The following is a 54,508-nucleotide window of genomic DNA, read 5'->3' as shown; positions in this document are numbered from 1 at the left end:
CCGCCGCGTCGAGGACCACCTTTCCCGCCTCGGCGCTCACCTCACGGGACACCGGGTCGACCAGGAGGTACTCCTCCTCCACTCCCACCGTCAACGGGGTTCCGCCCGCTGCGGCGCTGCTGCTTGCCGCCTGGTCCACGCCCGTCGATGCCGACGGGCCGCCCGGCCCACGTCCTCGCCCTCGCGCTCCCATGGTGACGATGCTGTCACAGGCGGTAAGTGGCGGGCAGAACGCAAAAACGACATCGGCCGAGCGGTGGCCGGAATGGCGCGGACGGGTACACGGGGACGCCGCGGCAGGGCGGCCGACGAGGCGGCCGCCCCCCACCAGGCGCCGGCCATGTCATCCGTTCGGGGCACCCGCGGGCGCACCTGCGTGCCTGCGCGTGCGGGGGCGGCGCGGCGCGTGGACGCTGGATCCCGCGAGGTCCGGCACGGATGGCGAGGGACGATGATCGTAACGGTGGTGTCGATGCCGGAGGTGGCCGTCACCCGTACGGATGTGGCGGAGGCACGCGACCGGCTGGCCACCGACGATTTCGTGCTGGTCGACGTCGAGCTGCCGATGGAGGGGCAGGAGGAAGCGGAGTCGATCGCCGAACGGCTGGGCCTGAACACCGAGGGCCTGGACTGGTTCGGCAGGGACGACGAGCCCCCGCGGGCCGAGTTCCGGGGCGACAGGGCCGGTTTCGTCGTGCCGGTGGTCCACGAGGAGCGGATCGCCCACATCCATGTGGTGGTGACCGAGCGCTTCCTGGCCGCCGTGCACCGCGGCCAGGCCAACCTGGCGAAGGCCCTCACCGACGCACTGCGGCACGAGCGGCCGTCCGACGCCGTGGCCGTACTCTTCCTCCTGCTCGGCGAGTCCCTGGGCAGCTTTCGGCGGGCCGCCGTGCAGGCCCTGCTGGAGGCCGAGGAACTCGAGGACGCCATGTTCGAGGAGCGCCACCCCGAGCAGGTCTACCGCCTGGCGCAGCTACGCCGCCGTTCCGCCTTCCTGCACCACTTCCTGCGGCCCTTCCTCGAGGTGACCGACGAGGTCCTCACCCGGCGGATGATGAACCGCAACTTTCCGGAGGAGCGGCAGCGGCTCGCCCAGCAGTTCCAGACCAGCGGACGACTGGTGCTCGCGGACATCGAATCCCTCCAGGAGGCCACCCGCCGGGCGTTCGCCAGCTACTCCTCGCTGATCGCCGGCGAACAGAACGGCGTCATCAACCGGCTGGCCATCGTGTCGGTGGTCTTTCTGCCGTTGTCCTTCCTCACCGGGTTCTTCGGTATGAACTTCACCTTCCTGACGGACAAGCTGGAGAGCAGGGACGAGTTCTGGCTGCTCGCCGTGGGCTTGCAGGCACTTGTCCTGTTCGTGTCCCTCTATGTGCTGCACCGCACCCGGATCTGGCGGAGGCTGAGGGAGGACGACTAGATCCGTGGGGGTTTGGATGCGCAGGGTGACCTGTTCGATGGGTGTCTCGCTCGACGGCTACATCAGCGGACCGGACGGCCGCTTCGACTGGACGGAGCCCGACGACGAGCTGTTCCGCTTCTTCACCGGTCAGCTCCGGGAGGTCGGCGTCCACCTTCTGGGACGACGGCTGTACGAGACGATGCTGTCCTGGGAGACCGCCGACCAGGATCCGTCGCTCGACGACTCACGGCTCGAGTGGGCCGCACTGTGGAAGCCGCTGCCGAAGGTGGTGTTCTCCACCACGCTGTCGGCGGTGCAGGGCAACGCCCGCCTGGCGTCCGGGGGTCTGGCCGAGGAGATCGAGCGGTTGCGAGCCGAGCCGGGGGAGGGCGACATCGCGATCGGCGGCGCGACTCTCGCCGCGGAGGCGGCCGGGTCGGGTCTGATCGACGAGTACCGGCTCAGGATCCACCCGGTGCTGGTCGGCGGCGGCACTCCGTTCTTTCCCCGGCGTGAGCGCCGGGCGGACCTCGAACTCATGGAGACCCGCACCTTCGGCTCGGGAGTCGTCTACGCCCGCTATCGCGTGATCCGGTCTCCGGGGAACACCTGATAACACCTGATCCCCTGTTCGATCAGGGCGGCGGCACCGCGCGCAGCGCCCGCAGCACCGCCCACACCACCGAGACCAGCGGCACCGCCACCACCGCGCCGATCACCCCGCCCACGATGCTGCCCGCGATCACAGAGACGGCGACGACCAGCGGATGCAGTCGCACCGCCCAGCTCATCACCAGCGGGTGCAGCACATGTCCCTCCAGCTGGCCGATCACCACGATCAGCACCAGGACGCCGAGGGCGGTGAGCGGGCCGCGTCCGGCGAGCGCCACGATCGTGGCCACCCCGAGCGCCACCGGCGAGCCCACCAGCGGCACGAACGTGGCGAAGAACTCCAGCAGCGTCAGCGGCAGGGCGAGCGGCACGCGGAGCACCAGCAGGACGACACCGACCAGGATCGCGTTGGTAGCGGCGATGATGATGATTCCGCGCGTGTATCCGGCGAAGGTCTGCCAGGCCGCCCGGCCGCCCCGGTCCCAGGCCGGACGCGCACCCGGGGGCAGCAACTGGTCGCGCGCCCAGCTCCACAGGTGTTCTCCCGAGTGGATGAAGAACACCGAGGCGAACAGTGCCAGTGCGCCGCCCGTGATCAGTTCCACGAGCTGGCCGAGGCCGCTGACCGCGCTGCTCAGCAGACGCGACCGGTGCGCGGTGACGTAGTTCGTCACCTGGTGTTCCAGATCGGTGAGCCGGCGGGGGCTGAGCCGGAACGGCGGCCGTTGCAGCCACTCCTCGATCCGCTGCACGCCGCCGCGGAACTCGCCCACCAGCCGGGGCGACTCCACGGCCACCGCGTTGCCCACCAGCGCGAGCAGGCCCAGCAGGATCAGCAGGCTTCCCACCAGTGCCACGGCGACGGACAGTGGCCGGGGCAGCACCCGGGCGAGCAGATCGGTCAGCGGGCGCAGCACCGAGGTCACGACCAGCGCCAGGAACAGGGCGACGGCGATGAGCTGGAAGCTGCCGAGGACGCTGAAGACGCCGTAGACGACCGCGCCGACGAGGATGAGCCGCCAGGAGTAGGCCGCCGCGATCCGCAGCCACGGCACCGTCCGCTCGGCCACCGGCGCGCTCGGCTCGGGACGCGGGGAGACCGCGAGCCGTACGGAGTACGCGGGCCGGCTGCCCAGCACCGCGCGCGGAACGCCACCCGGATCGGCCGTCCGCCGACGCCGCCCATCGCCCACCGCGCCTCCCGCCTCCGTGTCGTCACCGACGGTCACGTCTAGAGAACCGTAAGCGCACGCCTGCGGCGGCGCCCGCCGCAACGCGCCCGCGTCGGACCCCTCGGAGGCCGAGGGCACAGGGGTGGGCACAGGACCTTCACACCGGGCGGGGGTGGTGGAGGGCGGATGGGGCACTCGCGTTGTGTCGCCCCCGGAGGGAGCACCTCCCGTGATCATTGTCGCGTTTCTGCTGCTGCCCGTCCTCAGCCTGCTGCTGTTCGGGCTGGACCTGGTCGAGGACCGATGGGTCGCCCGGCCCCCGGCCTCCCGCCCGACCCGCTCGCAGGCTTCCCACCATGCCAGGCCCCGGCGCCGACGCCGCTTCGGCATCGGCCGTCACTGACCGTCGCGGTCACTGGATGCCGTCGGCACACCGCCGGTAGCGCGCGACGGCCTTGGCGAGTTCGATGCGCTCGGGTTCGGGCAGCGGGCCGCCCTGGACGTAGTCGAGGATGTGTTCGGCGACCGTACGCAGCTTGGTGTTGGTGCGCTGGGAGACGTCCCGCAGCGCCCGCCAGGCCTCCTCCGGCGCGATCCGGCCGAGCACCACCACGGCCCCGATCGCCTGGTCGATGACCGCGTGCGAGGTCACCGCCTGCTGCAACTGCTCGTTCTCCGCCAGCAGCCGGTCGTACTCGGCTGCCAGATCGGTCGCCGACAGCAGGTCCAGCGGCCGGTGCCGGGAGAGGGTGAAGAAGGCCATGGAGCACCTTTTCGGGATGGGGGGCGTCACGGCTACGCCTGCCCCCGATGTGCGCGTGCACACGCATGGAAGCAGCAGCTCAGCCCCGCTCCCGGTGCGGCGGTCCGTGCCGCCGCCGCCCACGGCTCAGGCGGTCTCCTCGCTGTCCTCGGTCGCCCGGCCCACCGGCAGCAGCGCGCGGATGTCCGAGGGCAGCGTGCCCGCCATCCGCTCGGTCAGTTCCGGCGCCAGGGCGGCGTCCAGCACCTCCATGACGGCGGCGGCGTCCCGCAGCGCGGTGTCCTCGTCGGTGCCCGCCCGCACCGCTATCCGGCCGGCGAAGGCGGTCAGCCCGAACCGCTCGGCCGCGGTGCCCGAGTCGGCCCCGGCGGCAGCGTCCACCGCCTCGCGCATCGCCGCCGCCATGTCGGGCGGCAGCTGGGCCGCCACATGCCGGGCGAGACCGGACGGCAGCCGCTCCGACAGGGTGGCCACGACCGCGTGCGCGGCCCGCTCGGCCGAGCCCCGGTCGGGCAGCTGGGCGAGCGCCTGGACCTTTCCGATCATCTCGTCGTGCCGCATGGACCCGGCCCCCTTCGTCGTGAGGTCCCCGATGAGGTCGCGCCGGCATGCGGCCCCCCGAGCCGGCCGGCCGGCCCACACCGAGTACCCCTGCCGTGCTCGTGTTCTCAGTGCTCCGCGCTCTGCTGCGTCCACGTCCACGCGTACTGGAGCCAGTCCGCCACGGTGACCGCGCCGAGACCGCTGCTGACCAGCCGGGTGAACCGGGGTGCCGCGGTGTAGCAGCAGACCAGCGCGCCGGCCGCCCACGCGGAGGTGCAGAACGGGCAGGTCAGCAGGGAGCCGACGGCCCGCCGCAGCCCGCTGCCGCGCGGCTCGTCCATGACCTCGTTCGCCTCGCCGTCACCGGCCCGGCGCGTGAACGGCGCCCGCAGAAAACTCGTGACCCGGTCGCGGGACAGCAGCCGGGACGCCTTGTACGTCGCCACGCCGAGCAGGACCACGTCCCACGGCGGGACCTGCTGCGGCAGCCGCACGCCCCGGCGCCGGGCGAGCAGCGCGAAGGTGCCGGTGCCCGCGGTGAACACGGTGGCGAGGACGGCGTAGCCGGCGAGCGGGACCTCGCCCCGCTCGTCGTAGTGTGCGGCGTCCGGCGTCATGGAACCTCCTGCGGTGTCCGGCCACCCGGGCCCCTGGGCAGGGGCCGGGGGTGCGGTGGCCCGCTCCGGGTTCCCCGGCGCCCGGGGGTGACACGCGTGTGCCGGTCCGCCGCGCCCGCCGGGTACGACGTGGGCGAAGCCACATATGACCTGGTTCGCACCCCCTCCCGGTGACGGCCCGCGCCGGGCTACCGTGGCGTCGAGCCCCTCTTCCCCTCGCCCCTCGGACGGCCCGGCTGTGCTCACTGACCTGTCCCCCCTCATCTCCGCGACGACGCGCTGGCTGACCCTCGCCTACCCGCCGAGCGGCGGCGCGCTGGCCTCGGCCCTGTGCGAGGCGCAGGCCCGGCAGGCCGTCACGGTCGCCGCATGGCTCCGCTATCCCACCGAGATCGACGCGGGCCTGGTCACCCTGGCCGGACCCGGGGGCGCCGTCCGCCTGGACTGGATCACCGGCGCGGAAGCCGCCGTCGACGAGGCGGCCGAGGAGTGGGCCTGGCGCACCTGGGTGGACGAGGTCGTGGTCAGCTGGGCGGCGGGGCTGCTCACCGATCCGGAACTGGCCGCGCTGGCCGTCGCCGCCCTCGCCGAGGGCGAGCACACCGCCGCGGCACCGGTCGAGTTCCGCCGCCTGCTCGACCCCGACGACGGCGACCGGCGCGCCGCCGCCCTGCTCCGCCACCCTGACCTGCTCGCCCCCGTGGCCGAACTCCACCACGCCCAGCTCCTCGCCCGCCTCAGGCCCGACCGCACCCTGGCGGCCTAGCACGTCACCCGCCACCCGGCCTCCGGTCGGGGCCTCTGCCCGCCCGCCCGGCGGCCCGCCTAGCCCGCCACCCGTCACCCGGCCTCCGGTCGATGGCCTCTGCCCGCCCGCCCGGCGGCCCGCCTAGCCCGCCACCCGTCACCCGGCCTCCGGTCGATGACCTCTGCCCGCCCGCCCGGCGGCCCGCCTAGCCCGCCACCCGTCACCCGGCCTCCGGTCGAGGACCCCTGCCCGCCCGCCCAGCGGCGCCCGGGCCTGCGGTGTCGTACCACCCCAGCTGGGTACTGCGGAGCTGAGCGCGAAGGCCGCCCCCGCCGGACGGCGGCAGGAGGCGGCGACGAGTGCGCAACCGGATGACGCGACGGCCGGCGGCGGCGCGTATGCCGCCGGTGCCGGGGCACGGGGGTGGGCGGCCCGGGACCGGATCCGGGCCGCGGCGCAGGCCGCCGTATACGCCCGGGCGGAGACGGCCGGCGACACGCCGCCTGCGCCCGCCGAACGGTAGGGCCCGGCCATGACCTTCAAGAATCCCGTGCACCGCGGCGGCGACCGCCGCGGCCGGTTCGAACAGTTCGCCGAATACGCCTCCAACTTCACCAGCTCCCCGGTCTTCTTCCTCTTCTGCCTGCTGCTCGTCGGCTTCTTCGCCGCGGCCCACGTCGCCCATCTGCGCCTGGAACTGCTGCTGCTCGCCGGGGAGTCCATGACGGCGGTCACCCTGCTCCTGCTGGCGCTGCTGAAGAACGCCGAGATGCGGGCCGAACACGCCATCCAGCGCAAGCTCGACGCGATCGCCGGCGCCCTGCTGGAGATGCGCGAGGACGAACACAGCCAGGCCTTCGAGGACCTGCGCAACGCGATCCGGATGGAGGAAGAGACCTGACGGGCGGGGACGAAACGCCGCGGCGGTCCTTCCCGGAGCCCGCCGCGGGGACGACGATGCCGTGTCATGAACATTCTGCTCGTGGCCAGCGCGTTCAACAGCCTCTCCCAGCGCCTGTACGCCGAACTGTCCGACGAGGGACACCATGTCGACGTCGTCCTCGCCACCCACGGCCCCGACCCGGTGCGGGCCGCCGTACGCGAACTGCGGCCGGAGCTGGTCGTCGCGCCCATGCTCAAGACGGCGCTGCCCGAGGACGTGTGGCGGGAGCACACCTGCCTGATCGTGCATCCCGGCCCGCCCGGCGACCGCGGCCCGTCCTCGCTGGACTGGGCCATCGCGGGGCGGGCAGCGGAGTGGGGCGTGACCGTCCTCCAGGCCGAGGCGGCGATGGACGCGGGCCCCGTCTGGGCGGCGGAGCCCTTCCCCGTGCCGTCCGTCGGCAAGAGCGACCTGTACCGCAACGAGGCCTCCGACGCCGCCGTGACCGCCGTCCACACGGCCGTACGGCGCTTCGCGGAAGGCTCCTACAAGCCCCGCCCGCAGACGGACGAGTCGATCGACGTCGTCTGGCGGGACCTCTTCCGGCAGGAGCGGCGGCGCATCGACTGGGAGCACGACGACACCGGGACCGTCCTGGCCAAGCTCCGCGGCGCCGACTCGCAGCCCGGCGTCCTGGACGAATTCCTCGGCCGGGAGGTGTTCCTGCACGGCGGCCACCCCGAGGACCGGCTGCGCGGCCGCCCCGGCGAGCTGCTGGCCCAGCGGGCGGGCGCGGTCTGCCGCGCCACCCGGGACGGCGCCGTGTGGATCCCGGAACTGCGGCCCCGCAGGAACTCCGGCGACCCCGCGCCCTTCCGCCGGCCCGCCGCCAGCGTCCTGGCCGCCCTCGAACCCGGCCTCAGCCTCCCGGAGGACACCGTCCCGCTGGAACTGCCCGCGGACCGGCGCACCTTCAGCGACATCCGCTACCGGCAGCGCGGTGACGTGGGCGTGCTGACCTTCTCCTTTCCCGGCGGCGCCATGAGCACCGACCAGTGCCGCCGGCTGCTCGCCGCCTACCGGCACGCGCTCACCCGCCCCACCCGGGTGCTGGTGCTGGGCGCGGCCCGCGACTTCTTCTCCAACGGCATCCATCTCAACGTCATCGAGGCGGCCCCCGACCCCGCCCGGGAGTCCTGGACCAACCTGTGCGCCATGGACGACCTGGTCGAAGCGGTGCTGCGCACCACCGACCGGCTCGTGGTGGCCGCGCTCGGCGGCAACGCCGCCGCCGGCGGCGCCATGCTCGCCCTCGCCGCCGACGAGGTGTGGTGCCGTACGGGCGTCGTCCTCAACCCGCACTACCGGCGCATGGGCCTGTACGGCTCCGAGTTCTGGACCTACACCCTGCCGCGCCGCGCCGGCGCCGCGTGCGCCGAGCGGCTGACCGGCGACGCCCTGCCGGTCAGCGCCGCGTCCGCCGCGCGGCTCGGGCTCGTGGACCGGATCGTCCCGGCCGCCCCCCAGGACTTCGCCGCCGCTGCCGAACAGCTCGCGGCGGACCTCGCCGCCGACCCCGGCCTCGACCGCAGGATCGCCGCCAAGGCGGCCGCGCGCGCCGCGGACGAGCGGGAACGGCCCCTCGCCGAGTACCGGCAGCCCGAACTGGACCGCATGCACGCCATCTTCTTCGACCCCGCGGCGTCCTACCACGCCCTGCGCTCGGCCTTCGTCCGCAAGACCCCGGCCGGCTCGCCGCGCCCGCTCGACCCGCCGGCCGGGACCCTCCGGTGACGGCGGAACTGCTGGTGGCGGGCGTCGGCAACATCTTCCTCGCGGACGACGCCTTCGGCCCCGAGGTGATCCGCGCCCTCGACCACCGCCCGCTGCCGCCCGGCGTCCAGGTGCGCGACTTCGGCATCCGCGGCCTGGACCTCGCCTACGCCCTGTTGGCCGGCTGCGCCACCGCCGTCCTGGTCGACACCGCCCGGCGCGGCCACCGCCCCGGCACCCTCACCCTCCTGGAGGCCGAGCCGCCCGACGGCACCGTCGTGCCCGAGGCCCACGGCATGGACCCGGCCAAGGTGCTGGCCCTGGCCGCGCACCTGGGCGAGGAACCGCTGCCCCGGGTCCTCGTCCTGGCCTGCGAACCCGCGGTGCTGCCGGCCGGGGACGAGGACATCCTGCCGGGCCTGAGCGAACCGGTCCGCGAGGCCGTCGACCGGGCCGTGGACGCGCTGCACACCCTCGTCCCGGCCCTGCTCGCCGACCCGGCCGCAGCACCGCCCCCGTTGGGCCGCCCGATGGAATCCCGCCCCCCGCACCCGGCTGCGCTGCCCGTCCCCGCGGCCGACGGCACCGAAGATCGGTGAGCACCCGGGCCGCGTCCGGCGGCCCGGACCCCGCCGCCGTGTCCGAGGAGCTGCGCCCATGTGCCGGTCCGACGTGGAACAGGCCGTCAAAGAAGCCGTCCTGGCGAAGAACGACGACCTGGCCGCCACCCTGCGCGGCGACCTCGCCCGGCAGGGCGTGGCCGTCGTCAACCTGCTGTCCAGCCCCGGCAGCGGCAAGACCGAGCTCCTCGGCCGGGTCCTGGCCCGCGCCGTGGAGCGCGGCCTGCCGGTCGCCGCGCTGACCGCCGACCTCGCGACCGAGAACGACGCCGTCCGGCTCGCCCGCTCCGGGGCACCCGTGCAGCAGCTGCTCACCGACGGGCTGTGCCATCTGGAGGCCCGCCAGGTCCGGGCCCGGCTGGACGGCTGGCTGCCGCCCGGCACCCGGGTGCTCTTCGTGGAGAACGTCGGCAACCTCGTCTGCCCGGCCGCCTACGACCTGGGCGAGACCCTGCGGATCGTGCTGATGGCGGTCACCGAGGGCGAGGACAAGCCGCTGAAGTACCCCACCGCCTTCGGCTCCGCCCATCTCGTCGTCGTCACCAAGACCGACCTCGCCGAGCCGGCCGGCTTCGACGAGGCCGCCTTCCGGACGAACGTGCACCGGGTCAACCCGGGCGTCGAGATCGTCCGCACCTGCGCCCGCAGCGGCTCCGGGGTCGGCACCCTGCTGGACCGGGCCCTCGCCGCCCGGGACGGCGCCCCGGCCCACCGTCCGCCGCTCGCCCCGCACCCGCACGGCCACCACCACAGCACACCCGCCACCGCCGTATGACGGCCCCCGCGACCGGCCTGGTCCGCCGCCGGCTCACCGTGCGCGGCACCGTGCAGGGCGTCGGCTTCCGGCCGTATGTGCACCGCCTGGCGGCAGAGCTCGGGCTGGCCGGATTCGTCGGCAACACCGGCGACGGCGTCATCCTCGAGGTAGAGGGACCGGCCGGCGAGGTCGACCGGTTCTGCACCGTCCTGGCCGAACAGCCGCCGCCGCTCGCCACCGTGACCGGCGTCGCCGGCGAGGAGCTGCCCGCCACCGGCGACACCGCCCCCTTCGCGATCCGCACCACCGAACGGGCCGGCGGCCGCACCCAGCTGCCGCCCGACACCGCGACCTGCGCCGACTGCCTGCGCGAACTCGCCGACCCGGGCGACCGCCGGCACCGGCACCCCTTCATCACCTGCACCCACTGCGGCCCCCGCTTCACCATCGCCACCGCGATGCCGTACGACCGCGCCGTCACCACCATGGCGGGCTTCCCCCTGTGCCCCGCCTGCGCCCGCGAGTACGGCGATCCCGCCGACCGGCGCTTCCACGCCCAGCCCGTCGCCTGCCCCGACTGCGGACCACGCCTCACCCTGGTTCCCGCCGACGGGCTCGGCATCCGCCCGGCCCGCGACGCGGAGGCCCTGACCTCGGCGCGGGCACTGCTCGCCGCCGGGCGGATCGTGGCCGTCAAGGGCGTCGGCGGCTACCACCTGGCCTGCGACGCCACCGACGCCCGCGCCGTCGCCACCCTGCGCGCCCGCAAGGAACGCGGCGGCAAGGCCTTCGCCGTGATGTGCGCCGACCTCGCCACCGTCGAGCGGATCGCGCTCCTCACCGACGCCGAACGCGCCGAACTGACCGGCCCCCGGCGCCCCATCGTGCTGCTGCGCGGACACACCCCGGCGGACGGCCTCCGGCTCGCCGGCCAGGTGTGCCCCGGCAGCCCGCACATCGGTGTGATGCTGCCCTACACCCCCGTGCACACCCTGCTGTTCGGGCTGCCCGGCGATCCGCCCGGCCCCCGGGTGCTGGTGATGACGAGCGGCAACCGCTCCGGCGAACCCATCGTCACCGACGACACCGAGGCCCTGACCCGGCTCGCCGGCCTGGCCGACGCCTGGCTCAGCCACGACCGGCCGATCGCCTCGCCCTGCGACGACTCCCTGCTACGGGTCCGCCCCGACGGCACCGCACAGGTCCTGCGGCGCTCCCGCGGTTATGTCCCCCGCCCGGTGCGGCTGCCGGTCCCGGTCCCGCCGGTGCTCGCCGTCGGCGGCGACCTGAAGAACGCGCTGTGCCTGGGCGAGGGCGAACACGCCTGGTTCGGGCCGCACATCGGCGACATGGGCGACCTGGCGACGCTGGCGGCGGCCGAGCGCGCCGAGCGGCACCTGACCGGCCTCACCGGAGTCGCCCCCCGGCTGCTCGCCGCCGACCGCCACCCCGGATACCACTCCACCGCGTGGGCCCGGCGGCGCGCCGGGCGGCTGCCGCTGCGGCTGGTCCAGCACCACCACGCCCATGTCGCCTCCGCCATGGCCGAGCACGGCCTGGACGGCACCAGCCCGGTGATCGGCGTCGCCTTCGACGGCACCGGCTACGGCGACGACGGCACGGTGTGGGGCGGCGAGGTCCTGCTCGCCGACTACACCGGCTACCGGCGCTTCGCCCGGCTCGCCCCCGCCCCGCTGCCCGGCGGTGACGCCGGTGTGGCCAACCCCTGCCGGCTGGCCCTGGCCCGGCTGTGGGCGGCCGGACTGCCCTGGGAGCCGTGGCTGCCCAGCGTCCGGGCCTGCACGGACACCGAGACGGCCGTCCTGAGACGGCAGCTGGAGCGGCAGCTGGCCTGTGTGCCGACCTCCAGCATGGGCCGCCTCTTCGACGCGGTGGCCTCCCTGGTGGGTGTCTGCCACCGCGCGGGCTACGAGGCGCAGGCCGCGCTGGAACTGGAGGCGGCCGCGACCGAGGCGCGGGACGCGGAGGCGGTGGCCTACCCCTTCGGCTTCACCGGCGGCGGGGAGCTGGTGTACAGCCCCGCGCCGATGCTGGAGGCCCTCCTCGCCGACCAGCGGCGCGGCACCCCCGCCCCCGTCCTCGCGGCCCGCTTCCACCGGGGCGTGGCCGGGGCCGTCGCCGAGATCTGCCGCCGCGCCCGCGCCGCCACCGGGCTCACCACGGTGGCCCTCACCGGCGGGGTCTTCGCCAACGCCCTGCTGGAGGAGGAGTGCGCCGCCCTGCTGGCCGCCGACGGCCTGACGGTCCTGCTCCACCGCGACGTCCCCCCGAACGACGGCGGGCTGGCGCTCGGCCAGCTCATCGTCGCGGGGACGGCAACCCACCACGAGACGGAGTGACCCATGTGTCTGGCAGTGCCCGGCAAGGTCGTGTCCATCGACCACCGCGCCGACCCCCTCACCGGCCTGATCGACTTCGGCGGCGTACGAAAACAGGCCTGCCTGGAGTACCTGCCCGACATCCGGGTGGGGGAGTACGTCATCGTCCACGTCGGCTTCGCGTTGCAGCGCCTGGACGAGGAATCGGCCCGAGCGTCCCTGGAGCTGTTCGAGCAACTGGGCCTGCTGGAAGAGGAGTTCGGTGACGCCTGGGAGCAGGCGGCGCGGCAGGAGAGCGGGAGTGAGGCCCCGTGAAGTACATCGACGAGTTCCAGGACCCCGCCCTCGCCCGGCGACTGCTGGACGAGATCCACGCCACGGCCACCCGGCCCTGGGCCCTGATGGAGGTCTGCGGCGGCCAGACGCACTCCATCATCCGGCACGGCATCGACCAACTCCTGCCGGAGAACGTCGAGTTGATCCACGGGCCTGGCTGCCCGGTGTGCGTCACCCCGCTGGAGGTCATCGACAAGGCCCTGGAGATCGCCGCCCGCCCCGAGGTGATCTTCTGCTCCTTCGGGGACATGCTGCGGGTGCCCGGCACCGACCGGGACCTGTACCGGGTCAAGGGCGAGGGCGGTGACGTCCGGGTGGTGTACTCGCCGCTGGACGCCCTCGATCTGGCCCGCAGGAACCCCGACCGGCAGGTGGTGTTCTTCGCCATCGGCTTCGAGACCACCGCGCCCGCCAACGCCATGGCCGTCCACCAGGCCCGCCGCCTCGGCCTCGGCAACTTCAGCCTGCTGGTCTCCCATGTCCGGGTCCCCCCGGCGATCGACGCGATCATGACGGCGCCCGAGTGCCGGGTGCAGGGATTCCTCGCCGCCGGACACGTGTGCAGCGTGATGGGCACCGCCGAGTACCCGGACCTGGCCGAGCGGCACCGCGTCCCCGTCGTGGTGACCGGCTTCGAGCCGCTGGACATCCTCGAGGGCATCCGCCGCGCGGTCCACCAGCTGGAGCGCGGCGAGCACCGGGTGGAGAACGCCTACCCCCGGGCCGTACGCGACCAGGGCAACCCGGCGGCCCTGCGCATGCTCCAGGAGGTCTTCGAGGTCACCGACCGCAACTGGCGCGGCATCGGCCCCATCCCGGCCAGCGGCTGGCGGCTGTCCGAGGCCTACCGGGCCTACGACGCCGAGCACCGCTTCGACGTCAGCGGCATCCGCACCGAGGAACCCGCCGTGTGCCGGGCCGGCGAGGTCCTCCAGGGGCTGATCAAGCCGACCGCGTGCGAGGCCTTCGGCACGGCCTGCACCCCGCGCACCCCGCTCGGCGCCACCATGGTCTCCAGCGAGGGCGCCTGCGCCGCCTACTACCTGTACCGCCGGATGAACGCCCCGGCCCCTCAGGGATCCCGCATCCCGCAGGAGGAGATGAACACCGTTGGCTGACCTCGCCACCGAAGCGGCCGTCGACCCCGCGAACTGGACCTGCCCCGCCCCGCTGCGCGACCAGCCGGTCGTCGTCATGGGCCACGGCGGAGGCGGCGCCCTCTCCGCCGAACTGGTCGAGCACGTCTTCGCCCCCGCCTACGGCAACCCCACCCTGGCCGCCCTCACCGACTCCGCCGTGCTCGACCTCGGCGGCGCCCGGCTGGCCTTCTCCACCGACTCCTATGTCGTACGGCCGCTGTTCTTCCCCGGCGGCAGCCTCGGCGACCTCGCCGTCAACGGCACCGTCAACGACCTGGCCATGAGCGGAGCCAGGCCCGCCTATCTCTCCACGGCCTTCGTCCTGGAGGAGGGGGTGGAACTCGCCGTCGTCGAGCGGATCGCGCGGGCGATCGGCACGGCGGCCGAGGCCGCGGGCGTCACCGTGGCCACCGGCGACACCAAGGTCGTCGAGTCCGGGCACGGCGACGGCGTCTATGTCACCACCGCCGGCGTCGGCCTCGTACCGGACGGCGTCGACATCCGCCCGCAGCGGGCCCGCCCCGGGGACGTCGTCATCGTCAGCGGCCCGATCGGACTGCACGGTGTGGCGATCATGAGCGTGCGGGAAGGGCTGGAGTTCGGCGTCGAGATCGCCTCCGACACCGCGCCGCTGGCCGGGCTGGTGGCCGCCATGCTCGCGGTCACCCCCGACATCCATGTGCTGCGCGACCCGACCCGGGGCGGGCTCGGCGCCTCCCTCAACGAGATCGCCCGCGCCTCCGGCACCGGCGTCCGGCTCCACGAGCGGGCCGTCCCGGTGCCGGACGAGGTCGTGAACGCCTGCGGCTTCCTCGGCCTGGACCCGCTGTACGTCGCCAACGAGGGCCGGCTGGTCGCCTTCGTGCCCCCGGAGCACGCCGAGGCCGTCCTCGCCGCGATGCACGCCCATCCCCACGGCACCGGAGCGGCCGTCATCGGGGAGTGCGTCGCGGACCACCCGGGCATGGTCGTCGTCGCCACCGGCCTCGGCGGCACCCGGGTGGTGGACCTGCCGCTGGGGGAGCAGCTGCCGCGCATCTGCTGACCGGAGCCCGGCCCCGCCGTCAGCGCGGGGCCGGGGCCGGCGCCACCTCGGTGATCTCCAGCTCCCGCCCGCGGCGCAGCTCCTGCGAGGGCCGGTCGCAGCGCGGGCACCAGAAGAACGGCGGCATGCCCACCGGGAACTCCTCGGTGCACCCGCCGCACCAGGCCAGCGCGGTCACCTGTTCCACGACGAGGCGGGCACCGGCGAGCGCCGTCCCGTCCCGGGCCACCTCGAACGCGAAGTGCAGCGCGTCCGGCACGACCCCGGCCAGCTCGCCGACCCGCACGGTCACCGAGGACACCCGGTCCGACCCGTCCGCACGGGCGATCTCCTCGGCCCGCTCCACGATCGCGGTCGCGATCGACAGTTCGTGCACGGCCGGCTCAGGGATAGCGGCGGGCGGCCCGCAGCCCACCGGTCATCCGGTAGATACGCAACTCACGCACGATCCCCGGGAGTTCCTTGACGAACACGGCCGCGAACAGGGCGCCGACGACCGCCGCCTGCGCGCCCAGCAGCTGACGCCCGGACATCCCGGCCCGCCTGGTCCTTCTTCTCATGCCAACCTCCTGGAGGGTCACGTCCTGCCGGTCCCGCCGGGTCATCCCGGCGAGATGTTCGGCATGTCCTTCACCAGCGCGTCATGCCGCTTCCAGTGCACACCGGTGGAGCGGCGCGCGTCGGACGTGCCGTCCGCGTGGTGTCCGGTCTGGTGCTGGTAGGGGCCCTTGTTCCCCTGGTGCAGTCCGCGCACATGGGTGGGGGTGTCGGGCTTCGCCTGGGGTCGGCCCACTCGGATGCTGCCCATACCGGTTCTCCTTCCGGTCCGGTCCTCAGGACCGCTCGGTCAGTTCCCTGAAGAACTGTTCTACGGCCGGCCACACCCGGCCGCCACCGGACAGGCCCCGCCACTCCCGGCGGACCAGGGCGATCATCCGGTAGCAGTCGTCGACCGGCACGATCCAGTGTGCGTCGGCGCCGCGCACGGTGTTCACCAGCAGCGCCTCCACATCGGGTGCCATCCCGGCCAGCTGCGGGACCTCGGCGGCGAGCCGCCGCCAGGCCGCCGCGTCCACCTCCCAGCGCATGGCCCCGGCCGGGCTCGGCCCCTGCGCGGTCACCGTGCCGTCCGAGCCCGGCACGAAGAACACCAGGCCCACCGGGACGCCGAGCACCGCCGTGTCGACGGGCGGCAGCCGCAGCCGCCGCCGGGGCACCAGCCGGTACCGGCCCTCGCCCGCCGCGCCGTCGGCGAACAGCACCGAGCAGGGGCGGCACACACATCGCAGCTCGGCGGCACCGGTGTCGTACAGATGCGGGTGTTCCCCGGCCATCCGCGCGGCGCACAGCTCACACACCTCCGCGGCGGCCTCCGCCGCCCGGTCGGCGGCGGAGCGGATGACCCGGGCGAGCGCCCCGTCCACGCTCACCGCGCCTCCCGGACCAGCAGGGAGTCCAGCGGCACGAACGCGGGACCGGCCGGGCGGGCGGCGCCGGACACCGTCTCCACCTCGGTCAGCTCCGGGGCGACGGCCAGCACCGCGTCCCGGACCGCCGCGGCCACGTCCGAGGAGCCGCCGCCGCTGCCGCAGCCGGAACCGCAACCGCCGCCGCTGCTCAGCCGTACCCGCGCCACCTGTCCTTCGACGCCCGCCCACTCCAGATCGCCGCCGCGCTCGCGCACCGCGGGCCGCAGCTTCTCGACCGCGCGGGCGGCCCGGCGCTCCGGCGGCTCGGGGTGGATGTCGTGCAGGACCAGCAGATGCCCGAGCAACTCGTCATCGGCGAGCCGCTCCGTCAGCGGCCCGTCCGCGTGGTCCAGCACCCGGGCGAGCGCCTCGCCGTAGACCTCGGTCAGCAGCCGTACCGCCTCCAGGGCGGGCCCGGGCGCCGCCTCCAGCCCGGCGAGCACCTCGTCCAGCCGGGCGAGCCGTGCCTCCACGGCCGGGTCCGGCAACCGCACGGCCGGGTCAGCCATGGTTCGCTCCATATGTCGGCGAGTGGACCGTGGTCAGCGTCTTGCCCTTGCCCATGTACATGTGGACCCCGCACGGCAGACAGGGGTCGAAGCTGCGCACGGTGCGCATGATGTCGACGCCCTTGAAGTCGTCGGGACCGTTCTCCTCGAAGATCGGCTGCCCCTGGACGGCGTCCTCGTACGGGCCGGGGGTGCCGTGGATGTCACGGGGGCTGGCGTTCCACGGGGTGGGCGGGTACGGGTGGTAGTTGGCGATCTTCTTGTCCCTGATCACCAGATGGTGGGAGAGGACACCGCGGACCGCCTCGTGGAAGCCGCAGCCGATCGACTCGTCCGGCACCTCGAAGTTCTCGTACACCTTCGTGTCGCCGCTCTTCAGCATGCCCATCGCCTCCTCCAGGAACTGCAAGGCCATGGCGGCGGCGTAGGCGATGAAGTACGGCCGGGCGCGGTCCCGTTCGAGGGTGTTGCTCCACTTCGGGATGCGCCACTCCAGGGTGGTCTCCGGCAGCCGCTCGCCCTTGGGCAGGGTGATCCGGACGGCGCCGCCGGTCGCCTTGACGTACGGCGTGTCGACCAGGCCGCTCAGCGCCGTCGACCAGAGCCGGGCGAGCGGGCCGCCGCCGGTGTCCAGGGCGAGGTGCTCGCCGGTCTGCGGGTGGTACCAGCGCGGGCTCATCACCCAGCTGTAGTTGCCCTCGAACTCCCGCTTCTGCGGCACCGGGACCGTGGTCTGGTTCCAGGGGTGGCGCATGTCGACGGGGTTGCCGAGCGGGTCGTGGGTGACGAACGGCTCCTCGTTCACCCAGTCTTCGTAGAAGGAGCTGCCCAGCATGATGCGCAGGCCGAGGTTGATGTCGATCAGGTTGTTGGTGACCAGCTTGCCGTCGACGATGATGCCCGGGGTGACATACATCGCCCGGCCCCACTCGTTCATCGTCGCGTAGCGGTAGTCCACCACGTCCGGGTTCTGGAAGGCGCCCCAGCAGCCGAGCAGAATGCGGCGTCTGCCGACCTCCTCGTAGCCCGGCAGGGCCTCGTAGAAGAAGTCGAAGACGTCGTCGTTCATCGCCACCGCCTTCTTGATGAAGTCGATGACGCGCATGAGCCGGCTGAGGTAGTCGGTGAAGGTGCTCGGCTGCGGCATCGTGCCGACGCCGCCCGGGTACAGCGTCGAGGGGTGCACATGCCGCCCCTCCATCAGGCAGAACATCTCCCGGGTGATCCGGCTGACCTTCAGCGCCTCCTTGTAGACCTCGCCCTCGAAGGGGTTGAAGGCCTTCATGATGTCGGCGATGGTGCGGTAGCCGTGGATGTCCCCGCGCGGTGCGTCGGTGCGTTCGGCGCGGGCCAGCACACCGGGGTTGGTGGCCTTGACCATCGCTTCGCAGAAGTCCACGAACACCAGGTTGTCCTGGAAGATCGTGTGGTCGAAGATGTACTCCGCCGCCTCGCCGAGGTTGGTGATGTGCTCGGCCAGCTTGGGCGGCTTGACCCCGTAGGCCATCTGCTGCGCGTAGTTGGAGCAGGTGGTGTGGTTGTCACCGCAGATGCCGCAGATCCGCGAGGTGATGAACCCGGCGTCCCGCGGGTCCTTGCCCCTCATGAACACCGAGTAGCCGCGGAACAGCGACGAGGTGCTGTGGCACTCCACGACCTCCCGGTTGGCGAAGTCGATCTTCGTGTAGATGCCCAGGTTGCCGATGATCCGGGTGATCGGATCCCAGGACATGTCGACGATCTGGGCGGGCTTGCGTCCCGTGGCCCGGGACTCGGTGGTGGTCATCTGCGGTGCTGCCCCTCGCTGTTCGGGTCGGGCGGGTGGAGGTGGGGTCCGGGGGGACGGTCAGGCGCGCCAGTGGGGGTCGTAACCACTGGTCAGCTTGCGCTTGTTGTGGCGCCACCTGGGCTCGTGGTTCACCAGGTCGTTGGTCAGGCCGCGCAGCCGCCGGATGACCGCCCCGTACGGCCGGATCACCGCCGACGACAGGGTGCCGCCCGGCGGTTCGTCCATGAACGGCATGAAGGCGTCCGGGAAGCTGGGCATCGTGCAGCCGATGCAGATGCCGCCGACATTGGGGCAGCCGCCGATCCCGGCCATCCAGCCCCGCTTGGGGACGTTGCAGTTGACGACCGGGCCCCAGCAGCCCACCCGCACCTGGCACTTGGGGGAGTTGTAGTCCTTCCCGAAGTCGCCCTGCTCGTAGTAGGCGGCCCGGTCGCAGCCCTCGTGCACGGTCTTCCCGAACAGCCACTGGGGGCGCAGCATGTGGTCCAGCGGTGGCGGGGGAGCGGTGCCGGCCGCGTGCTGGAGCACCCAGACCAGGGTCTCCATGAAGTTCTCCGGCTGGATCGGGCAGCCCGGCACGTTGACGATCGGCAGCCCGGACCGCGCCGTGAAGTCCCAGCCCAGGTAGTCCGCGAGGCCCATGCAGCCGGTCGGGTTGCCGGCCATGGCGTGGATGCCGCCGAACGTGGCACAGGTCCCGGCGGCCACCACCGCCCAGGCCTTGGGCGCGAGGTCGTCGATCCACTGGTTCAGGGTCTGCGGCTGACCGGTGTCGGGGTCGTTGCCGAACGACGTCCAGTAGCCGTCCCCCTCGATGATCCGCTGGTTCGGGATCGAACCCTCGATTACCAGGATGAACGGCGCAAGCTCGCCGCGCGCCGCCGCCCGGTACGGGGCGAGGAAGTCCTCGCCGCCCAGGCTCGGCGACAGCACCTTGTTGACCAGGTTCACCTTCGGCAGACCCGGGATGAGACCCAGCACCACGTCCTCGATGGACGGCTGGCCCGCCGCGGTCAGCGACACGGTGTCGCCGTCGCAGCTCATGCCCTCCGAGATCCAGAGGATGGTGATCTCCTCGAAGCCGTCGTGCGCTTCGGCCCGGCCGGACTCGCCGGGGGCTTCGGTGGTACCGCTCCGTGTGCTCATGTCTGCGGCCTCCGTCGCAGTCGGTCGTGGGCCGGGCCGGGGGACACCGGCGGGCCCGTGGGGACGAGGGGTTCGACCTCGTCGGGCCGGAAGTAGTGGAACCGGCCGTACCAGTCGTGCAGTTCGGCGGCCGGATCGTCGTCGACCGTGACGGCGAACCTGACCCCGCCGTCGACGTCGTGGAAGACGGCGGCGACCCGGGCGGTGCGCCCGTCCAGGAACATGTCCTGCGCGTCGGCGCCGCGCAGCCGGGGACGCAGCCGCACCGGGCTGCCCGCGCCCACGGCGACCCCGGCCACGAGGACGGTGTCGGTCGTCGGGGACAGCCCGTCGTCACCGCCCTCCTGCCACCAGGCGGGCCGCTGCGGGCGGGCCGGCGCCCCGGCCGGGGCCAGGGAGCGGATGGCGCCGTGCAGGCGGGCGAACACCTCGTCCGGCATGGTGTCGACCCGGTCGAGAATCTGCGCGGCCCGTGGATCGGTGGCCCGGGCCTCCGCCTTCTCCTCGTCGGTCAGCAGCATCGTGCGCAGCGTGAGAATCTCGTCGATCTCCGCCGCGTCGTGCAGGTCGCCGGGGCTCTCCGGTGCCACCTGGGGGTGGTCCGGCAGGATGATGGGCGCGGACAGCATGACGGGTGCGGTCGCCCCGTCTGCGCCGGCGTGGGCGCCGGGTGCGCCGCCCAGCACCGGGAAAGTGAACGCGTTACGGCAGCCCCGTGCCGCCTCGCGCAGCGCGGCCGGCGGATCGATCAGGGAGACGAACTCCACGCCGTCGCCGCCGAGCAGGGTGTGCGTGGCGATCAGCGCCCGCTCCAGCACCGCGCCCCGCGGCGCGTGCGGATCCGGGGCGGCGCCGGTGTTCTCGATCCGCACCCGCAGCCGGTACAGCTCCGGCCGGTCGAGTGGTTCGGCGGCGGGCGGTTGGGAGGAGAGCGGTTCGGCGGAGAGCGGTTCGGCGGCGACCGTCAGGGCCGCCCGTACCTCCTGCCGCCGCCGGACCGTGCGGCCCGCCCCGGCCGGCAGCGGCTCGCAGTCCGCCCCGGCGGGCGCGTTCACACAGACGGTGTGCGCCCCGCGCAGCAGGTCCGCCGGAGCCAGCGTGACCTCGGCCTCCCGCTCCACGGCCTCCTCGAAGGACAGATGACGGGTGCCGTCCTCCGCCCGCAACGACTCGACCGGCCGGTGTCCGCCCGCGCCGTCGGCCGCCTCCACCTGCTTGTGCTGGAGCTGGAGATAGCGCACCCGCACCCGCACGACCGCGTCCGGGCGCCGTACCCGCAGCAGGCACTCGGTCTGCTGGTACCAGGAGTCCGCGGAGCCGGAGATGCCGGGCGCGACCGGCCCGTCCCGCTCCACCCAGTCCCGGGGCAGCAGCACCCCGAACTGCCAGCGGACCCGGTTCTTCGCGGAGGAACGGCGATAGGGATACAGCAGGTACCCCTCGTACAGCACGGCGTCGGCGACCGCGCTCATCGACTCCATCCCGCCTCCTCGACTCCGGTGCACCGGCGGATGCCTCCCACCACGGTCACACCCCGCAGGCGACCGCGCCCCTCGGACGCGCGGTCGTTGGGCCGGTCAGGGGACACCGGTCAACACGTCGAAACTTTCGACGTCAGGAGCCGGTGAAAGTCGATCAGCGAGCCGCGCGCTCCGAACGCTTTCGACGCATCACCGCTGCTGTTCACAGGTACGAACGTTTCGAAATATCAACCGAAACTGTTGACAGTGGTTCGGCCCGCTCAGACACTCATCGGCGTCAGCGGGCGATGAGGAAGGAAGCGTCGTGGAACGGTTCGTGCTCTTCATCCGAGGCGCGTGCGCCATGGTGCTGGTCGCCGTCGGAGCGTTGCTGCTGCCCGGCACCGCGCAGGCCGACACGGTCATCACCACCAACCAGACCGGCACCAACAACGGCTACTACTACTCGTTCTGGACCGACGGAGGCGGATCCGTCTCGATGGGTCTCGGCTCCGGAGGCAGCTACAGCACCTCGTGGAGCAACAGCGGCAACTTCGTCGCGGGCAAGGGCTGGAGCACCGGCGGCCGCCGCACCGTCAACTACAACGGCAGCTTCAACCCGTCCGGCAACGGCTACCTCTCCCTGTACGGCTGGACGACCAACCCGCTGGTGGAGTACTACGTCGTCGACAACTGGGGCACCTACCGGCCCACCGGCACCTACAAGGGCACCGTCACCAGCGACGGCGGCACGTACGACATCTACGAGACGACCCGGGTCAACGCCCCGTCGATCGAGGGCATCCGGACGTTCAACCAGTACTGGAGCGTGCGGCAGACCAAGCGGACCGGCGGAACCATCACCACCGGCAACCACTTCGACGCCTGGGCCCGGCACGGCATGAACCTCGGCACCTTCAACTACATGATCCTGGCGACCGAGGGCTACCACAGCAGCGGCAACTCCAGCATCACGGTGAACTGAGGGGAGGTGGCACCCATGCGCAGCTCACCCGGCCGGGCCGTCCGGCCCCTCGTGGCGACGCTCGCCGTGGCCGCACTGGGCATCACCGGCAGCCTCACGCTCGGCGCCACACCGTCCCGTGCCGCAGGCTGCTCCGGGTATGTCGGGCTCACCTTCGACGACGGGCCGTCCGACGCCCATACCCCGGCCCTGCTCGCCGCGCTCCGGCAGAACGGACTGCGGGCCACCGTGTTCAACGAGGGCCAGTACGCGGCCGCCTATCCGGCACAGGTCCGGGCCGAGGCCGCGGCGGGCATGTGGATCGGCAACCACAGCTACACCCACCCGCATCTGACCCAGCTAAGCCAGGCGCAGACCGACTCCGAGATCGCCCGCACCCAGCAGGCGATCGCGGCGGCCGGCGGCGGCACACCGGTGCTGTTCCGGCCGCCCTACGGCGAGACGAACGCCACCGTGCACGGGGTCGCGGCCAAGTACGGCCTCACCCAGGTCATCTGGGACGTCGACTCGCAGGACTGGAACGGCGCGAGCACCGACGCCATCGTGCAGGCGGCCGGCCGGCTGACCAACGGTCAGGTCATCCTCATGCACGAGTGGCCCGCGAACACGCTCGCCGCGGTGCCGCGCATCGCCCAGGTGCTGGCGGCCCGCGGGCTGTGCGCCGGCCGGATCTCCCCGCAGACCGGCCGGGCCGTGGCGCCCTGACAGCGGGCGGCCGCCGGGCCATGCGCCCGCCGGCCGCCCCCCTTCGCGTCCCACGCAGCCCACGGCCGCCTTCCGAGTTGCGTGTCATCCAGCCAGGTCGGCCGCTCGCGCTTGCCGCGGCTCAGTGGAGCAGCAGATAGCGGGTGACCAGGGAGCGGGCCCGGTCGGGGGCGATGCCGAGGGCCCTGCCCAGCGACTCCCACTGCCCCGCGCTGTCCTCCTCGATCATGCAGGCCGCCTCCCGGCCGACCCGGGCGGTCAGCCGGTCCAGCGCCGCCACGGCCCGCAGCGCGGCGGCCGGTGCGTCGTCGGCGAGCGCCAGCAGCCTTTCCTCCAGGACACCCAGCAGCTCGGTCAGTTCCTCCGGCAACGGTACCGTGCGCCGCTCCACCGCCCCGATGTGTTCCCGCCAGTCCCGGTGCGGACCGGAGAGGTCCAGGTCGTCCAGGCCGTCCTCGTCCAGCTCCGCCCACGGCACCGGCACGCTCGGGCCGCGCCAGCCGCAACTGCACGCGGCCCGGATCGCGGCCGCCCGTGGCTTGCCCAGCCGGCCGCTGTATGCCCACCACTCGCTGGTCCGGTACATCTCGGCGCCGCTGCCGACGTCGAAGTACGCGGGCTTCGGCTCGCTGCCGTCGGCCAGCACGGCTCCGACGATGCCCTCGTGGGACTCCCCGAACTCCTCCGTCGTCCACGCCACGGGCGTCTCCCTCCCTCGCCGGGCGTTCCATGGTTCCAGGCGGAGCGGCGCCGCGGGCCCGCCTTGGCCGAGGTCGGCCGGTTCACGCGTGTCCGGCCCGCGGTTCGCCGGCGCCGGAGGGCAGCCGTTCCACCGCCACCAGGGCCGCGTCGTCCCCGAGATCGCCGTGCACATGGCGCAGCAGGTCGCGGCGGAGGGCCGCCACCATCGCCGCCGGCGGCCGGCCCGCGTGCGCCCGCACCCGCCCGGACAGGTCGTAGAACCGGCCGAGGCGGTCGCGGGCCTCGATGAAACCGTCGGTGTAGAGCACCAGTCGGTCGCCGGCCGTGAACGGCACCGTCTGCGCGACCGGCCGCGCGTCCAGGAGGTCACCGAGCCCGAGCGGCGCGCCCGGCTGCTCCGGCCGTACCGGGCGCGGCCGCCCGGCGTGTACGACGTACGGCTCGGGGTGGCCGCAGTGCACGATGCGGGCCACCGTCTCGCCGGGCGGGAACTCCACCAGCAGCGCGGTGGCGAACCGCTCCGTGAACAGGGCGCCGCCCGCACCGTCCGTGCCCCGTCCGTCCGGGGTCCCGTCCAGCGCCGCGATCTGCTGTCGGGCCCGCTCGTCCAGGTGCGCCGCGACGCGCGTCAACTCCGGCTCCTGGTAGGCGAGTTCACGAAAGGCGCTGAGCAGGGTCGCCGAGGCGCCGACGGCCGTCAGGCCCTTGCCGCGTACGTCGCCGAGGAGGATCCGGGTGCCGTACGGCGTGCGCAGCGCCTCGTAGAAGTCGCCGCCGATCCGGGCCTCCGACTCGGCCGGCAGATAGCAGCCGGACAGGGCCAGCGAGCCGATCCGGCCGGGGAGCGGGTGCATGAGGGCGCGCTGTGTGGTCTCGGCGACCGAGCGGACCTGGCGGAGCTGCCGTTCCCGGCGCCGCCGCAGCGCGCACGCGCCGAGCGAGGTGAGTCCGACGACGAACAGTGTGCCCAGGGTGACGTCCGAGTCCGGGCGGCCGCACGTCCCGGCGTCCAGCTGGAGCAGCAGCGTGACCACGAGCACGGCAGCGGCGAGCGCCGCCGTCGCCGGGCACGGCAGCAGCACGGCGGCCAGGACGGGTACGGCGGCCAGCACCGGCGCGACATGCAGCCAGTCCGGGGTGAGTACGTCGACGAGGACGACCACCGCCATCAGCAGCGCGGGTGCGGAGGCCAGCAGGACCCGGGAGCGGGCGGACCGGCGCCCGGTGTCCTTGCCGGTGGGGGTGGGGTGCTGGTGTTGGAGATCGGTGGAGGGGGAAGAGGTCATCGTCGCGATGCGGGCCGTAGGGGAGCGAGGACGCGGTGCGGCCGGGCGGCCCGGGCCGCGGGCGCGGGCGCGGCCAGGCAGGCGAGGGCCGCGTCGAGCTGCCGGAGGAGGCGCCGCTCGGGGACGCCGGAGGGTGGTGGGGTGGTGCGGGGATCGGTGCCGGGGGCCAGGGACCCGGTGCGCGGGTCGACGCCGACGCTGGTGTCGGGGGCCGCCGGGTTGGTGTGCGGGGCAGGCGAGTCGGTGTGGGGATCGGTCACCGAGGCCGGGGGGCCTGCGCCGGGGCCGATCTCCCGGGCCGGTGGTTCGGTGCGGGGGTGAGCGTCCCGGGCTGATGGATCGGTACCCAGCGCGGCGCCCAGGGCTGATGGATCGGTACCGGAGCCGGTGGCCGGGGGCGGCTGAGTGGTGCCGGGCTCGTCGGCGGAAGCCGGTGTGGCGGTGGCGGGGGTGTGCGGGGCCGGGTGGGGGCCGGGGGCCGGTCCGTCGAGGCGGGCCAGCGCGTGCCGTGCGGCGGGCAGCGCGGGATGCGGGCGGCCGCCGCCCCGGCAGGAGTAGACGCACAGGGCGGTCGTCCGCAGCAGGCGCGCGTACCGCTGGACGAAGGGGGCGGCCGGGCCGCCGGGGTGCGGGCGGTGTCCGTCCAGCAGCCGGCCCGTCGCCGTCGCCTGTTCCGCCACTTCGCCCAGCGTGCGCAGCACCCGGTGGTCCAGGTGCCAGCGGCGGCGCCGGGCGGCCGGCCGGACGTTCCAGCGCACGCTCTCGTGCGCCTCGTCCACCGCGCCGCGGGCTCGGTCCAGGGCGGTCTCCAGGTCGCGTTCCCAGGCGGCGCCGAGCACCTGCCGCGGCGGTTCACGCCGTACGACCGCGTCGGCCAGCGCGTCCAGGTCCCGGGCGATCAGATGCCGCAGCTCCGCCAGGGCCCGCTCGGCGGAGCGCACGCGCACCGCCGGGAACAGCAGCGCGCTGCACGCCAGGCCGAAGGCGATGCCCAGCACGATCTCCGTGAGATGGGAGGCCAGCTCGCCGGGGTGGCGGCCGCGGACCAGGGCGAAGGTGATCAGGGCGGTGGTCGGCACATGGAGGCCGTGGTGACCGAGGAAGCCGTGCCGGACCGGCAGCACCGAGGCGAACACCACCAGGGCCAGCCCCACCATCCCCGGGTGCACATACAGCGCGGCCGGTACCGCGAGCAGGACACCGAGCAGACAGCCGGCGGCGTACCGGGCCGCGGCGGCGACCGTGCGCACCACCGTCGCCTCGACCGTGAGCAGCGCGGCGACGGCACCCGGGTACGGGTCGGGGGAGTGCAGCAGGGTCGCACACATCTGCCAGGTGAGTCCGGCGGCCACGGTCGCGCGCGCGGCCCCGACGCAGTCGGTCCGTCCGATCCTCTCGGCGAGGGCGGACCACCGTGCGCTGAGCATGTCGAGTGACCTCCTTTGTCCGGGTTCCGGCAAGGCCGCCCAGAATAATCGGACAAACCGGGCATGTGGCAAATAAGGAACGTGTAGGCGTCAGGTGTTCGAACCTCTGTCGGGTCCTGTGTCAACGCACGTAAACTGCTCATTCCGCAGTGGTGCGGGGGGAGTTGAGTGGGGGGAGCCACTATGTCCGAGGATGCGTACGGCCCTTATCCGGGTGGGGCACATCAGAACAATCCAGACCAGGGCAGTTCATACCCCGGGTTCGGTGCGCCGTCGATGCCGCCGGTGCCGCCGATGCCGGCGAGTCCCCCGCCCGCGCCCGCGGACCCGTGGCGCGCCGCAGCGGTCGCCCTGCTCAACCTCAGCGGGCTCGGCCTCGGCTACGCGCTGCTGCGGCGCCGGCTCCTCACGGCCGTCTGCTGGGCGGCGACCGCCGTGCTGCTGTTCGTCGCGCTGCCCGCGGACGCCGACGGGATCCCCGGGGTGGCGCTCGTCGGTTACGGCCTGGTGCTGCTGCTCGCCGCCGTCCACGGCGCCGTCACCGCACTGCGTACCCGGCTGGTGTGGCCGGGCAGAGCGCCGCTGGCGCTGCTGCTGGGCGTGGTGCTGCTCGCCGTACCGGCCGGTGGCGCCCTCTGGTACCAGGGCGCCCACCACGACGCCGTGGAACAGGCCCTCCTTGACCGGCTGGACCAGGCCGACCGCCAGGTCGCGGCCGCGGGCCGGCAGTCGTTCTCCACCGCGGAGCCGGACTACCGCAAGGCGCTGACCGTCTACCGGGACATCGCCGTCCACCACCCCGGCTCCCGTGCCGCCCGGCAGGTGCCCGACCGGCTGCACACCTTCTACACGACTGTCGGCGCGGCCTACAGCCACCGGGACTACTGCGGCGCGGTGGAACCCCTGAAGTACCTGCGCACGCTTCCCGACACCCTGCCCAAGTCCCAGCTGGGATCGCTGGCGGCCTGGCCCGACGACCGGCTGGCCACCTCGCTGTACGAGTGCGGGTCCGAGGGCCTCGCCGGCGGATCGGCGGACTGGGTCACCCGCTACACCGACCTGCTGAACACCTTCCCGAAATCCCGCCAGGCCACCCAGGTGGCGCCCGCCGTGGACGCGGCGGTGACGAAGGCGGCCAAGGACGTCGGCGGCTCCGGAGCGTGCGCGGCCGTGGACCGGCTGCGCACCCTCAACACCAGCATCGCCGACCTGGCGAAGTCGGCCGACGACACGGGCGGCAGCCTGGCGAAGGCCGCCGACCGCGCGGACCGCAGCGGTAACTCGGGCGAGTACGCGTGCGGTGTCGAGCAGTACAAGGACAAGGACTTCGCGGCGGCGCAGAAGACCATGGAGCAGTTCGTCGACGACAACAAGAACGACCGCAACCGGGACCGCGCCAAGAAGGTCGCGATAGCCGCCGAGGTCGCCCAGACGCTCCCTGCGGCCGGCGGCAAGCTCCCCACCACCGCCTCCGGCGGCGGCATCTCCGTCACCGTCAAGAACGACAGCCCGGACGACATCACCGTCCTCTACACCGGCCCCGTCACCGGCAGCTTCACCCTCAAGGCCTGCGGCGACTGCAAGGCGTACCTGCTCGCCGAGACACTCCTGACCGGCTTCAAGCCGTGCAGCGGCGGCAAGGACTACCCGCAGCGCACGATCAGCCTGCCCCCGGGCACCACCTACTTCGTGCACAAGTCCCACAGCAGCAGCTCCACGACCCCGGCCTCGGACACCGCCAAACTCCGGTACGGCTACATCTACACCGAGTGCGCCTACTCGACCCGCTCCTTCGGCTCCACCTACTGATCCACCTCGCAGAGAAGAGCTGTCGCCGCAGGTGCTGACCAGCGTCTGAGCCCCTCGGTGCCCTCAGCCGGCCGTGTTGTCGACGCGCAGCCGCACCTGCTCCTCCAGCCGCCGCAGGCTGTCCTCGAGGGCGCCGGCGACCGCGTCCTCGCCCGGGTCGTGGCGGTCGTCGAAGAAGGACAGATGGACCGTCACCTCGCTGGCGCCGCTGCCGATGCCGGCGACCTGGAGCCAGCCGGCGTAGGCGCCCTGTTCGCGGGTGCCCCACTCCAGCCGCATCTGCTCCGGCCGGGCGCGCAGCAGCGCGGGCTGGTCCGTGCCCGAGCGGTCCTCGTGCACGGTGGCGGCGGGTGGCTCCTCGACGTCGACGTGCAGGGCGTCGGGGAGCCAGGCGTCGAGCTGGTCGGTGTTGGCCGCCTGGTCGAAGACGTGCTCGGGCTGGGCGGGCATCGTGCGGGAACGTTCGTACTCGGTCATCGCGACAGCGCCCCCTTGGGCTAGGAAGCCGTACCCGGACCGCGTGCCCCGTCTGCGGCAACCGAAAAGCGGTGACGGCCCCCTCTCGCCTCGGCCGTTCACTTGTCTGGCCAAGTTTGGTCATGGTTCTTCCGCTGGACAGTGAAGACCAGTACTCATGTCCCGTTCGTTGCGCACAACCAGGCCGTGAGGTCCGGATCTCACGGCACCCTCACCAACGGGACGAGGTACACGTATGCGACTGCGCTGGAGATCCCTCGGCGGGCTTCTCGCCCTGCTCGGCGCACTGATCGTCTCCGCTCCGGCCCCCGCCCAGGCGGCCGTGAGCAGCGGCAACCTGATCGTCGACGGCGATGCCGAGAGCGGCGGCTACTGCACCGGCGACTGGGCGGCGGCCGGCACGGTGCCCGGCTGGACCACCGAGGCGGGCGGCCCGAACGCCATGTGCTACACGGTCGGCTCCTTCGGGCTGCCCAGTGACGGCAACACGCCCGGCAAGGCCTTCTTCGGCCCGGGCAACTTCGGCGACGGCGCCATGACACAGACCGTCGACGTCTCCTCGGCGGCCACGGCCATCGACGGCGGCACCGTGCACTACGACCTCTCGGGCTGGCTCGGCGGCTGGACCGTCTACGGCGGATATGTCGCCGTCTCCCTGCACTTCCACGACGCCGCCGGCAGGCCGGTCGGCGCCACCGCCAAGCTGCCGACCGTCTCCGCGAGCGACCGGGGCCTGGCCACCAAGTTCCTCGCGCGCAGCACCACCGGCGCGGTCCCGGCCGGCACCCGCTCCATCCAGGTGGAGGTGCAGTTCCTGTCCACCTCCCACGAGACCGGCTACCTCGACAACCTCTCCCTCACCCTGGACACCCCGGTCGCCGCACCGGCCCCGCTCGCCCCGCCCGTCTCGAAGGTGCCGGGCTACGACCACGTGTTCATGGTCATGATGGAGAACACCGACTACGCCGAGGTCATGAACGACCCCGCGGACACGCCGTACATGCACAGCCTGATGTCCCAGGGCGCCACCCTGACCGACTACCACGGCGTCTACCACCCGAGCGACGAGAACTACCTCGCGATCGCGGGCGGCGACACCTACGCCAAGGGCGCGACGTACTACCCGAACATCAACTCCCCGCAGCGCAACCTCGGCGACACCCTCGAGGCGGCCGGCAAGACCTGGAAGGCCTACGAGCAGGGCATGGGCACGCCCTGCAACACCAAGAACACCTACGACAGTTACTACGAGCCCGACGACGCGCCCTTCATCAACTACACCGACATCAGCGGTGACGCCACCCGTTGCGCGGCCCACCTGTTCGACACCACGCAGCTCACCACCGACCTGAAGTCGGCCTCGACGACCCCGAGTTTCTCCTGGATAGCCGCCGACGACTACTACGACGGCGAGGCCTCCGGGAACGGCAGCAGCACCAGCCTGAAGACCCAGGACGGCTGGCTGAAGCAGACCCTCGACCCGGTGCTGGCCTCCCCGGCCTGGACGCAGTCGCGCTCGCTGCTCATCCTCACCTGGGACGAGAGCCAGAGCGAGGCCTACAACCACGTGGCCACCATGGTCCTCGGCTCCCAGGGCACCGTCCCGGCCGGCACCAGCAGCCCCGTGCACTACGACCACTACGGCATCGCCCGCACCATCGAGTCGGCCCTCGGCCTGCCCGGCCTCACCGCCAACGACACCTACGCGACCCCGCTCAACGCCGCCTTCGCGCCGTCCACCGCGACGGCACCGACGCTCACCGGCACTCTGAACGCGGTCGCGGACGGCGGCAACGCCACCGTCCGCTACACCCTGCCGTCCGCCGCGCAGGCCAACGCCAAGAACTGGGTCGGCATCTACCCCGCGGGCGCCGTGCCGGGCAAGCAGTCCTCGCTGACCTGGGCGTACGCCCCGAACGCCAGCGGTGCCCTGACCTTCTCCACGGGCAAGCTGAGCGGCCCGGGCACCTACGACGTGTACTACCTCGCGAACGACGGCTACACCGCCTTGGCCGGACCGTTCTCCCTCACCGTCGGCTGAACCACCCCGCAGCGGGTCACCTGCGCCGCAGCAGGCGGCGCAGGTGCAGGGTCGTCAGCGGCCGCCGGACCGGTCGTGCGGGCCCGGGCCCGGGGTCACAGTCCCAGTGCGATGGCGACCCGGGTCAGCTCGGCGGTGCTGCCGATGTTGAGCTTGGCCCGGATGCGGCGCAGGTAGGCGTCCACCGTGTGCGTGGACAGTCCCATGTGGCGGGCGGTCTGGAGATAGGTGCGGCCGGCGGCGATGTGCCGGAGCGTCTCCCGCTCGCGCGGAGCCAGCGCGGTGGCGGGGGCTGCGGGGTGCGAGGGGGCGAGGGTGGCGCTCATGGGATGTCCTCCGGCGGTCTCTGACCGTTCGGGCGATTTGCCCTGTTTCATCAGAGTGGGTGCCGGATTTCATGGGACTGTCCGTCGATTGTCACAGGCGCGTCACAGGGCCCCGGAGGTGGTTTGCGGCCCGTGGCGAAGGGTGTGGCCGCTCAGGCCGTGGCCTGCCGTGCCGTGCGCTCGACCAGGGTGACGCCGTCGCTCATGGAGGCGCTGCCGTTCGACAGGACGGCGACGAGATACCGGTGCCCGCGCACGGTGACCTGGCCGATGCTGTTGACGTCCCACAGGCCGGTGGTGGTGCGCCGGAGCCAGCCGTTCTTCAGCAGGCGCGGCGAGCTCGGGCCGCCGGCCGCCGGGACTCCCCAGGTCTGCTCGGGGATGACGCGGCCCATGAGGCTGCGCAGATACGCCCGGGAGTCCGCGTTCAGCACGGGGGAGCCGCCGCCCTGTGTCCGTCCGTCGGCGAACACGGCCCGCAGCAGTCGGATCTGGTCCGTCGCGGTCGTCCGGGTCAGCCCCCACCTGGCGTCCGGGCCGCCGGTGGTCGAGGTCAGCCCGAGGCGCTTGTTGGCCGCCGCGAGACCGGGTGCCCGGCCGATCTCCTGCCACAGGGCGTTCGCGGCCGTGTTGTCGCTGCGCTCGATCATCGGCTCGGCGTGCCCCCGCTCCGCGGCGGTGAGCTGCCGTCCCGCGTCCTGCGCCTGGAGCAGCAGGGTGGCGAGGATGTCGACCTTGACGATGCTGGCGGTGTCGTACGCCTCGTCCGTGCCGTGGACGACGGGTGCGCTGCCGGTGCCGTCCAGGTCGAGCACCGCGGCCGTGGCGTGCGGCGCCGGGGCCGGTGCGGGCGCCGCGGCGGCGGCAGCGGGGGCGGGGCGCAGGGCCATCGCGGAGACGAGGACCGCCAGCGAGGCGAGGAGCGTGCGTGCGGTGGCGGGGGAGCGGTGCGGCGTGCTGGGCATGGGTCACGAACGTAGCCATCGGACGGTCCCGGTGGCATGGCGCGGGTCACTCCGGCCCGGTGTTCGGCCGTTTTGTGAGAAGAGCCACCGTTGGGGCGCTTTGCCGTCCATGGGTTGTTCCGGTGGCGGCGTGTACGCGCGGCCGGGCCCGGCTCCTCGCTTATCGTCGGCCAGACACCGACATCCGGAGTGAAAATGCAAAAAACGGATGAAATGGTTGATGTGGTCGAGGGTGTGGCGGTCGTCCCCGTCGCCCGGCCCGGGCGCCGCATCCGGCCCCGGCCGCTCGGCGCCGCGCTCGCGTGCACGGCGGCCGCCGCGGCCGTCCCGCTCCTCGCCGGCACCCAGTGGCTGCACCAGCCGGCCGTCCAGGCCTGGCGCACCGTCTGCCTCGCCATCACCGTCCAGGCGCTGCCCTTCCTGCTGCTCGGTACCGCCCTGTCCGGGGCCATCAACGCCTTCGTGCCGGCCGGCCTGTTCACTCGGGTGCTGCCGAAGCGGGCCGCCCTCGCCGTGCCCGTCGCCGGGGTCGCGGGCGCGGTCCTGCCGGGCTGCGAGTGCGCCTCCGTACCCGTCGCCCACAGCCTGATCCGCCGGGGCGTCACGCCCGCCGCCGCCTTCGCCTTCCTGCTCTCCGCGCCCGCCGTCAACCCGGTCGTGCTCACCGCCACCGCCGTCGCCTTCCCCGGCAACCCCGGCATGGTCGCCGCCCGGCTGCTCGCCTCGCTCGCCACCGCCGCCGTCATGGGCTGGCTGTGGCTCTGGCTCGGCAACGAGAAGTGGCTACGGCCCCTGCTGCGGCACCACCACACCGGGCACCGGCCCGGCCACAGCCGCCGGACCGAGTTCCGGCTCGGCTTCCAGCACGACTTCCTGCACGCCGGCGGCTTCCTCGTGCTCGGCGCCATGGCCGCCGCCACCTTCAACGTCGCCGTGCCGCGCTCCGTCCTCGACGCCTTCTCCGGCTCGCCCTGGCTGTCCGTGCTCTTCCTGGCCGCCCTCGCCGTGCTGCTGGCCGTCTGCTCCGAGGCGGACGCGTTCGTCGCCGCCTCCCTCACCGGCTTCTCGCCCCTCGCCCGGCTCGCGTTCCTGGTGGTCGGCCCGATGGTCGACCTCAAGCTGATCGCCCTCCAGGCGGGCACCTTCGGCCGCGCCTTCGCCTGGCGCTTCTCCACGGCCACCACGGTCGTGGCCGTCGCCGCGAGCGTGCTGATCGGAGGGGCGCTGCTGTGAGACGCCCCGCCCAGACCCTGCTCCTGACCCTCACCGGCGCCGGCCTGCTGCACGCCACCCTGCTGACCGACACCTACCTGCGCTACGTCAAGGCCGGACTGCGCATCCCGCTGATCGCCGGCGGTGCCGTCCTGCTGCTGCTCGGCCTGGCCGCCGCGGTGAGCCGGGCCGGCGAGCACCACCCCGCACACGACGGCCACGACCACTCCGGCACCCCGCGCGTCGCCTGGCTGCTGTTCCTGCCGGCCCTGAGCCTGCTCTGCTACGCCCCGCCCGCCCTCGGCGCGTACACCGCGGCACGCTCGAACAACAAGCCCGTCACCGTGCAGAAGGCGGCCTTCGCACCGCTGCCCGCGACCTCACCCGTGCCGCTCACGCTCACGGACTTCACCCGGCGCGTCCAGCAGGACCGCACCCATGCCATCGCCCACCGCTCCGTACGGCTGACGGGCTTCGTCACCCCGGACCCGGACGGCGACGGCTGGTACCTCACCCGGATCATCTTCACCTGCTGCGCGGCGGACTCGCAGACCGTCAAGATCCGCATGTACGGCGGCGAGGCACCCCCCGCGGACACCTGGCTGGCGGTCACCGGCACCTGGCACCCCCGCGGCACCCTCGGCACCCGCACCGCGCAGCCCGCCCTCGACGTCCGGCAGGCCCAGCCCATCGCCCAGCCCGTGAACGCCTTCACCGACGACCTGCCGCTGACCCCCTCTGCCTAGCCCCCTGCCCGTGCCTTCCTAACGGTCCTTCCGCGGCAGGCCGCTGACCGGCTTCCCCTGGACCTTGCGGACCAGCACCACCAGCAGTGCGTACAGGCAGATCAGCGCGATGCCCGCGAAGGCCGCGAGCAGATGCGCCACCTCGGGATTGAGCTGCAACAGCCAGTTCATCGCGGCGCCACCTCCCGACGAGGTTCCTCACCCCAGCGTCGTACCGCGGCGCTCGGCACGCCAGCCCGAGAGAGCGTCGAAGTCGCCGAAGAGGCAGATGAAGCGCAGTATCGGAGCAAGATCGTCCCACGGCCCGAGGCGGTGAGAAGCGAGGTGCGGCGTCGCTTGTTCGGGAAGGCGGTGCGCCGCCGGGCATGGCCCGCACTCGCGGTCTACGGCGCCTCCACGCTGCTGCATCTCGTCGTGCTCGCCGTGATGATCCCGCCGGGCGGCCCCAGCCTCGGTGACCGGCTGCTCGCCTGGGACGGCCGGCTGTACACACAGATCGCCGCACACGGCTACCCCGGCGGTCTCAGCCACACGCCCACGGGCGAACCGACCGGCAACAACCTCGCGTTCTTCCCGCTGTTCCCGCTCCTGATCCGGGCCGTCCACACCGTCACCCGCCTGGACTTCGGCACCGCCGCGATCGTCGCCGCCAACCTGGCCTTCGTCGCCGCGCTGATCACCGTCGACCTGCTGCTGACCGAACTGTACGGACGGCGTACGGCCGCCATCGCCGTCGTGCTGCTGGCCGCGGCGCAGCCCATGTCCCTCGTCTTCGTCATGGCCTACAGCGAGTCGCTGTTCCTCGCCCTGTCCGCCGGCACCCTGCTGGCCGCCCGGCGCGAGGCATGGCTCACCGCCGGTGCCGCGGGCCTGCTGGCGGGTCTGACGCGGCCGGCCGGGGTGGCGGCCGTGGCCGCGCTCGCCGTCGCCGTCGCCCTGTCCCTGGCCCGGACCCGCCGGCCCGCCTGGCGCCCCCTCACGGCCGTCGCGCTCGCCTGCCTCGGCACCCCCGCCTACCTGTGGTGGGTGGGCCGGCGGGCGGGCCGGCCGGACGCCTGGTTCGTCATCGAGAAGGCCGGCTGGAACACCCGCTGGGACAACGGCAGTTCCTTTCTCCACTTCCTCGGCGAGACACTGGCGCACGGCGACGGATGGGTCCCGGTCAGCACCGCGGTCCTGCTGCTCGCCCTCGTCGACGCCACCGGCGTCACCTGGCGCCGGACCACTTGGCCGCCCCTGCTCTGCTACGGCACCGGCATCCTGGTGCTGACCCTCGGGGAGAGCAGCTTCTACCACTCCAAGCTGCGCCTGGTGCTCCCCGCCGTGCTCTTCCTCGTCCCCCTCGCCCGCGCCCTCGCCCGAGCCCGCACCGGCACCGTCGCCCTCGCCGTGGGCGGCGGATCCCTGTTCGGCTGCTGGTACGGCGCCTACATGCTCACCGTCTGGCCGTACGCCATCTGACGACCGGCCGGTCAGCCGAACAGGCTGCGGACCCGGATCGTCTCCACCCGCCGCCACACACCCCCGGGCAGCAGGACCCAGTCGTCCTTGGAGCCGCGGGCGCGTCGCCGCCCGGTGGGCGCATGACGGGCGCCGCTCCGGCGGGTCGGCAACGGGGCACCGCACCGCGACGGGTTGGTACGGGGCTGCACGGTCTCCTGCGTCATGACACCTCCCTGGGGCGGGCGGGGCGCTTCCCCCGCCGCGCCGCCTATCGAGCGGGATGGTCCGGCGATCCCTGCGGCTCCACATGGGAGGCGAGCACCGCCGCCTGGACCCGGCGCTGCACCCCCAGCTTGGCCAGCAGCCGCGAGATGTGGTTCTTCACGGTCTTCTCCGACAGATACAGCCGCTTGCCGATCTCCCGGTTGGTCAGACCGTCGCCGATGAGGACCAGGATGTCCCGCTCCCGCGGCGACAGGCTCGCCAGCTCGGGCGGCAGGGCCGGGTCGTCACCGGGCTCGGACCGCAGCGAGCGCATCAGCCGGGCCGTCGTCGCCGGGTCGAGCATCGACTGCCCGGACGCGACGGTCCGTACCGCCGCCACCAGGTCCGAACCCTTGATCTGCTTCAGGACGTACCCGGACGCCCCCGCCATGATGGAGTCCAGCAGGGCGTCCTCGTCGTCGAACGAGGTCAGCATCAGACACGCCAGCTCCGGCAGCCGGTCGCGCAGCTCCCGGCAGACCGTGATGCCGTCGCCGTCCGGCAGCCGTACGTCGAGCACCGCGACGTGCGGGCGCAGGGCGGGGCCCCGGGCCAGCGCATGCTCCGCGGTGTCGGCCTCCCCGACCACCGTGATGTCCGCCTCCGCGTCGAGCAGGTCCGCCAGACCGCGCCGGACGACCTCGTGGTCGTCCAGCAGCAACACCCGGATCGGGTGCTCCTCGGTGAAGGTGCGCATCTCGTTCATGGCGACCTCTCGTTCCCCGGGGAGGGGAAGGGAGCGGCTGCGGGCGGTCCCACGACGCCGATCATCCCTCCGCGGCCCCGGACGGACCAGGGCCGACCGGCCCTGCTCCTTCATGATGGTCGCGTGCGAGGTCGAACGTCACATCGACCACGCCCTCGACGGCCCGGATCAGCCGGGCGGCGACCGGGACCAGGGACCGGTCACGGATCCGGCCGACGAGGGTCACGACCCCGTCCGCCACCTCGACCCGGACGGCCGAGCCCGGCAGCGGGAAGAGGTAGGACACCACCTCCCGCCGGACCTCCTCGGCGATGTCCTCGTCCTCGCGCAGAAAGACCTTGAGCAGGTCCGCCCGGCTCACCACGCCCTGCAACACGCCCACTCCGTCGACCACCGGCAGCCGCTTCACCCTGCTGCGGGCCATGGTCCGGGCCGCCTCGGCCAGGGTGGCGTCCACCGGCACGGTGACCGCCGGCGACGACATCAGGTCCCCCGCCGTCAGCCCCTCGGCCTTCGCCAGGTCGGCGGGGCGGCGCAGCCGCAGATACCCCTCGGCCGGGCCGTCCCGCAGCTCCTCCTTGGGCAGCAGGTCCGCCTCGGACACCACACCGACCACCCGGCCCTCGCCCTCCAGCACCGGCAGGGCGCTGACCTGCCAGTCCTGCATCAGCTCCACGATCTCCTTGAAAGGCGCCCGCCGGCCGACGGCGGCGACCGTGTGGGTCATGACATCGCTGACGATGTGCGGCGTGCCGTACATGGTGACTCCGTGGGTCCTCGGGTCCTCGGCGGGCGGTCCTTGCGCCTCCAGCGTGGGCCGGACGCAAGCGGGCCGCACAGGGGCCGCCCGGCCCTCCGGTGGGCCGTTCGGCCGCACCGCCGCACGCCCTGCCCGGTCCCGGTGGCACACCGCTCCGGGCCCTGGAGGGCCGGGACGGTCGGCCCCGGCGAGGGACCTGCGGCCCCTGACCCCACCCAGCCTCGCGCCACCAGGCTGGAGGCGCATCCCTCGAGCCGGATCGCGCACCCGGACCGCTCGAGCCGGATCCCGACCCGGAGGTGGACACCCGATGCCCCGAACCGTCACCGTCGGACTCGACGGCACGCCCGAGAGCCGCGCCGCCGCCGCATGGGCGGCCCGCGAAGCACGGCTGCGCGGCCTGCCGCTGCGGATCCTGAACGTGTGGGGGCCCGCGCCGGAGCCCCTGGCCGAAGCAGCGCTGCTCGGCGCCGAGAGCTGGCAGGACTGGACCGGGCGGATTCCGCGCGAGGCGGCGGAGACCGTACGGCTGTGCCACCCGGACGTCGAGGTGGTCACCGCCCAGCTGGACGGAAACCCGGCCGACGTCCTCACGGAGGAAGCCCGCACGGCGGAACTGCTGGTGCTGGGCTCACGCGGCTTCGGCGGGATCAACGGCTTCATGATCGGCTCGGTCGGCCTGTCCGTCATCGCCCACGCCACCCGTCCGGTCGTCCTGGTCCGGGCCGGCGAGCAGGCCGCCGACGAGCACCGGCCGGGCCCGGCCGATGCAGCCTCGGCCGCGACCCCCTTCCGGCCCGTCGTGCTCGGCCTCGACACCGCCGACCCGGCCGCCGAGCTGCTGGAGTTCGCCTTCGACGCCGCCACCCGCCGGCGCACCGCGCTGCGGGTCGCGCACGGCTGGAACCTGCCGACCTCCGTGGTGTACGCGGCAGCCACCGGATACGACCTCTCCGAGAACTGCGCCCGCGGCGAAGCGGCTGCGCTGGCCGAGGCCCTGCGTCCCTGGCGCGAGAAGTACCCCGACGTGGACGTGACCGAGGAGTGCCGCAACGGCGGCGCCGCGGCGGTCCTGGTGTCCGCCGCCCAGGACGCCTCGCTGGCCGTCGTCGGCCGGCGCATCCGCACCAGCCCGCTCGGCGCCCACATCGGACACGTCACCCACGCCGCCCTGCACCACATCACCGCCCCCGTCGCCGTCGTCGCGCACGGCTGAGCCACCGGGCCCCGAGGAGACACCCCATGAAGGCAGCGGTCGTACGAGCGTTCGGCGCGCCCCTGGTCATCGAGGACCGCCCGGCCCTCGGTCCCGGCCGTATCCGGATGCGCGTCGAGGCGTCCAGGCCGTGCCCCACCGGGCGGCGTCGCGAGGGTCGACGCCGGGCGGCACCGGCTGGGCGACGCCGTCGTCCAGCTTCTCGACGCGGCCCACGCCCTCGTGCCCGGGCACGAACGGCGGGTGGGGCAGGACCGGCCACTCGCTGCGGGCCGCGGACAGGCCCGCTCACCTGCGCCGGCGTGCCGGTCCGCGTCGTCTTCGACCCGCGCACGGAAGGGTGAGCATCATGGACCTGCCGATCGTCGTCGGCGTCGACGGCTCCGAGCCGAGTCTGCGGGCCGTGGACTGGGCGGCCGACGAGGCCGCCCTGCACGCCGCCCCGCTCCGCCTGGTGTACGCCTCCCTCTGGGAGCGCTACGAGGGCGCCCTGATCGCCCAGGAAGTGCACCGGCCCGCCGAGGAGGTGATGCCCAGGGATGTCGTCGGCCCCGCCGAACAGCGCGCCCGCCGCCGTCAGCCGGGCGTGCCGGTCAGCACCGGCGTGCTGGCCGAGGAGCCGGAGTACGGGCTCGTCCGGGAGAGCCGCACCGCCCGCGCCCTGGTCGTCGGCTGCCGCGGCCGCAGCGGCCTCACCGAGGCCCTGCTCGGCTCCGTCGGCGTCACCGTCGCAGGCCATGCGCACTGCCCCGTGATCGTGGTGCGCGGCACCCACGACAACCGGATCCACCCCGGCATCCGGGGCCGTGTCGTGCTCGGCGTCGACGGGAAACCGGCCGGCTCGGCCGCCGTACGGTACGCGATCGAGGAGGCCGCGCTGCGCGGCGTACCGCTGGAGGCCGTACGGGCCTGGCGGCGTCCCGCGCACACGGCCGGCCGGCACCCGCTGCTCAGCGGCGAACCCGGCCACTTCCAGGAGGAGGACGCCGCCGAAGCCGTGGAGGCGGCGCTGCGGGACGCGCCCGAGGACCTGGAGGTGTACCGGAGCGTCGTCGAGGGGCAGCCCCGGGACGCGCTGCTCGCCGCCTCCCACGACGCCGGTCTGCTCGTCGTCGGCGCCCGGCGGCGCAGCGGCCTGCACTTCGGGCTCCAGCTCGGCCGGGTCGCCCACGGCGTACTGCACCATGCGGCCTGCCCCGTGGCCGTGGTGCCGGAACCCGCCTGAGCCCAGGCCCACCCCAGGAGGTGCTCGCAGCGGCCCGGCTGCTCCGCCGGCACCTGCCGGATCTCGCGGCGCGCGGGTCGACGTGGTCGACCTGAGCCGGCCGCTGCCGTACGAGGAACACCCGGACCGGGTGCCCGGCCTCGCCGTGCGCGGCGCCGCCGTACGCCAGACGATGGCCGACGCCCGCACCCGCCACCACGCCTGGATCCGCACCCACGGCACCGACCTGCCCGAGGTCGCCGACTGGAGCTGGGGCGGCTGAACGAGCCGGATCCGTGTCGGCGATGATGGGCCGGTGCCCGACTCCCTGACCGTCCGCCGCGTCCTCGGCGACCGCCCCTTCGCCGAGACCGGCACGCCCTCCGCCGTCGCCGTCAGCCGGGAACGGGGGATCGCCGTCGTGGCCGGCGACCTGGGGCACCTGAAGTGGCCCGGCGACAGCACCGCCGGATACGGATGGCGGCCGTACCGGGTGGGCGTGTACGGCACCGACGACCTGCGCTGCCGCCGGCTCGTGGAGTCCCGCTGGCCGGTGCATTCCCTCGCCGTCCATCCCACGCTCCCACTGGTGGCCGTCGGCACCGGGGACTTCGACCCGGACATGGCCTTCGAGGGCGAACTGCTGCTCATCGACCTGGAGTCGGGGCGGTCACGCACGATGATGCGCTCGCCGCGCGAGGTGCTGCGGGTGGAGTGGGAGAGTCCCCGGGCACTGCGGCTCAAGGTGGCCCCGACGTACGAGGACTACCTCGACGAGCCGGAGGCCCAGGCGTACGACGTCCTCGTGGAGCGCCCCGACTGGGGTGCCGCGCCCCGGGGTTCGGTGCAGCAGAAGGAACTGCGCGGTCCGCTGGTCGCGTTCGAACGGGCCCGGGCCGACGGGGCGGCCGTCGAGGCCCTCGCGGAGCTGTCCGGCCGGCCGTGGCAGCCGCGCCGCCAGGTCTGGGACGTGCGCGGGCTGCCGGACGGGCGGGTACTGGCCTGTCTGGAGGGGGTGCTGGCCGAGGCCTGGCTGCCGGACGGGCGTCTGGCCTGGCGTGTCGCGGACGCGGAGGGCGGACGGCAGCTGGTCGTCCGCCCGCTCGACGCCTGGGTCAACGTGCCCCGGCGGGCGACGCGCCCGCCGGGCGGGGCCCCGGGCACCGAAGCACCGTTCGTCGCCCGGCTGTCGCTCGCGGACGGCACGACCCTCGGCACCCTGCCGCTGGACTCCAGCGTCACGATCTCCACCCGGAGGGACGGCTGGCTGGCGCTCCGCCCGGCAGGGCCGGGCACGCGGTACGACCCACGGCCCGTCGCCCTCGTACCGCCCGGCAAGGAGGCCCCCCAGCACAGCGTGAACCTGGGCGGGTTCGTCCCCGGCAACCACGCCCTGCCCGTCCGGCACAGCAGCCGGCTGCTCTTTCTCCAGGGCAAGGAGACCGAGCCCGTGCCCCACACGTGGGTGGTCGAGGTCGATCCGGACGACGGGTGCGCGCCACGACACCTGTTCCCGCTCGACTGGCGGACACCGGCCCGGCACCTCTGCGGCGGCCGCGGCATCGAACTCGGCCCCCCGGACGGCCCGGACCTGGTCCATGCGGGAACCACGTACACCCCCGGCCCGGCGTTCGGCGCGTTCGTCGTGCGGCGCAGCCTCGCCGACGGAGCGGTCCGCTGGGAGTTCACCGCCGACTGCCCCGCGACCGCCATGGACGGCGACGAGGACACGGTCTACGTCGCCTTCAACTCCGGTGAGGTGGTGGCGCTCGGCGCCTCGGACGGGACGGTCCGCCGACGGTACCGCCCGACGGTCGACGGCCTTCCCGTCGTACCCCTGTCCGTCCAACTCGCGGGCGCGGACCGGCTGTTGCTCGGTACCGTGGACGGACGCGTCCTGGACTGCGCGGTGGAGCGGTAGCGCACGCGGGTCCGGCGTCGCCCCCCCGGGCCTGACGGGACACCGCGGTCAGCCCGTGCGATGGCTCCAGCGGGGTCCCACCTGCCGCCACTCGCGGTCCCAGGCCGCGAGCCGTCGGCGGTCGAGGCGGTGCCGGGCCAGCGCACCGGCCCCGTACACCGGACCGGCGACGCCCAGGGCCGCCGCCAGGCCGAAGAACCCGGCCTCCATGGTGCCCTCGACGCGTCCCGTCGGCTTGGCCGGCGCGAGCCGCCCCTGGCCGTCCTCCCATACCGTGACCCGGCTCCCGGCCGGGAGCCCGGAGTCCACGAAGGTCTCTCCGGTGTGTGCGCCGCCGTCCGGAGCGGTCCACCGCACTCGTGCCCTGATCCGGCCGTCGTCGGAGCGGATCGCGCCGGCGCCGGTCGCCGCCGCGTCGAGCAGCACCGCCCGGACGGCGTGCCGGTCCGCGCGCTGCCGGGCGAAGACATCCGCCGCGGCATGCGCCGCGACCACTCCGGCGACGGCACCGCCGAGCAGCACGACCGTCCAGACGGCCAGCATGATCCAGGCCTCCACGACATCCTCGCGGCGGCGCAGTGGGTTGCTCCGCAGCAGCCCCAGCCGCTGGTACGCCTTCATGCGATCAACCCCTCCTCGTCGCGCCGACGCCTTCGACGGTGCTCCCCGCGACGGCCCGGCCACAGGGGCCGAGGGGCCCTGCCGGGGGCCGCTCGGCTCCCACGGCACGGTCAGCCGAGGCCGTCGGCCCCCAGCGCCGGCTCGGGCAGTCCCGGGTGCACCTCGAACACGTCCCCCAGTCCCGTCAGGCGCAGTATCCGCCGGAATCCGGCACTGTCCGCGACGAGGCGGAGCCGGCCCCGGCGGGCCAGCACCCGGTTGCGCACCCGGCACAGCACGCCCAGCCCGGCACAGTCGATGAACGCGACCGGCCGCAGGTCCAGCACCAGATCGGGGTGCGGATGGTCGGTGAGGACATCGAGCCGCCGCACGAGGCCGGGCGCGGTACTGACATCGATCTCCCCGGGCAGGGGGAGGACCGTGGCCGCGTCCGGGGCGGGCGGGGCCTGGACCGCGGCCCGGCCGGCGCCCTCGCCGGCCGTGGACAGCGTGTGATTGTCGGGCATGGAGATGAGAAAACCGGGACCGCGGTGGCGGGCGATAGGGCCGGTCGGCCCTGCCAGGGTCCGTCCGGGGCACGGTTGGGCGGGGAGGGCGGCCGACGGGCTGCTCGCCTACGGCGCCTGCCAGCGCACGGTTCTGGGCTTGGCGCGCCGGCGCCGGCGCGACGAGGCTCGGGTGCGGGGCTGTGAGGTGCGGGATTGTCGGGTCCCACCGCATCGTGGATCGGAGAGCCAGGCTCCCGGCTCCCGGCCAGGCCCCCGGCCTCTGGCCTCTGGCTCCGGCTCCTGGCTCCGGCCCCGGCCTCTGGCCCCGGCTCCCGGCCCCGGCTCCCGGCCCCGGCCTCTGGCCCCAGCCCTGGCCTCTGGCTCCGTCTCCCGGCATCCGGCCCCTACCCCCGGCCCCCGCCCCAACCCCCGGCCCGCCACCCACAGCCTCCAGCCCAGGCACTGGTCGCAGTGGACACGGGGCGCGCGGGTCGCCTCTTCGTGGCCGGGACCCGGGTCGGATCGCGCGCCAGCATGCGGGGCCGCGTGCTCCGCGGGCCGGAACATGCGGGGCCGCGTGCTCCGCGGGCCGGAATCAGGGTCTGCGGCGGTGTCGAGGCCGGTTGACGGGCCGGCTCACTGTTGAGGACGCCGGTCCTGGATACCCGGCGCACTGGTCGACGCGTTCCGGTGCCGGACGGGCAGCCGGGGCCGGACGGCCCAAGCGCCACCCCTTGCCGCCCGCCCAAGCTGGACACGACGGGCGGCTCCGACGGCGCCCCGGTGCCGCGAGCAGCGGCGGGTGAGCGAGGAGGGTGAGGGCACGCCATGAAAGGCTTCGTCTTCCACGGCCCGGGACAGGCCGCCTGGCAGGACGTCCCGGACCCCGGCATCAAGGAGCCGACCGACGCGATCGTGCAGGTCGGCACCGTCACCATCTGCGGAACCGATCTCCACATCCTCAAGGGCGACGTGCCCGAGGTCCGCCCCGGCACCGTGCTCGGCCACGAGGCCGTCGGCGAGGTCGTCGAGACCGGCGGCGACGTGCGCACCGTACGCCCCGGCGACCGCGTGCTGATCTCCTGCATCACCTCCTGCGGCCGCTGCCGGTTCTGCCGGGACGGCTCCTACGGCCAGTGCCGCGGCGGCGGAGGCTGGATCCTCGGCCATCTGACCGACGGCACCCAGGCCGAGTACGTCCGCGTCCCGCACGCCGACCTGTCCGTGCACCCGCTGCCCGGATCCCTGCCCGGCCCGGACGCCGTACTCCTCGCCGACATCTTCCCCACCGCCTACGAGGTGGGTGTCCTCAACGGGCGCGTACGGCCCGGGGACACCGTCGTCATCGTCGGCGCCGGCCCCATCGGACTCGCCGCGATCGCCACGGCACGGCTCTTCGCGCCCGAGCGGATCATCGCCGTCGACCTGGCCCCCGCCCGGCTGGAAGCCGCCCGGCGGTTCGGCGCGGACGCCGTCGCCGATGTCCGCGAGGCCGCGGACCAGCTGGTGGCGGACCTGACCGACGGGCTCGGCGCCGACGTGGCCGTCGAGGCCGTCGGCGTGCCCGAGAGCTTCGAGCTGTGCACCGGCGTGGTGCGGCCCGGCGGGCGCGTGGCCAACATCGGCGTCCACGGCAGGCCGGCCACCCTGCACCTCGAGGACCTGTGGAGCAGGAACGTGACCATCACGACCGGGCTGGTGGACACCCGCTCCACCCCGACCCTGCTCCGGATGGCCACCGCCGGCCGGCTGCCGACCGGGCAGCTGGTCACCCACACCTTCCCGCTGGCACGGATGGAGAAGGCGTACGACGTCTTCTCCGGCGCCGCCGAGACGGGTGCGCTCAAGGTGGTGCTCGGCGAGGAGCAGCACGCGGAAGTGGCCGTTCCCACGGCCTGAACCAGAAAGGGCCTGACCGGCAGAGACCCGGCACAGGCCTGGAAGGGGCGTGACGGCCATGGCCGAACAGACCGAACAGAGGGAACACCCGCAGCAGACGGAGATCCGGGCGGAGGCGCCGTTGGGCGACCTGGGCCGCCGTCTGGCCGCCCGCCGGGCCGAGCTGGGACTCACCCGGCGACAGGCTGCCACCCGGGCCGGCATGGCGCCCGCCTACCTCCGGTACCTGGAGGAGTATCCCGGCGCCGCGCCCGGCCCCGGCCCGCTGATCCGGCTCGCCGAGGCGCTGGACACCACGGTCACCGAGCTGACCGGGGGCACCGTCGACATGCCGCCCGGCCCCGCCCGCGCCGGACGCACCCCCCGGTTCGTCGAACTGGGCCCGGGCGAGTGCCAGGCCCTGCTCGGCACGCACGGAGTGGGCCGGCTGGCGCTGTCCACGCCCATCGGACCGGTGATCGTGCCGGTCAACTACAGCATCGTCGACGGCGCGATCGTCTTCCGGACCGCGCCGGGCACCACTCCCGCGCTCGCCGCCGGCAGCCGGGTCGCCTTCGAGGTCGACCGTATCGACGACGCCTTCAGCCGCGGCTGGAGCGTGCTGGTCCGCGGCCGCGCCCGGGCCGTCACCGACCCCGAGGAACAGCAGCGGTACACCGAGCGGGCGCACAGCACCCCCTGGGCGGGCGGCCACCGCGATATGTGGGTCCGGCTCGACCCCAGCACCCTCACCGGCCGCCGGATCCTCGACTGATGCCGGACACGGAGAACTGACACCGAGAACCGACACCGAGAACCGACACGGAAGGACCGCTCAGGCCTGCTCCGGCACCCCTCCCGTCTCGGTCAGCAGCAGGCCGGTTACCAGGTCGGGCCGGATGCGCACCGCGTGGTCCAGGTCCTCCTCCTGCGGGGCCCACGGGGTCAGCAGCGCCCGCACCCGGGCCAGCTCGGCGGGGTCCGTGATCAGCCGGGCAAACCCCGTGACCACCACGCTCCACCCGAGGTGCGTCTCCGGGTCGATGGCGTCGGCCTCGTAGGCGACGACCACCCCCGTGCCGTCGGCCTGCCTGGCCTGCGAGGTCAGCGCCGCGCCCTCGGGGATGCGGATCACTATGTCCCCGTCGTCGAGCACATGGTTGACCGGGCGGACGACGGGCAGCGCCTGCCGGGTGAAGACGATCCTCCCGAGGGACACGCTGCCCAGCAGCCGCAGTGCCTCGACACGGTCGAGGTCGACACGCCGGCGCGCCGGGTCGTCGTTACGGGTCATCACGGGCTTCTTCGGGTGTGCGGGGACGGGGACGGTCTTCGCGCCGACTGCGGCCGCCCGGCGCGCACACGGGCGCCGCAGCGACGGAGCGACACCGCGGGGGACCGGTGCCGCTCCTGGTCTCACTGTCACCCATGGCGTTCCGCCCTTCCAGTGCCGTTCGGTCCTCGCCCGGGGGCCGTACGTCCCCGCCCACCTCCCCTGCTGTCACCGGTGCCTCCAGCCGGGCCACACTCCAGCGTCGGCCGGGGACACCCGGGCGGGGAGGTGCTCTGTGTCCCCGCTGGGTGGGCCGACCGGCCCGATCGGGCAGGGGGTGCTCTCCCGTACCGCGGCCGGGCCATGGCGGATACCGTGGAAGACGACCGCGCCCAGGCCATGCGGAGGAGTGGTGGCAGGTCCCGAGGAGCCCCGTGTACGACTGCCCCAGCTGAAGCTCGACGAGCTGCTGGAGGAGTTGCAGGCCCGCATCGACGCGGCCCGCGGCACCCGCGACCGCGTGCACAGCCTGCTGGAGGCGGTGCTGTCCGTCGGCCGCGAGCTGGACCTGGAACAGGCACTGCACGCCATCGTGGAGGCCGCCGCCACCCTGGTCGACGCCGAGTACGCCGCCCTCGGCGTCATCGGCCCCGACGGCGAGACGCTGTCCGCCTTCCACACGGTCGGCGTGAGCGAGGAGCAGATCCGGGTGATCGGCCCCTTCCCGGAGGGGCACGGCATCCTCGGCGAGCTGATCCGGGACCCGGCCCCGCTCCGGCTGCCGAAGATCTCCGAGCACCCCGCGTCGTACGGCTTCCCGCCCGGCCACCCCACGATGAACAGCTTCCTCGGCGTCCCGATCCGGGTCCGCGACCAGATCTTCGGCAACCTCTACCTGACCGAGAAGCGGGGCGGCGTGGAGTTCGACGAGGAGGACGAGTCGGTCCTGTCGACGCTGGCCGTCGCGGCGGGCGTGGCCATCGACAACGCCCGTCTGTACGAGGAGTCCCGGCTGCGCGAGCGCTGGCTGCTGGCCAACGCCGAGATCAGCCGCAGCCTGATGTCCGGCAGCGCACGCGCCGAGGCGCTGGACCTGATCGCCGAGCGGGCACGCGAGATCACCGGCTCGGCGCTCGCGGTGGTCGCGATGCCGGTGCAGGACACAGGCACCGACACCCTCGCGGTCGAGATCGCCGTCGGCGCGGAGGCGGACGCCCACCGCGGACTGGTGCTGCCCCGGGAGAGCAGCCTCATGGGCCTGGCCTACACCACAGCCGGGCCGGTCACCAGCGACGACGTCGCCCAGGACCCGCGCATCTCCCCGGAACCCCCGCGCTTTCGCGGTCTCGGCCCCGCCGTGGCCGTCCCCATCGGCACCGGCGAGGGCGATGTGCGCGGTGTGCTTCTGCTGGCCCGCGAAGCCGGCCGGCCCCGCTTCTCGGAGCACGAGACCGAGATGCTGCGGGGCTTCGCCGCGCAGGCCGCGATCGCCATGGAACTGGCCGAGCGGCGCCTGGACGCCCAGCAGATCGCCCTCCTGGAGGACCGCGACCGGATCGCCCGGGACCTGCACGACCTGGCCATCCAGCGGCTGTTCGCGACCGGCATGACCTTGCAGAGCGCCGGCCGCTTCATCGAGCACCCGGGAGCCGCCGAGCGCGTCCTGCGCGCCGTCGACGACCTGGACGAGACCATCAAGATCATCCGGTCGACGATCTTCGGGCTGCGGGCCCGCGCCGACACCGCGGAGAGCGGGCTGCGCGCCCGCGTGGTCCGGGTGGCCGGCGAGGCCGCCCCGGTCCTCGGCTTCACGCCCAGCGTGCGCATGGAGGGCCTGGTCGACACCGATGTGCCGCGCGAGATCGCCGACCAGATCGTGGCCGTACTCTCCGAGGCACTCACCAACATCGCCCGGCACGCACACGCCGACCGGGCCGAGGTCCTGCTGTCCGCCGACCGCCACGAGGTCCGGCTGCGCGTCGGTGACAACGGCGTCGGCATCCCGGCCGGGGGCCGCCGCAGCGGTCTGCGCAACATGGCCGAGCGGGCCGAGGGCCTCGGCGGCGATCTCCGCCTGACCGCCCCGGAGGCAGGCGGCACCACCCTGGAGTGGCGGGCCCCGCTCCCGGCGCGCTAGCCACCGCGCGGGCGGGGCCGGTGGGCCGGTGGCCGGGTCCGGTCGGCCCCTGGTTCCTCCGGTACGGCGAGCCCAGGCTGAAAGTGTCGCAGTGACGGCACCCCACTCTGGAGGACGCCATGGACGGCACTCCGACCGTCGTGAAGGACGTGATGACCCGCACCGTCGTCGCCCTGCGCACGGGCGCGGCCTTCAAGGACATCGTCAGGACCATGAGCGAGTGGCAGGTCAGCGCATTGCCGGTGCTGGACGACGCGGGCCGGGTGGTCGGTGTCGTCTCCGAGGCCGACCTGCTGCCCAAGGAGGAGTACCGCGAGATCGGCCTCGACCGCTACGGCCGGGTGCAGCACCTCGTCGAGGTGCTCAAGGCGGACGCGGTGACCGCGGGCGAGCTGATGTCCGCCCCGGCCGTCGCGGTGTCCGCGGACACCACCCTCGCGCAGGCCGCCCGCATCATGGCGCGCACCCGGGTCAAGCGCCTGCCGGTGATCGGCCGCGACGGCACCCTCAAGGGCATCGTCAGCCGTTCCGACCTGCTCAAGGTGTTCCTGCGCGACGACGCGGACATCGCCGAGGACGTCCGGCGCGAGGTCGTCACCCGTCTCTTCGGCGCCCATGGCGCCGGGGTGCTCGTTCGGGTGCAGGATGGTGTGGTGACGCTCGGCGGCCGGATCCAGGAGACCGCACTGGTGCCGCTCGCCGTCCGCCTCGCCCGGTCCGTGCCGGGCGTGGTGGACGTGCGGTGCGCGCTCACCGGGCCGCCCCGGCATCCGGACCTCGACCCGGACCTGCCGGACGCCGAACGGGCCCGTACCCCCTGAGCGGGGCCCGGCGTCCCAGAGGAGGCGGTGACGATGACCCGGACACCTCCCACGACGGTCGGCCCGGTGCGGCTGTGGCGCTGGCGGCGCAACGCGCTGCGCCGCCACAGCGACATCGTCGAGGCCTGGATCGTCCTGGCCACCTGGGTGGTGGCCGTGGGCGGCGGAGCCCTGGCGGGGGCCGCGGCGGCACAGACCTCGGAGGCGGCCTTCGCGGCGCGGCGGGCCGAGGTGCACGCCGTGTCCGCCGTACTCACCGACGACGCCGCGAAGACCCCGGCCGCGGCGAGCGGATACGACGACGGGCGGGTCTGGGCCACCGTGCGCTGGACCGAGCCGAACGGCTCGGTCCACAACGACCGCGCCAAGGTCTACCCGGGCGCCGCCGCCGGAACCCGCGTCACGGTCTGGACGAACCGCGCGGACCACGTGGTCTCCGCCCCGGTCACCGGCGCGGCGGCCGATCTCCAGGCCGCCCTCACCGGCGCGCTGGTCGCCCCGTCCGCCGCGGCCGCCGTCTGGGGTGCGGGCTGGATCGTCCGCAGCCGCCTGATCCGCCGCCGCATGGCGGAGTGGGACGAGGAGTGGCGCCAGATCGGCCCGCTGTGGGGAAACATCAGCGGAGGCCGAGGCTGAATCAGTGCGCATCAGCGCAAGGGCAGTGTGCAGGGCCCGTGCCGCCGTCGGCGCATCGTCAACGGCGGCACGGGCCCTGCACCACCCCGCGGTCTGTCCCGCGCTCTACCCCGCGTCGGCCGCGATGAGCCGGCAGTCCACCCCGACCACACCTTCGACGCCCTGCGCCATGCGCCGCGCGAGCGGGATGCGGCTGCCGTCCGGGACCCGCCCGGTCAGGGTCGCCACACCGTCGGCGACCCGGACGTGCACCGGCTCGACGGGCGCCGGGAACAGCACGTCCAGGACGTCCCGGCGGATCTCGTCGGCGAGCTCCTCGTCCGAACGCAGAAAGACCTTCAGCAGGTCGCCGCGGCTCACGACGCCTTCGAGCAGCCCCTCGGCGTTCACCACGGGCAGCCGCTTGACGCGCCGCAGCGCCATGATGCGGGCCGCCTCGGCGAGCGTGGCCTCCGCCCGCACCGTGACCGCCGGGGTGCTCATCACGTCCTCGGCGCTCACCGCCCCGGCCTTCGCCAGGTCGGGCAGCCGGCGCAGCTGGGTGAGCCGGTCGGGATCGCTGTCCCGGAACTCCTCCTTGGGCAGCAGATCGGCCTCGGACACCACCCCGATCACCCGGCCGTCGCCCTCCAGCACGGGCAGGGCGCTGACCTGCCACTGCTCCATCCGCTCGACGATGTCCTTGAACCGGGCCGCCCGGCCCACGGCGACCACGCCCCGCGTCATCACATCACTCACCCGTCGCGGACTGCCCTCCATGGCCTCTCCTCCCGAGCGCGGCGACTCAGGCGCACCGGCGGTCACAGCAGCCCCCCGCTGCCGTACGGGGCGTACAGGTCGAGCAGCCGGATCCGGGCGGAGTGCAGCCGCTGGGCCGCCACCCGTCCCACCCAGGTCGCGATCGCCCGGCCGAACGCGGGGTCCTCGGCGCAGATCGCGCGCACGGACGGGGCGTCGAACTCCCAGGCCCGCACCGGGCTCATGGTCTCGGCGCCCAGGTGCCAGGTGTACGGCGGGAAGTGCCAGGACCAGCCGATCAGTTCGCCGTGTCCGAGCGTCTCGATCACGGCGGGGCGACGGCCGGGCACATGCAGGTCGAGGGCGACGGTGCCGGTACGCACGATCCAGAAGCGGTCGGCGTGGCCGCCCTCCGCGAACAGCCGGTGGCCGGTCTCGAAGGAGACCTCCCGGGCGAGCTGCATCAGCCGATCGCGGTACGCCGTCTCGAGCGCCGTCGTCATGGTGGTGGCGGAGGTCATCGCACCGGCTCCCTTCAGGGGCTTGTGCACCCGGCGCGGGGCACGACGCGCAGTCCCGGCGGGCGTCTCGTTCTCGTACCCCCAGCGTGGCGGCCCGCGCGTGCACGGCGCCACGGGCCGCCCGGGTCCGCCCCCGGGGCCGTTCGGCCCGCGCGCCCGGCCCGGGCGGGCGGAAGGGCCCCGGCCGGCTCTGGTGGGCGGGGCCATTCCGTGGTGTGCTGGATGGTGACGGGAAGGACCGAGACAGACGCGGGGAAGCGGCCCGAAGCCGCGCACCGCGCAATCCGGATCCGCGAGAAGCGGGTGGCCCTTCCCGTCCTTACCTTCCTTCCTGGCCCTCCGCCACCTCCGTCGTGCGGGTACGGCTGCCGACCCCGCCCTCCGCTTCACTCGTACGGGTTAATCCGGCGCCCTGTGCGGGCCTGGGCGCATGGCCGGCGCCTGGCAGGCGAGACATCGGACATGCAGACATCCGACATCGTGTTCACGGCGGACTTCGGCTCCGCCAGTCAGTGGGTCGCGGGCCGCTCCTGGGCCTATCCCGACGGCGGTCCGGTGAACCCCGGCGACGACAAGCTCGACCACCTGGTGTCCGACCCCTCCTACTCCCGCTCCGGCGTCTTCCGCGCCACCCGCCGGCCGGACGGCTACTGGGACACCGGCCTGCTGACCACCGAGGGCAGTGCGGAGGCGTTCACGGTCCGAACCGGTGACGTGCTGGAGGCCCGGGTACGGCTGCCCCGGGAGACCGGGGCGTGGCCGGCGATCTGGACCTGGCGCGACGGCGACCAGGAGATCGACGTCTTCGAGTACCACCCGGACCACCCGGACCTGCTGGAGTTCGCCAACCATGTGCGCGGCTCCGGCGGCGAGTACCGGGCCGACACCATCGGCCCCGGCGCCTGGGTGGACCTGCGCACCGAGTTCGGGGCCGGCTCGGTCAGCTGGTGGGTGAACGGCTCCCGGGTCCTCGCCGACCGACGCGGGGTGGGCCACTCCTGGCACGCCTACCTCATCGTCAACCTGTCGGTGTGCGCGGGCCGTTACCATCCGCCGCCCGATCCCGGTACGACGGAGATGTCCTTCGAGGTGAGCAGTCTCGTCGTACGACGCGGCAGATCCCCCGGGACACCGCTGCCGGCGTGACCTCGGAACGGAGGGGAGGGGAGCGGGCGGAGCGGTGCGGCCGGCCCGAACGGGCCCGCCCGCACCACGACAACTCCGGCGGCGCACGCGGGTACCGGGGCGGCCCCCTCCGGCCGGGGCACGCCCCGGCGTCCGCTCCCTGACCGCCCCGGGCTTCCGTACGCCCGCCCGTCTCACCCGGACGGCGGAGCAAGCGACCGGCGTCGCATGGCTAACGTGCCGTGACCGACGCCGGTCAGCCACTGCGGAGGTGCCGCCATGTCCAGCCCGTCCATCCGCCCCGCCGCCCCCGGTCCGATCCGGGTGGGCCCGGGAGACCACCGGTACGAGGCGCTTCGCCGGGGCTTCAACCAGCGGTGGATCGCCACCCCGGACCAGGTGGTGGTGGCCACCGGCACCGCCGACGTGGTGACCGCGGTGAACGAGTGGCTGGCCCGGCACCCCGGCACCGGCACCCCGCCGCGCCGGATCACGGTCCGCTCCGGCGGCCACTGCTACGAGGACTTCGTCTGCGGCGACGACGTCTCCGTCATCATCGACGTCGGCGCCATGGACCGCGTGGCCTACGACCCCGACCTGGACGCCTGGTGCGTGGAGGCCGGCGCGAGCAACTGGCACATCGCCACCCAGCTCTACCGCCGCCACGGCCTCGCCCTGCCCGGCGGCTCCTGCTACTCGGTCGCCGCCGGCGGCCATGTCCCGGCCGGCGGCTTCGGCCTGCTGTCCCGGTGGTACGGGCTCACCGTGGACCACCTCTACGCCGTCGAGGTCGTCACCGTACGCGACGGCACCCGGGCCGAGGTGACCCTCGCCCGCCGGGACTCCGAGGACTCCGCGGTGCGCGACCTGTGGTGGGCGCACACCGGTGGTGGCGGCGGCTCCTTCGGCGTGGTCACCCGGCTCTGGTTCCGGGACCTGCCCGAGCCACCCGCCCAGGTGCTGCTGCACAGCGTGGCCTGGAAGTGGCAGCTCTTCGAGGACGACCCGGAGCTGTTCTCCTCACTGGTGCGCCGGTACGGCGAGTTCTTCGAGGGCGAGCAGAACGGCGGCGACACCGGCTTCGAGGGTCCCTACGACCACCGGGACATGTTCACCCTGCTCAAGCTGAACCACCGCGCGGCCGGCAAGGTCGGCCTGATCGTCCAGATGGACGGCGACCGCGCCGACTCCCTGGAGCGGCTGCGCCGCTTCCTGGACCACGTGGCCCCGCGGGCCGACTACCCGACCTGCCCGCTGGACATGCGCTCGGGCGAGCATCCCGCCCTCGACAGCTTCTACATCCCGACCCGGCTGCCCTGGCTGACGGCCACCCAGAACCTGAACGAGTCCGGCCCGAGCAGGTGCGGCAAGTACAAGTCGGCGTACCACACGGCGGGCTTCACCGAGCACCAGATCCAGGCGATGTACGACCACCTCACCGACCCGCGCTACACCAACGACCAGGCGCTGGTGCAGATCGACTCCTACGGGGGCCGGATCAACGACATCCCCCCGGACGCCACGGCCGTCGCCCAGCGCTCCTCCGTGCTCAAGCTCCAGTACCAGACCTACTGGACCTGGGACAAGGACGCCAACCACGACGGTGTCCACGACTACCGGGACGCCCTCGCCGACCCCTTCATCGCCGCCCCGCACCTGGACTGGATCCGACGCTTCTACGGCGCCGTGTACGAGGGCAGCGGCGGCGTCCCCGCCGTGCCCGACTCCGCCGCCCCGGGACCCGGCCACACCACCGACGGCTGCTACATCGGCTACTGCGACGCCGACCTGAGCAACCCGGAGTTCAACCCGCCGGCCAACGGCCAGCCCTGGCACCGCCTCTACTACAAGGACAACTACGCACGGCTCCAGCGCGCCAAGGCCCACTGGGACCCGCGCGACATCTTCCGCCACCGCCAGTCCGTCCGGCTGCCGTAGGCCGCGGCCCACCCGTCCTCTACCTGCTTCTTACCCTGGCTTACCGTGGCCGCGTACGCTCCCGTTGCCTGTCGTAGCGCCTGCTGTGCCCCGGGGCCACCGCACATGTCACACCTGTGAATATGGTGCGGATCCGTGCACCTTGGGCCAGAGGTTTGTTAGATTGCGCGCTCAGGCAACCGAGGTGAAGTGGTGCTTCACCACCCTTGTACCGCCGCGCATGCCCGGCCACTCACCTCCCGGCCCGGCCTGACGGGCTCGACCGTTCATGGGAGTGGGAGATGAGCGACCCGTGGGACGGGCCGACCGGCCAGGCCACGCGCAGCCGCGGTGACCAGGTGCCCGGGCCGCGCGCGGCCGAGTCCGGTGCGGCGCGCCCTGCGGGAGGCCGGGCCGCGGCCCGCGCCGCGACCCGGGCGCAGGGTGGGAAGCGCAGCCGCCGGGCCCGCCGGGCGGGCCGCGCACGCCGTGTCCTGAAGATCACCGCGATATCCCTGTCCGTGCTGATCATGGCCGTCGCCGGGGTGGGCTGGTGGTTCTACGAGCATCTGAACGGCAACATCCACAGTGTGGCGCTGGACGGCAAGGGCGGTACGGAGAAGGCGGACGCGTTCGGCCGTACGCCGATCAACATCCTGGTGATGGGGTCGGACGGGCGGACCAGTGCGGCGGACTGCAAGCTGGGCGGCGGCTGTTCGCGGACCGGGGTGCAGAGCGGTCACGGCAACGCGGACGTGGAGATGGTGGTGCACATCGCCGCGGACCGTTCCAACGCGACGGTGATGAGCATTCCGCGGGACACCATGACCCGGGTCCCGGCCTGCAAGGACAGTGAGACGGGCCAGTCCACGCCGGGCTACTACGGGCAGATCAACAGCGCGTTGCAGTACGGTCCGGCGTGCCAGGTGGCGACCGTGCACCAGCTGACCGGGATTCCCATCGATCACTTCGTGAAGCTGGACTTCTCCGGTGTGGTGAAGATGTCGGACGCGGTCGGCGGTGTGTCGGT

The 54,508-nt window shown here is 73.7% G+C and carries 58 protein-coding genes and 2 pseudogenes (1 of these 60 cut by a window edge); 32 read left to right on the top strand and 28 right to left on the bottom strand.

From position 1 onward, the window contains the following. Positions 1-88, bottom strand: the 5' end (the start) of a protein-coding gene (locus tag ACFVIU_RS05990; RefSeq protein ID WP_385841339.1) for a glutamate--cysteine ligase. The gene continues 1,010 nt to the left of window position 1, outside the view; only the first 88 of its 1,098 coding nucleotides appear in the window; the start codon lies at positions 86-88; its stop codon lies off the left edge, out of view. Between the two features lie 363 nt (positions 89-451). Between ACFVIU_RS05990 and ACFVIU_RS05985 the strand changes: the two genes are divergently transcribed. Next, positions 452-1,426 carry a CorA family divalent cation transporter gene (locus ACFVIU_RS05985; RefSeq protein WP_385840908.1) on the top strand — a complete coding sequence of 325 codons (975 nt, stop codon included), beginning with the start codon at positions 452-454 and terminating at the stop codon, positions 1,424-1,426. 16 nt (positions 1,427-1,442) lie between these two features. After that, positions 1,443-2,021, top strand: a complete 579-nt coding sequence (locus ACFVIU_RS05980) for a dihydrofolate reductase family protein (RefSeq protein ID WP_385840907.1) — start codon at positions 1,443-1,445, stop codon at positions 2,019-2,021. A gap of 22 nt (positions 2,022-2,043) precedes the next feature. Here ACFVIU_RS05980 and ACFVIU_RS05975 read toward each other — a convergent pair whose 3' ends face one another. Beyond that, the gene (locus tag ACFVIU_RS05975) at positions 2,044-3,249 is read right to left on the bottom strand and encodes an AI-2E family transporter (protein ID WP_385840906.1); all 1,206 of its coding nucleotides are present in this window, start codon (positions 3,247-3,249) and stop codon (positions 2,044-2,046) included. 172 nt (positions 3,250-3,421) lie between these two features. Here ACFVIU_RS05975 and ACFVIU_RS05970 point away from each other — a divergent pair, with 172 nt between their 5' ends. Further along, complete coding sequence (locus ACFVIU_RS05970) at positions 3,422-3,595, top strand: hypothetical protein (protein ID WP_385840905.1); 174 nt, start codon at positions 3,422-3,424, stop codon at positions 3,593-3,595. A 9-nt stretch (positions 3,596-3,604) separates the two neighbouring features. Here ACFVIU_RS05970 and ACFVIU_RS05965 read toward each other — a convergent pair whose 3' ends face one another. The 3 genes from ACFVIU_RS05965 to ACFVIU_RS05955 all read right to left on the bottom strand — a co-directional run bounded on the left by ACFVIU_RS05965 (position 3,605) and on the right by ACFVIU_RS05955 (position 5,115). Next, positions 3,605-3,955 carry an ANTAR domain-containing protein gene (locus ACFVIU_RS05965; protein ID WP_385840904.1) on the bottom strand — a complete coding sequence of 117 codons (351 nt, stop codon included), beginning with the start codon at positions 3,953-3,955 and terminating at the stop codon, positions 3,605-3,607. Positions 3,956-4,081: 126 nt separating this feature from the next. Then, the gene (locus tag ACFVIU_RS05960) at positions 4,082-4,516 is read right to left on the bottom strand and encodes a DUF2267 domain-containing protein (protein ID WP_385840903.1); all 435 of its coding nucleotides are present in this window, start codon (positions 4,514-4,516) and stop codon (positions 4,082-4,084) included. Positions 4,517-4,623: 107 nt separating this feature from the next. Then, positions 4,624-5,115 (bottom strand): DUF1360 domain-containing protein, encoded by a 492-nt coding sequence (locus ACFVIU_RS05955; RefSeq protein WP_385840902.1) that lies wholly within the window; start codon positions 5,113-5,115, stop codon positions 4,624-4,626. 238 nt (positions 5,116-5,353) lie between these two features. On the opposite strand from ACFVIU_RS05955, the gene ACFVIU_RS05950 reads away from it, so the two are divergent. The 9 genes from ACFVIU_RS05950 to hypE all read left to right on the top strand — a co-directional run bounded on the left by ACFVIU_RS05950 (position 5,354) and on the right by hypE (position 14,755). After that, complete coding sequence (locus ACFVIU_RS05950; protein ID WP_385840901.1) at positions 5,354-5,881, top strand: hypothetical protein; 528 nt, start codon at positions 5,354-5,356, stop codon at positions 5,879-5,881. A gap of 514 nt (positions 5,882-6,395) precedes the next feature. After that, a complete protein-coding gene (locus ACFVIU_RS05945; protein WP_385840899.1) occupies positions 6,396-6,764 on the top strand; it encodes a hypothetical protein in 369 nt (122 codons plus the stop codon). Between the two features lie 66 nt (positions 6,765-6,830). Continuing rightward, complete coding sequence (locus ACFVIU_RS05940; protein WP_385840898.1) at positions 6,831-8,540, top strand: hydrogenase maturation protein; 1,710 nt, start codon at positions 6,831-6,833, stop codon at positions 8,538-8,540. Beyond that, positions 8,537-9,118: a hydrogenase maturation protease gene (locus ACFVIU_RS05935; RefSeq protein ID WP_385840897.1), complete on the top strand. Its 582-nt coding sequence runs from the start codon at positions 8,537-8,539 to the stop codon at positions 9,116-9,118. Before ACFVIU_RS05940 ends, ACFVIU_RS05935 begins: the two co-directional genes overlap by 4 nt. Positions 9,119-9,176: 58 nt before the next feature. After that, entirely contained in the window at positions 9,177-9,914 is a 738-nt protein-coding gene (gene hypB, locus ACFVIU_RS05930) for a hydrogenase nickel incorporation protein HypB (RefSeq protein WP_385840896.1), read from the top strand. After that, positions 9,911-12,256: a carbamoyltransferase HypF gene (gene hypF / locus ACFVIU_RS05925; protein WP_385840895.1), complete on the top strand. Its 2,346-nt coding sequence runs from the start codon at positions 9,911-9,913 to the stop codon at positions 12,254-12,256. The genes hypB and hypF overlap by 4 nt, the downstream gene beginning before the upstream one ends. 3 nt (positions 12,257-12,259) lie before the next feature. Further along, positions 12,260-12,550: a HypC/HybG/HupF family hydrogenase formation chaperone gene (locus ACFVIU_RS05920; protein WP_385840894.1), complete on the top strand. Its 291-nt coding sequence runs from the start codon at positions 12,260-12,262 to the stop codon at positions 12,548-12,550. Next, positions 12,547-13,689: a hydrogenase formation protein HypD gene (gene hypD / locus ACFVIU_RS05915; protein ID WP_385840893.1), complete on the top strand. Its 1,143-nt coding sequence runs from the start codon at positions 12,547-12,549 to the stop codon at positions 13,687-13,689. The genes ACFVIU_RS05920 and hypD overlap by 4 nt, the downstream gene beginning before the upstream one ends. Next, positions 13,682-14,755 carry a hydrogenase expression/formation protein HypE gene (hypE, locus tag ACFVIU_RS05910; protein ID WP_385840892.1) on the top strand — a complete coding sequence of 358 codons (1,074 nt, stop codon included), beginning with the start codon at positions 13,682-13,684 and terminating at the stop codon, positions 14,753-14,755. Before hypD ends, hypE begins: the two co-directional genes overlap by 8 nt. 19 nt (positions 14,756-14,774) lie before the next feature. Here the strand turns inward: hypE and hypA are convergent, their stop codons facing one another. From hypA to ACFVIU_RS05870, 8 genes are read right to left on the bottom strand one after another with little or no spacing between them, the layout of a single operon-like run. Continuing rightward, positions 14,775-15,131 carry a hydrogenase maturation nickel metallochaperone HypA gene (hypA, locus tag ACFVIU_RS05905; protein WP_385840890.1) on the bottom strand — a complete coding sequence of 119 codons (357 nt, stop codon included), beginning with the start codon at positions 15,129-15,131 and terminating at the stop codon, positions 14,775-14,777. Positions 15,132-15,138: 7 nt separating this feature from the next. After that, a complete protein-coding gene (locus ACFVIU_RS05900; protein WP_385840889.1) occupies positions 15,139-15,315 on the bottom strand; it encodes a hypothetical protein in 177 nt (58 codons plus the stop codon). Positions 15,316-15,356: 41 nt separating this feature from the next. After that, positions 15,357-15,563 (bottom strand): hypothetical protein, encoded by a 207-nt coding sequence (locus tag ACFVIU_RS05895; RefSeq protein ID WP_385840888.1) that lies wholly within the window; start codon positions 15,561-15,563, stop codon positions 15,357-15,359. A gap of 25 nt (positions 15,564-15,588) precedes the next feature. Next, on the bottom strand, positions 15,589-16,185 hold the full coding sequence (locus tag ACFVIU_RS05890; protein WP_385840887.1) for a DUF5947 family protein: 597 nt from the start codon (positions 16,183-16,185) through the stop codon (positions 15,589-15,591). Then, positions 16,182-16,733, bottom strand: coding sequence for a NifU family protein (locus ACFVIU_RS05885; protein ID WP_385840886.1), 552 nt, complete (start codon positions 16,731-16,733; stop codon positions 16,182-16,184). Before ACFVIU_RS05885 ends, ACFVIU_RS05890 begins: the two co-directional genes overlap by 4 nt. Then, on the bottom strand, positions 16,726-18,519 hold the full coding sequence (locus tag ACFVIU_RS05880) for a nickel-dependent hydrogenase large subunit (protein WP_385840885.1): 1,794 nt from the start codon (positions 18,517-18,519) through the stop codon (positions 16,726-16,728). The genes ACFVIU_RS05885 and ACFVIU_RS05880 overlap by 8 nt, the downstream gene beginning before the upstream one ends. Positions 18,520-18,579: 60 nt before the next feature. Then, positions 18,580-19,668, bottom strand: a complete 1,089-nt coding sequence (locus ACFVIU_RS05875) for a hydrogenase expression protein HypE (protein ID WP_385840884.1) — start codon at positions 19,666-19,668, stop codon at positions 18,580-18,582. Continuing rightward, positions 19,665-21,149: a hypothetical protein gene (locus ACFVIU_RS05870; protein WP_385840883.1), complete on the bottom strand. Its 1,485-nt coding sequence runs from the start codon at positions 21,147-21,149 to the stop codon at positions 19,665-19,667. Before ACFVIU_RS05870 ends, ACFVIU_RS05875 begins: the two co-directional genes overlap by 4 nt. A 304-nt stretch (positions 21,150-21,453) precedes the next feature. On the opposite strand from ACFVIU_RS05870, the gene ACFVIU_RS05865 reads away from it, so the two are divergent. Beyond that, complete coding sequence (locus tag ACFVIU_RS05865) at positions 21,454-22,113, top strand: glycoside hydrolase family 11 protein (protein WP_385840882.1); 660 nt, start codon at positions 21,454-21,456, stop codon at positions 22,111-22,113. 15 nt (positions 22,114-22,128) lie between these two features. Continuing rightward, positions 22,129-22,818: a polysaccharide deacetylase family protein gene (locus tag ACFVIU_RS05860; RefSeq protein ID WP_385840880.1), complete on the top strand. Its 690-nt coding sequence runs from the start codon at positions 22,129-22,131 to the stop codon at positions 22,816-22,818. Between the two features lie 121 nt (positions 22,819-22,939). On the opposite strand, the gene ACFVIU_RS05855 is transcribed toward ACFVIU_RS05860, so the two are convergent. The 3 genes from ACFVIU_RS05855 to ACFVIU_RS05845 form a co-directional block, all read right to left on the bottom strand. Then, positions 22,940-23,518, bottom strand: a complete 579-nt coding sequence (locus ACFVIU_RS05855; protein WP_385840879.1) for a hypothetical protein — start codon at positions 23,516-23,518, stop codon at positions 22,940-22,942. 82 nt (positions 23,519-23,600) lie between these two features. Then, positions 23,601-24,806, bottom strand: a complete 1,206-nt coding sequence (locus ACFVIU_RS05850; RefSeq protein WP_385840878.1) for a PP2C family protein-serine/threonine phosphatase — start codon at positions 24,804-24,806, stop codon at positions 23,601-23,603. Further along, positions 24,803-26,233, bottom strand: coding sequence for an FUSC family protein (locus ACFVIU_RS05845; RefSeq protein WP_385840877.1), 1,431 nt, complete (start codon positions 26,231-26,233; stop codon positions 24,803-24,805). The genes ACFVIU_RS05850 and ACFVIU_RS05845 overlap by 4 nt, the downstream gene beginning before the upstream one ends. Before the next feature lie 294 nt (positions 26,234-26,527). Here ACFVIU_RS05845 and ACFVIU_RS05840 point away from each other — a divergent pair, with 294 nt between their 5' ends. Next, positions 26,528-28,042, top strand: a complete 1,515-nt coding sequence (locus ACFVIU_RS05840; protein ID WP_385840876.1) for a hypothetical protein — start codon at positions 26,528-26,530, stop codon at positions 28,040-28,042. Positions 28,043-28,105: 63 nt separating this feature from the next. Here the strand turns inward: ACFVIU_RS05840 and ACFVIU_RS05835 are convergent, their stop codons facing one another. Continuing rightward, positions 28,106-28,519 carry an SRPBCC family protein gene (locus ACFVIU_RS05835; protein ID WP_385840875.1) on the bottom strand — a complete coding sequence of 138 codons (414 nt, stop codon included), beginning with the start codon at positions 28,517-28,519 and terminating at the stop codon, positions 28,106-28,108. A 235-nt stretch (positions 28,520-28,754) separates the two neighbouring features. On the opposite strand from ACFVIU_RS05835, the gene ACFVIU_RS05830 reads away from it, so the two are divergent. Further along, a complete protein-coding gene (locus ACFVIU_RS05830) occupies positions 28,755-30,560 on the top strand; it encodes an alkaline phosphatase family protein (RefSeq protein ID WP_385840874.1) in 1,806 nt (601 codons plus the stop codon). A gap of 95 nt (positions 30,561-30,655) precedes the next feature. Here the strand turns inward: ACFVIU_RS05830 and ACFVIU_RS05825 are convergent, their stop codons facing one another. Continuing rightward, a complete protein-coding gene (locus ACFVIU_RS05825) occupies positions 30,656-30,886 on the bottom strand; it encodes a response regulator transcription factor (protein ID WP_385840873.1) in 231 nt (76 codons plus the stop codon). Between the two features lie 152 nt (positions 30,887-31,038). After that, a complete protein-coding gene (locus ACFVIU_RS05820) occupies positions 31,039-31,851 on the bottom strand; it encodes a serine hydrolase (RefSeq protein WP_385840872.1) in 813 nt (270 codons plus the stop codon). A 213-nt stretch (positions 31,852-32,064) separates the two neighbouring features. Here ACFVIU_RS05820 and ACFVIU_RS05815 point away from each other — a divergent pair, with 213 nt between their 5' ends. Further along, complete coding sequence (locus ACFVIU_RS05815) at positions 32,065-33,084, top strand: permease (protein ID WP_385840871.1); 1,020 nt, start codon at positions 32,065-32,067, stop codon at positions 33,082-33,084. After that, positions 33,081-33,809 carry a TIGR03943 family putative permease subunit gene (locus ACFVIU_RS05810; RefSeq protein ID WP_385840869.1) on the top strand — a complete coding sequence of 243 codons (729 nt, stop codon included), beginning with the start codon at positions 33,081-33,083 and terminating at the stop codon, positions 33,807-33,809. The genes ACFVIU_RS05815 and ACFVIU_RS05810 overlap by 4 nt, the downstream gene beginning before the upstream one ends. A gap of 18 nt (positions 33,810-33,827) precedes the next feature. Here ACFVIU_RS05810 and ACFVIU_RS05805 read toward each other — a convergent pair whose 3' ends face one another. Beyond that, a complete protein-coding gene (locus ACFVIU_RS05805) occupies positions 33,828-33,980 on the bottom strand; it encodes a hypothetical protein (protein WP_385840868.1) in 153 nt (50 codons plus the stop codon). 165 nt (positions 33,981-34,145) lie between these two features. Between ACFVIU_RS05805 and ACFVIU_RS05800 the strand changes: the two genes are divergently transcribed. Further along, a complete protein-coding gene (locus ACFVIU_RS05800; RefSeq protein ID WP_385840867.1) occupies positions 34,146-35,270 on the top strand; it encodes a hypothetical protein in 1,125 nt (374 codons plus the stop codon). 11 nt (positions 35,271-35,281) lie between these two features. On the opposite strand, the gene ACFVIU_RS05795 is transcribed toward ACFVIU_RS05800, so the two are convergent. From ACFVIU_RS05795 to ACFVIU_RS05785, 3 genes are all read right to left on the bottom strand, one after another. Beyond that, the gene (locus ACFVIU_RS05795) at positions 35,282-35,476 is read right to left on the bottom strand and encodes a hypothetical protein (protein ID WP_385840866.1); all 195 of its coding nucleotides are present in this window, start codon (positions 35,474-35,476) and stop codon (positions 35,282-35,284) included. Positions 35,477-35,520: 44 nt separating this feature from the next. Then, positions 35,521-36,222, bottom strand: coding sequence for a response regulator (locus tag ACFVIU_RS05790; protein ID WP_385840865.1), 702 nt, complete (start codon positions 36,220-36,222; stop codon positions 35,521-35,523). A gap of 61 nt (positions 36,223-36,283) precedes the next feature. After that, entirely contained in the window at positions 36,284-36,982 is a 699-nt protein-coding gene (locus ACFVIU_RS05785) for a CBS domain-containing protein (protein ID WP_385840864.1), read from the bottom strand. A gap of 310 nt (positions 36,983-37,292) precedes the next feature. On the opposite strand from ACFVIU_RS05785, the gene ACFVIU_RS05780 reads away from it, so the two are divergent. The 5 genes and pseudogenes from ACFVIU_RS05780 (at position 37,293) to ACFVIU_RS05760 (ending at position 41,323) form a co-directional block, all read left to right on the top strand. After that, on the top strand, positions 37,293-38,198 hold the full coding sequence (locus ACFVIU_RS05780) for a universal stress protein (protein ID WP_385840863.1): 906 nt from the start codon (positions 37,293-37,295) through the stop codon (positions 38,196-38,198). A gap of 26 nt (positions 38,199-38,224) precedes the next feature. Then, positions 38,225-38,338 (top strand): annotated as a pseudogene (locus ACFVIU_RS05775) (zinc-dependent alcohol dehydrogenase); the annotation flags it as partial. A gap of 209 nt (positions 38,339-38,547) precedes the next feature. Continuing rightward, positions 38,548-39,423 (top strand): universal stress protein, encoded by an 876-nt coding sequence (locus tag ACFVIU_RS05770; RefSeq protein WP_385840862.1) that lies wholly within the window; start codon positions 38,548-38,550, stop codon positions 39,421-39,423. 8 nt (positions 39,424-39,431) lie between these two features. Continuing rightward, positions 39,432-39,685: pseudogene (locus ACFVIU_RS05765) on the top strand (hypothetical protein); the annotation flags it as partial. A 33-nt stretch (positions 39,686-39,718) separates the two neighbouring features. Beyond that, positions 39,719-41,323 carry a hypothetical protein gene (locus ACFVIU_RS05760; protein WP_385840861.1) on the top strand — a complete coding sequence of 535 codons (1,605 nt, stop codon included), beginning with the start codon at positions 39,719-39,721 and terminating at the stop codon, positions 41,321-41,323. 48 nt (positions 41,324-41,371) lie between these two features. Here the strand turns inward: ACFVIU_RS05760 and ACFVIU_RS05755 are convergent, their stop codons facing one another. Together ACFVIU_RS05755 and ACFVIU_RS05750 are read right to left on the bottom strand one after the other, a co-directional pair. Further along, entirely contained in the window at positions 41,372-41,944 is a 573-nt protein-coding gene (locus tag ACFVIU_RS05755; protein ID WP_385840860.1) for a hypothetical protein, read from the bottom strand. Between the two features lie 110 nt (positions 41,945-42,054). Next, positions 42,055-42,450 carry an STAS domain-containing protein gene (locus tag ACFVIU_RS05750; protein ID WP_385840859.1) on the bottom strand — a complete coding sequence of 132 codons (396 nt, stop codon included), beginning with the start codon at positions 42,448-42,450 and terminating at the stop codon, positions 42,055-42,057. Positions 42,451-43,260: 810 nt separating this feature from the next. Here ACFVIU_RS05750 and ACFVIU_RS05745 point away from each other — a divergent pair. Next, positions 43,261-44,331 carry a zinc-dependent alcohol dehydrogenase family protein gene (locus tag ACFVIU_RS05745; protein ID WP_385840858.1) on the top strand — a complete coding sequence of 357 codons (1,071 nt, stop codon included), beginning with the start codon at positions 43,261-43,263 and terminating at the stop codon, positions 44,329-44,331. 58 nt (positions 44,332-44,389) lie between these two features. Continuing rightward, complete coding sequence (locus ACFVIU_RS05740; protein WP_385840856.1) at positions 44,390-45,085, top strand: helix-turn-helix domain-containing protein; 696 nt, start codon at positions 44,390-44,392, stop codon at positions 45,083-45,085. A 60-nt stretch (positions 45,086-45,145) separates the two neighbouring features. Here ACFVIU_RS05740 and ACFVIU_RS05735 read toward each other — a convergent pair whose 3' ends face one another. Beyond that, positions 45,146-45,604, bottom strand: coding sequence for a pyridoxamine 5'-phosphate oxidase family protein (locus tag ACFVIU_RS05735; RefSeq protein ID WP_385840855.1), 459 nt, complete (start codon positions 45,602-45,604; stop codon positions 45,146-45,148). Between the two features lie 391 nt (positions 45,605-45,995). On the opposite strand from ACFVIU_RS05735, the gene ACFVIU_RS05730 reads away from it, so the two are divergent. The 3 genes from ACFVIU_RS05730 (at position 45,996) to ACFVIU_RS05720 (ending at position 49,177) form a co-directional block, all read left to right on the top strand. After that, the gene (locus ACFVIU_RS05730; RefSeq protein WP_385840854.1) at positions 45,996-47,720 is read left to right on the top strand and encodes a GAF domain-containing protein; all 1,725 of its coding nucleotides are present in this window, start codon (positions 45,996-45,998) and stop codon (positions 47,718-47,720) included. Positions 47,721-47,839: 119 nt separating this feature from the next. Further along, the gene (locus ACFVIU_RS05725; RefSeq protein ID WP_385840853.1) at positions 47,840-48,541 is read left to right on the top strand and encodes a CBS domain-containing protein; all 702 of its coding nucleotides are present in this window, start codon (positions 47,840-47,842) and stop codon (positions 48,539-48,541) included. Positions 48,542-48,574: 33 nt separating this feature from the next. After that, positions 48,575-49,177 carry a hypothetical protein gene (locus ACFVIU_RS05720; protein ID WP_385840851.1) on the top strand — a complete coding sequence of 201 codons (603 nt, stop codon included), beginning with the start codon at positions 48,575-48,577 and terminating at the stop codon, positions 49,175-49,177. Between the two features lie 105 nt (positions 49,178-49,282). On the opposite strand, the gene ACFVIU_RS05715 is transcribed toward ACFVIU_RS05720, so the two are convergent. Further along, positions 49,283-49,936 (bottom strand): CBS domain-containing protein, encoded by a 654-nt coding sequence (locus tag ACFVIU_RS05715; protein ID WP_385840850.1) that lies wholly within the window; start codon positions 49,934-49,936, stop codon positions 49,283-49,285. A 41-nt stretch (positions 49,937-49,977) separates the two neighbouring features. Next, a complete protein-coding gene (locus tag ACFVIU_RS05710) occupies positions 49,978-50,436 on the bottom strand; it encodes a cyclic nucleotide-binding domain-containing protein (protein WP_385840849.1) in 459 nt (152 codons plus the stop codon). 462 nt (positions 50,437-50,898) lie between these two features. Here ACFVIU_RS05710 and ACFVIU_RS05705 point away from each other — a divergent pair, with 462 nt between their 5' ends. The 3 genes from ACFVIU_RS05705 to ACFVIU_RS05695 form a co-directional block, all read left to right on the top strand. Continuing rightward, the gene (locus tag ACFVIU_RS05705; RefSeq protein ID WP_385840847.1) at positions 50,899-51,582 is read left to right on the top strand and encodes a beta-glucanase; all 684 of its coding nucleotides are present in this window, start codon (positions 50,899-50,901) and stop codon (positions 51,580-51,582) included. Between the two features lie 258 nt (positions 51,583-51,840). Continuing rightward, positions 51,841-53,499 (top strand): FAD-dependent oxidoreductase, encoded by a 1,659-nt coding sequence (locus ACFVIU_RS05700; protein ID WP_385840846.1) that lies wholly within the window; start codon positions 51,841-51,843, stop codon positions 53,497-53,499. Positions 53,500-53,780: 281 nt separating this feature from the next. Further along, positions 53,781-54,508: LCP family protein (locus tag ACFVIU_RS05695; RefSeq protein WP_385840845.1), on the top strand; the 728-nt coding region annotated here is incomplete at its 3' end.

The sequence above is a fragment of the Streptomyces sp. NPDC127190 genome (genome assembly GCF_042672505.1).
GTDB lineage: Bacteria > Actinomycetota > Actinomycetes > Streptomycetales > Streptomycetaceae > Streptomyces.
The sequence above is the reverse complement of the archived record's forward strand: the minus strand, read 5'-3'. Positions and strand labels throughout refer to the sequence as shown.

Coding starts and splice junctions, on each gene's coding strand:
- ACFVIU_RS05725 (WP_385840853.1), top strand. CDS start 47,840: ATGGACGGCACTCCGACCGTCGTGAAGGACGTGATGACCCGCACCGTC.
- ACFVIU_RS05945 (WP_385840899.1), top strand. CDS start 6,396: ATGACCTTCAAGAATCCCGTGCACCGCGGCGGCGACCGCCGCGGCCGG.
- ACFVIU_RS05815 (WP_385840871.1), top strand. CDS start 32,065: ATGGTTGATGTGGTCGAGGGTGTGGCGGTCGTCCCCGTCGCCCGGCCC.
- ACFVIU_RS05750 (WP_385840859.1), bottom strand. CDS start 42,450: ATGCCCGACAATCACACGCTGTCCACGGCCGGCGAGGGCGCCGGCCGG.
- ACFVIU_RS05940 (WP_385840898.1), top strand. CDS start 6,831: ATGAACATTCTGCTCGTGGCCAGCGCGTTCAACAGCCTCTCCCAGCGC.
- ACFVIU_RS05850 (WP_385840878.1), bottom strand. CDS start 24,806: ATGACCTCTTCCCCCTCCACCGATCTCCAACACCAGCACCCCACCCCC.
- hypB (WP_385840896.1), top strand. CDS start 9,177: ATGTGCCGGTCCGACGTGGAACAGGCCGTCAAAGAAGCCGTCCTGGCG.
- ACFVIU_RS05805 (WP_385840868.1), bottom strand. CDS start 33,980: ATGAACTGGCTGTTGCAGCTCAATCCCGAGGTGGCGCATCTGCTCGCG.
- ACFVIU_RS05870 (WP_385840883.1), bottom strand. CDS start 21,149: ATGGAGTCGATGAGCGCGGTCGCCGACGCCGTGCTGTACGAGGGGTAC.
- ACFVIU_RS05735 (WP_385840855.1), bottom strand. CDS start 45,604: ATGACCCGTAACGACGACCCGGCGCGCCGGCGTGTCGACCTCGACCGT.
- ACFVIU_RS05880 (WP_385840885.1), bottom strand. CDS start 18,519: ATGACCACCACCGAGTCCCGGGCCACGGGACGCAAGCCCGCCCAGATC.
- ACFVIU_RS05755 (WP_385840860.1), bottom strand. CDS start 41,944: ATGAAGGCGTACCAGCGGCTGGGGCTGCTGCGGAGCAACCCACTGCGC.
- ACFVIU_RS05965 (WP_385840904.1), bottom strand. CDS start 3,955: ATGGCCTTCTTCACCCTCTCCCGGCACCGGCCGCTGGACCTGCTGTCG.
- ACFVIU_RS05985 (WP_385840908.1), top strand. CDS start 452: ATGATCGTAACGGTGGTGTCGATGCCGGAGGTGGCCGTCACCCGTACG.
- ACFVIU_RS05715 (WP_385840850.1), bottom strand. CDS start 49,936: ATGGAGGGCAGTCCGCGACGGGTGAGTGATGTGATGACGCGGGGCGTG.
- ACFVIU_RS05955 (WP_385840902.1), bottom strand. CDS start 5,115: ATGACGCCGGACGCCGCACACTACGACGAGCGGGGCGAGGTCCCGCTC.
- ACFVIU_RS05820 (WP_385840872.1), bottom strand. CDS start 31,851: ATGCCCAGCACGCCGCACCGCTCCCCCGCCACCGCACGCACGCTCCTC.
- ACFVIU_RS05790 (WP_385840865.1), bottom strand. CDS start 36,222: ATGAACGAGATGCGCACCTTCACCGAGGAGCACCCGATCCGGGTGTTG.
- ACFVIU_RS05960 (WP_385840903.1), bottom strand. CDS start 4,516: ATGCGGCACGACGAGATGATCGGAAAGGTCCAGGCGCTCGCCCAGCTG.
- ACFVIU_RS05980 (WP_385840907.1), top strand. CDS start 1,443: ATGCGCAGGGTGACCTGTTCGATGGGTGTCTCGCTCGACGGCTACATC.
- hypF (WP_385840895.1), top strand. CDS start 9,911: ATGACGGCCCCCGCGACCGGCCTGGTCCGCCGCCGGCTCACCGTGCGC.
- ACFVIU_RS05705 (WP_385840847.1), top strand. CDS start 50,899: ATGCAGACATCCGACATCGTGTTCACGGCGGACTTCGGCTCCGCCAGT.
- ACFVIU_RS05770 (WP_385840862.1), top strand. CDS start 38,548: ATGGACCTGCCGATCGTCGTCGGCGTCGACGGCTCCGAGCCGAGTCTG.
- ACFVIU_RS05795 (WP_385840866.1), bottom strand. CDS start 35,476: ATGACGCAGGAGACCGTGCAGCCCCGTACCAACCCGTCGCGGTGCGGT.
- ACFVIU_RS05895 (WP_385840888.1), bottom strand. CDS start 15,563: ATGGGCAGCATCCGAGTGGGCCGACCCCAGGCGAAGCCCGACACCCCC.
- ACFVIU_RS05860 (WP_385840880.1), top strand. CDS start 22,129: ATGCGCAGCTCACCCGGCCGGGCCGTCCGGCCCCTCGTGGCGACGCTC.
- ACFVIU_RS05720 (WP_385840851.1), top strand. CDS start 48,575: ATGACCCGGACACCTCCCACGACGGTCGGCCCGGTGCGGCTGTGGCGC.
- ACFVIU_RS05780 (WP_385840863.1), top strand. CDS start 37,293: ATGCCCCGAACCGTCACCGTCGGACTCGACGGCACGCCCGAGAGCCGC.
- ACFVIU_RS05900 (WP_385840889.1), bottom strand. CDS start 15,315: ATGAGAAGAAGGACCAGGCGGGCCGGGATGTCCGGGCGTCAGCTGCTG.
- ACFVIU_RS05785 (WP_385840864.1), bottom strand. CDS start 36,982: ATGTACGGCACGCCGCACATCGTCAGCGATGTCATGACCCACACGGTC.
- ACFVIU_RS05835 (WP_385840875.1), bottom strand. CDS start 28,519: ATGACCGAGTACGAACGTTCCCGCACGATGCCCGCCCAGCCCGAGCAC.
- ACFVIU_RS05710 (WP_385840849.1), bottom strand. CDS start 50,436: ATGACCTCCGCCACCACCATGACGACGGCGCTCGAGACGGCGTACCGC.
- ACFVIU_RS05700 (WP_385840846.1), top strand. CDS start 51,841: ATGTCCAGCCCGTCCATCCGCCCCGCCGCCCCCGGTCCGATCCGGGTG.
- ACFVIU_RS05830 (WP_385840874.1), top strand. CDS start 28,755: ATGCGACTGCGCTGGAGATCCCTCGGCGGGCTTCTCGCCCTGCTCGGC.
- ACFVIU_RS05920 (WP_385840894.1), top strand. CDS start 12,260: ATGTGTCTGGCAGTGCCCGGCAAGGTCGTGTCCATCGACCACCGCGCC.
- ACFVIU_RS05740 (WP_385840856.1), top strand. CDS start 44,390: ATGGCCGAACAGACCGAACAGAGGGAACACCCGCAGCAGACGGAGATC.
- ACFVIU_RS05745 (WP_385840858.1), top strand. CDS start 43,261: ATGAAAGGCTTCGTCTTCCACGGCCCGGGACAGGCCGCCTGGCAGGAC.
- ACFVIU_RS05875 (WP_385840884.1), bottom strand. CDS start 19,668: ATGAGCACACGGAGCGGTACCACCGAAGCCCCCGGCGAGTCCGGCCGG.
- ACFVIU_RS05845 (WP_385840877.1), bottom strand. CDS start 26,233: ATGCTCAGCGCACGGTGGTCCGCCCTCGCCGAGAGGATCGGACGGACC.
- ACFVIU_RS05885 (WP_385840886.1), bottom strand. CDS start 16,733: ATGGCTGACCCGGCCGTGCGGTTGCCGGACCCGGCCGTGGAGGCACGG.
- ACFVIU_RS05825 (WP_385840873.1), bottom strand. CDS start 30,886: ATGAGCGCCACCCTCGCCCCCTCGCACCCCGCAGCCCCCGCCACCGCG.
- ACFVIU_RS05840 (WP_385840876.1), top strand. CDS start 26,528: ATGCCGGCGAGTCCCCCGCCCGCGCCCGCGGACCCGTGGCGCGCCGCA.